This is a genomic window from Nocardioides sp. 503, from assembly GCF_004522095.1.
Lineage (GTDB): Bacteria > Actinomycetota > Actinomycetes > Propionibacteriales > Nocardioidaceae > Nocardioides.
On the sequence record NZ_SPUI01000007.1, the window covers coordinates 113,339 to 162,231 of the forward strand.

The following is a 48,893-nucleotide window of genomic DNA, read 5'->3' on the forward strand; positions in this document are numbered from 1 at the left end:
CCCCGACGGGGAGCGCTGCATCGACGTCGCCAAGGCCAGCTCCGGCCGTTTCGGGCCGGCGGCCCTGACGGCGTACGACGAGTGGGACGCGTTCACCGCGTGGGCCGCGAACGCCGCGCTCGACTACGCCACCGACGGGGAGCCGCTCCTGCTGGAGGAGGTCGAGGCGCCCTCGCCGACGCCGCGCCAGGTCTTCGCCATCGGCCTCAACTACCGCTCGCACGCCGACGAGTCGGGCTTCGCCTACCCCGAGGAGCCGCCGACGTTCACCAAGTTCGTGTCCAGCTTCAGCGGCCCCGTCACCGAGCTGCGCCTGCCCAACGACACCGTCGACTGGGAGGTCGAGCTGGTCGCCGTGATCGGGCGTACGGCGCAGGGCGTCGCGGCGGCCGACGCCTGGGACCACGTCGCGGGCCTCACCGTCGGCCAGGACTTCTCCGAGCGCACGCTCCAGCTCACCGGCCCGGCGCCGCAGTTCTCGCTCGGCAAGTCCTACCCCGGCTTCGCGCCCCAGGGTCCGTGGCTGGTCACGCCCGACGAGCTGGACGACCCCACGGACCTCGAGCTCACGTGCACCCTCAACGGCGAGCAGGTCCAGGGCGGCAGCACCGAGCAGATGATCTTCTCCGTCGCCGAGCTGGTCCACCGGCTCTCGGCCGTGACGACCCTGATGCCCGGCGACGTCATCTTCACCGGCACGCCGGCGGGCGTCGGCGGTGGCCGGACCCCGAAGTGGTTCCTCAAGCCCGGGGACGTCGTCGTCTCGACGATCGAGGGCATCGGCAGCCTCTCCCAGACCTGCGTCTCGGCCTGAGGAGGGCGCGACATGCCACTGCACCGTCTGACCAGCATCACCATCGGCGTGCCCGACGTGGAGGAGACGGCGGCCTACTACGAGGACTTCGGGCTCCTGCGCACCCCCGGTGGCGGGTTCGCGACCGCCGACGGTGGCGAGCAGATGCGCCTGACCCACTCGCCCCAGCGACGGCTGCTCGAGGTGGGCGTCGGCGTCGACGACCGCGACGACCTCGACCGCGTCGTGCGCCAGCTCGGCGCGCTGGACCTCGAGGTCGACGACCAGGGCGACCGCGTGGTCACCCGCGAGCCCATCGCCGGCATCGTCGCCACGGTCTCGATCGCCGAGCACCTGGCGCAGGCCAGCGAGCCCACGCCGTACAACTACCCGGGCAACCAGGAGCGGTCCGACGGTCGGGCCCCGGGCCTCGACCGGGAGGGCCCCGTCCGTCCGCGCAAGCTGGGACACCTGGTGATCGGCTCGACCGACGCGGACGCCACCCAGAAGTTCTTCACCGACGGTCTCGGCTTCAAGATCTCCGACGAGGTGCGCGGGCTGGCGGCGTTCATGCGCTGCACGACCGACCACCACAACGTGCTGGTCCAGAAGGCGCCGATCAACTACCTCCACCACACGTCCTGGCAGGTCGACGACGTGGACGAGATCGGCCGCGGCGCGATGGCGATGCTCGAGAAGGACCCCGGCCGTCACGTCTGGGGCCTGGGCCGCCACTACGTCGGCTCCAACTTCTTCTGGTACCTCAAGGACCCGGCCGGCAACTTCTCGGAGTACTACTCCGACCTCGACTGCATCGTCGACGACGAGCTGTGGGAGCCCGGCGTCTACGAGGGCGCCCGCGGCCTCTACGCGTGGGGCCCTCCGCCCCCGCCCTCCTTCCTGGCGCCCGAGGACCTCGGCGCGCTGATGACCGGCACCCACGCCTCCCGCTGACGGCTCGACAGGAGCGCTCATGAACGGCGTCATCACCGTGGCCCCCACCGGGCCCATCGCCACCACGGCGGACAACCCCCACGTCCCCACGCAGCCCGAGGAGATCGCGGCGGCCGTCGAGTCCGCCTACCACCAGGGCGCGGCAGTCGCCCACCTGCACTTCCGCGACGCCGAGCAGCGACCGACGGCCGACCTCGACATCGCCCGCCGTACGGTCGATCTGGTCCGGGAGCGCTGCCCGATCCTGATCCAGGTCAGCACCGGCGTCGGGCCTGCCGCCCCCTTCGAGGAGCGCGCCAGACTGGTCGAGCTGGCCCCCGAGATGGCCACGCTCAACCCGTGCTCGATGTCCTTCGGCCGGGTCACCTTCGACAACCCGCCCGAGGGCGTCGACCGTCTCGCGGCCCGGATGATGGAGCTGGGCGTCCAGCCGGAGCTCGAGCTCTACGACACCGGTCACCTCGACGCCGCGCTGCGGTTGCGCGACCGCGGCCTGATCCCCGAGCGGCTCCAGGTCAGCCTGGTGCTGGGCGTGATGGGCGGCATGGCGCCCACCGCCGCCAACCTGGTGATGATGCTCGACCGGCTGCCCGAGGGCACGGTCTGGCAGGTGGTGGCCATCGGCCGCGCCAACCTGATGCTCAGCGCCATGGCGGCCGCCCTGGGCGGCAACGTCCGGGCGGGCATGGAGGACACGCTCTACCTCCGCAAGGGCGAGCAGGTCCCCTCCAACGACGCCCTCGTCTCCCGAGCCGCCGGCCTCCTCGCCGCCGTGGACCGGGGCGTGGCCACGGTGGACGAGACGCGGCACCTCATCCTCGGTGAGGGCTGAGCCGTGAGCGCTCCCGTCACCCTGCGAGGGGTCAGCAAGCACTTCGGCGGCGTCCGCGCCGTCCACGACGTCGACCTCGAGGTCGCCGCCGGCTCCGCGGTCGCGGTCATCGGACCCAACGGGGCCGGCAAGAGCACGATCCTCAAGCTGATCAGCGGCACCCACCGCCCCACCACCGGTGAGATCACCGTCGGCGAGCACCGCGTCGACCGGCTGCCGGGATGGGCGCTGGCCCGCCGTGGTGTCGGTGTCGCCAGCCAGATCCCGCGACCGTTCCGCGACCTGACGGTCCGGCAGAACGTCTCGGTGGCGACCCAGGCGGCCCGGCGTGGCGCCGACGTGGACGAGGTGCTCGCCCGCACCGGCCTGACCCGTCACGCCGCCCGTCCCGCCGGCTCCCTCGGGGTGCTGGACCTCAAGCGGCTCGAGGTGGCGCGTGCGCTCGGCTGCGCGCCGGACGTCGTCCTGCTCGACGAGATCGCGGCCGGGCTCGTGGGAAGGGAGCTCGACGAGGCCATCGAGCTGGTCCGCAGCGTCCACGCGAGCGGCATCACGACGATCCTCGTGGAGCACGTCGAGGCCGTGGTGCGTTCCCTCGCGGAGCGCGTCGTCGTCATGAACTGGGGCGAGGTCCTGGCCGACGGCACGCCGGCCGAGATCGCCGCCGACGAGCGGGTCCGCGAGATCTACCTCGGCGAGGCGGCTCCGGCCGCCGCCGCGGCTCGCGCCGACGACCGGCCGGCCGCCCCGCCGCTCCTCAGCGTCAGCGGACTGCGCGCGGGCTACGGACGCCAGGCCGCGCTGCACGGCGTGGACCTGGAGATCGGCGAGGGCGAGGTGATCGCGGTCCTGGGCGCCAACGGCGCCGGCAAGAGCACGCTCTGCGCGGCGATCAGCGGCGTCGTGCCCGCCTTCGGCGGCTCCATCCGGATGGCCGGCACCGAGCTCGTCGACGCCCCCTCCTACCGGCGCAACCGCGCGGGGATCGCGCACTGCATGGAGGGCCGCCGCCTCTTCGTGGACCTCACCGTCCGCGAGAACCTCGTGCTGGGGGCACCCTCCTCGCTGCCCCTCGTGGAGGTGCAGAGCCGGATCGACGCCCTCGTGGAGACCTTCCCGCCGGTCGGCGACAAGCTCGCCTCCCTGGCCGGGTCGCTCAGCGGCGGCCAGCAGCAGATGGTCGCCGTGGCGCGGGCCCTGATGTCGGGTCCCCGCCTGCTCGTCTGCGACGAGGTGTCGCTCGGTCTCGCGCCCAAGGTCGTCGACGAGCTGTACGCCGCGCTCCGCGACGTGCACGCGCTCGGCACCGCCATCCTCCTCGTCGAGCAGAACGTCTCGCGCTGCCTCGACCTCGCGGACCGCGCCTACGTGCTCAACCGCGGCCGCATCAGCTTCTCGGGAGACCCCCACCATCTCGGCGACCAGAACGCCCTCGACGCGGCGTACTTCGGCACCAGCGAGGACGTCCCGTCCGAGCTCCAACAAGGAAGTGTCTGACATGCGCGGAACCACCTCACGGACCACCCGACGCACCACCCGACAGGCCTCCCTGGTGGCCCTCACGCTGGGAGCCGCGATGACGCTGGCCTCCTGTGGGGACCCCGCGGGCTCGGCCGCCGACAGCGACGGGCCGATCGTCATCGGCACCTCGCTGTCCATGACCGGCGCCTTCGGTGGCATCGGCCAGCTGCAGAAGGCCGGCTACGACCTCGCGGTCCAGACCCTCAACGACGCCGGCGGGGTCGACGTCGACGGCACCAAGCGCGAGGTCGAGCTGGTCGTCAAGGACAACCAGAGCGACCCCAACCTGGCCGGGCAGCAGGCCCGCGAGCTGGTGCTGAAGGACGAGGTGACCGCCCTGCTCGGCCCCTGCACGCCGCCGATCACGATCCCCGTGGTGCAGGTGGCCGAGGCGCAGAAGGTCCCGATGATCACCACCTGCAACCCGACGGGTGCGTTCACGTCGTTCTCGGAGACCGGCGTGAAGTACAGCTGGGACATGTTCTTCAGTGAGGAGGACCAGGCCGCCACGGTCTACGGGGCCTTCGACGAGATCGAGAGCAACAAGAAGGTCGCGCTCTTCACCGACACCGAGCCCGACGGCGTGATCGAGCGCAAGCTCTACCAGAAGGCTGCCGAGGCGGCCGGCTACGACGTCGTCGGGGACTACACCTTCTCGGTCGGCACCACGGACTTCTCCAGCTTCATCGAGGACGCCAAGGACAAGGGCGCCCAGCTCGTCGTCTCCCAGATGATCCCGCCCGACGGCATCGCCCTGTGGAAGCAGATGAAGGCGCTGCAGCTCGAGCCCGTCGCGGCGTTCTCGGCCAAGGCCGCGACCGCCGGCACCTGGTGGGAGGCCCTGGGCGACACCGCCGAGGGCACCCTGACCGAGGGCTTCTGGGCCCCGTCGGAGGGGGGCGTCATGACCGACGAGATCGAGAAGGCCTTCGGTGCCAGCATGCCGACGCTGCCGGACCGCGGCATCGCCGTCGCGTCGCTCTCGGCCGCCTACGTGCTGCTCCAGGCGATCGGCGAGGCCGAGGACGCCTCGTCCGACGCCATCAACGACGCCATCGAGGCCATCGACATCGAGACCCCCATCGGCCAGGTGGCCTTCGGGGACGACCACACCGTCGCCACCGACTACCTCGTGCTGCAGTGGGCCGACGGCGACGCCGCGCAGGTCTTCCCGGCGAGCGACACCCCCGTGTCGGCGCCGGCCGCCGGGCTGCGGTGATCGCATGGATCCCGTGAGCGCACTCGTCCAAGGCCTCCTCATCGGTGGGCTGTACGCCGTCACCGGGCTCGGGCTGACGCTCGTGTTCGGCGTGCTCCGCATGGTCAACCTCGCCCACGGCGAGATGGTGCTGCTCGGCTCCTACCTGTCCTTCGTGGTGTGCGACGTCACCGGGCTGGACCCTCTGCTGACCCTGCCCGTCGTCGCCCTCGGGGGCGCCGTCGGCGGGTGGGCGCTGCACCGCTTCCTGCTGGCGCGGGTCGGCGAGTTCGGGCCGGACCAGCTGCTCGTGGCGACGTTCGGGATCTCGCTGCTGCTCCAGGCGGTCTTCGCGCAGAGCTACGGCTACGACCCGCGGTCGCTCCCGGCGTCCTACTCGGACGCGGGCCTCACCCTCCTGGGGGTGCGGGTCCAGGCCGCCTACGTCGTGGTGCTCGCCGTCGCGGCGGCGGTCACCGCCGCCGTGTGGTGGGCGCTCGAGCGCACGCGCTGGGGAGCCATGGTGCGGGCCTCCGGGAAGGACCCGGTCGTCGCGGGCGCCGTCGGGATCGACGTGCGCCGGCTGCAGGCGGTGGTGTTCGGGGCAGCCACCGGCCTGGCCGCCGTCGGCGGGGTGATGGTGGGCCTGGTCGCCAGCTTCACCCCCGTCAGCGGTCCCTCCTACCTGGTCTTCGGCTTCGCCGTGGTGGTCCTCGGAGGCATCGGGAGCGTCTCGGGCACCTTCGTCGCGGCCATGGCGATCGGTGTCGTGCAGACGGTCAGCACCCAGCTCTTCGGCGGTGGCTACCGCGACTTCATCATCTACGCCGCGTTCCTGCTCGTCCTCGCGCTGCGCCCGCAGGGCCTGTCCCGCAGGGCGGTGGCGGCATGAGCGCGCGCCGCGGGATGGTGGCCGCGCTCGTCCTGGTCGTGGTGCTCGGCGCGCTGGCGGCCGGCGCTACCAACCTGGCGCGCTACACGCTGGACGTCGGCACCACGCTGCTCGTGCTCATCGCGGTCGCGCAGGCGTGGAACCTGCTCGCCGGCTTCTCCCGCCAGTTCTCGCTGGGCGTGAGCGCCTTCGTCGGCACCGGCGCGTACGCCGCGACGCTGGTCATGATCCACCTCGGCAGCGGCCCGCTGACGGCCGTGCTGTGCGGCGCCGTGGCGTCCGCGGTGCTCGCCGTGTGCCTCTCGCCGGCCCTGCTGCGGCTGCGCGGTGACTACCTCACGATCGGCACCCTCGCGGCCGCGCTGGCCGTGCAGGCGTGGGCGGTCAACGCCTCGTCGGTCGGCGGGTCGTCCGGGCTGAACGTCCCGCTCGAGGTCATCCCCGACAACGTCACTCTCTTCCGGCTCGCGGTCCTCGTCGTGCTCGCGTGCTCGCTGGCGACCCTGTGGTTCATGAGCTCGTCGGTGGGCCTGCGGATGTCGGCCGTCGGCCAGGACCCTGACGCCGCGGTCACTCTCGGCGTCAACGTGTGGCGGCTGCGCCTGCTCGCACTGGTGGTCAGCTCGGCGCTGACCGGGGCCGCCGGCTCGGTGGTCGCGCTGCAGCAGGTCCACGTCGAGCCGATCGGCACGCTCGGGCTGACCTGGACGATCGACGCGATCCTGATGACGGTGGTGGGCGGCGCGGGCACGCTGGTCGGCCCGGCGCTCGGCGCGGTCATCATCCACCTCGGGCTCACCCGTCAGCTCGGCGAGAACCCGGTCCTCGGCCTGGTCCTCGAAGGCCTGCTGCTGATCCTGGTGATCCGCTTCGTGCCCCGCGGCATCTGGCCTACCGTCCGTGACGGGGTGGTCCGGCTCGTCCGTCGGCCGCCCCCGCCGCCGCCACCGGCGGAGGTCGAGCCCGTGCCCGTCGAGCCGCGACGCGAACGCGTCTCGTGACCGCCGTACCGTGCGCCGCCGCGCCCCCCACCAGGAGGATCCCATGAGCACCATCCACGATGTCGTCGTCGTCGGCGCCGGGCCCGTCGGCCTCATGACGGCGCAGCTGCTCGGGCGCGCCGGCCACGACGTGGTCGTGCTCGAGCGGTGGCCGGTCGCCTACCCGCGGCCCCGGGCCGTGCACTTCGACCACGAGATCGGCCGCCTCCTCCAGGACGCCGGCGTGGCCGAGGAGGTGGCGGCCACCGTGGAGCCGGTCCGCGACCTGTACGAGTGGCGCGCCGCCGACGGCCGGCCGCTGGTGAAGATCGACTGGTCCATGAACGGGCCGAGCGGCTGGCCCATCGCCAACTTCTTCACCCAGCCCGAGCTGGAGCGCGTGCTGGCCGAGGCCGTCGCCGGCCAGCCGACCGTCGAGCTGCGACGCGGCGCCGAGGTCGTCGGCATCGCCGAGCACGACGACCACGTCGAGGTCAGCGTCGCCGACGGAGCGCCGGTCCGCGCGCGCTACGTCGTCGGGTGCGACGGCGCCAACTCGTTCGTCCGCGAGCACATGAGCACGGGCACGACCGACCTCGGCTTCTACTTCGACTGGCTGATCGTCGACACGATCCCCACCGACGACCGCGAGTGGTCGCCCATGAACTGGCAGCTCTGCGACCCCGCCCGGCCGACGACGATCGTGTCGGGTGGCCCGGGCCGCCGGCGCTGGGAGTTCATGCGGCTGCCGCACGAGGACCCGCAGGCGATGAACAGCGCCGAGACGGCCTGGAGCCTGCTCGGCCCGTGGGGCCGCACCCCCGACAACACGATCCTCGAGCGGCACGCCGTCTACACCTTCCAGGCGCGGTGGGCCGACGAGTGGCGCGAGGGCCGGCTGCTGCTCGCCGGGGACGCCGCGCACCTGATGCCGCCGTTCGCCGGTCAGGGCATGTGCTCGGGGCTGCGCGACGCCGCCAACCTCACCTGGAAGCTCAGCCGGGTGCTGTCGGGCACCACCTCCGACGAGCTCCTCGACACCTACGCCCCCGAGCGCAAGGAGCACCTCCAGCACGCCATCTCGATCTCGGTCGCGCTGGGCCGGATCATCTGCGTCCTTGACCCCGAGGAGGCCCGCGAGCGCGACGAGCGGATGGTGGCCGGCGGGGCCGACCCGGCTGTCGTCATGCCGCCGTTGCCCCCCGAGCGCCTCGGCCCCGGCTGCTGGGACGACGAGCTCACCCCGGAGGCGCTGCGCGGCACGCTCACGCCCCAGTTCACCGTTGAGCGCGACGGCGCTCGCGGCCGGTTCGACGACCTCGTCGGGAGCGGGCTGACCCTGGTCGGCCACCGCACCGACCCGAGGCTCGGACTGGACCCGGCGCAGCAGGCCCACCTGGACGCGCTCGGGGTGACCTGCGTCGTCATCGACGCCGCCGAGGCGCCGGCCGGCCCGACGGTCGCGGTGCGGTCCACGGACGAGTCGCCGGCGGCGTACTTCGGTCTGCACGGGGTCACGGCGCTGCTGGTGCGCCCGGACTTCTACCTCTACGGCGCCGCGGCGTCGAGCGAGGAGATGGGCACACTCGTCGAGCGGCTCACCGCGCAGGTGCTCGTGGAGGGCCAGCTCGTGTGACCTCCACGCTCGGCGGGCCGAGCCCGTCCCGCGCCGACGAGGACCGGCACGACTGGGGCATGCTCGCGCTGGCGTGGCTGCTCTACTTCTCCTTCACCTTCACCGTCGCCTCCCTGTTCCCGATCGTCGGCAGGGTCCGCGAGGACCTGGGCCTCTCGTACGCCGCGATCGGGGTGGTCCTGGGCGGCTGGCAGCTGGTCTACCTGGTGGCGGCCATCCCGGTCGGGATGCTGGTCGACCGCGTCCAGCCCAAGCCGGTGCTCTTCGTCGGCACGCTGCTCGTCGCCGCCTCCCAGCTGTGCCGCAGCTACGCCGACGGCTTCCTCACTCTGTTCCTCTCGGTCGCGCTGCTGGGCCTCGGCGGGCCTGTCATGTCGGTGGGCCTGCCCAAGGTCGTCTCCGAGTGGTTCGCCGGGCGACACCGCCCTCTGGCCGCGGGCATCTACGTCACGGGGGCCCAGATGGGCCACCTGGTCGCGTTGGCCGGCACCAGCCTGGTCGTGGTGCTGGTGGGGGACTGGCGCGTCACGCTCCGGATCTACGCCGCGGTGGTGGTGGTGATCGCGCTGGTGTGGCTGGTCCTCTCCAAGGCCAGCGACCGCACCGGGGCCGAGCCGCCGACTGCCGTCCTGGGCGGCCTGCGCCACGTCGTGCGGATCCCCGCGGTGTGGCTGATCGTGGTCGTGGGGTTCTCGGGGTTCCTGGCCAGCCACGGCTACCGGTCGTGGCTCCCGGAGATGATGGGCAGCAAGGGCATGTCGGCCACCACCGCGGGCCTCGTCGCGGCCGTCCCCGCCCTCTGCGGGCTGTTCGGGAGCATCCTGATCGTCAGGTTCGGCTCCCGGCGCGACCGCCGGTCGACCGTCGTGTGCCTGCTCGCGGTCGTCGGGGCGGCCATGCTCGTCGCGGCGTGGGCGACCGGACCGCTGCTCCTCGTCGCCGTCGCGGCGGAGGGCTTCTGCGCGGCCGCCCTGATGCCGACGATGATGAACGCGCTCATGGACCTGCGCGAGGTCGGTGCGGGACACATGGGCGCCGCCGCCGGCCTCTACTTCACCGTCGGGGAGATGGGCGGCTTCGCCGGGCCGGCGGTCATCGGCGCGATGGTCTCGCTCACCGGCTCGTTCCTGGCGGGGATCCTGGTCCTCTCGCTGGTGATGTGGGCGATGATCGTGCCCGCGTGGCGGCTGCCTGCCTGACCTCAGCCCTTCGGCGGCTGGACCCGCGCGGCGGCGACGCCGCGCTCGACCCAGACTCGGAGCTCGGCCTCGGGGCCCAGCACCTGGGGGCCGACCCGGAGCCAGGGACAGTGTGGCGCGCGGCGCCGACGAGCTGCGAACGTGCTGGAGGAGAACCTGCCGTTCTGGTAGGAGTGCCTCATGAGCCTCGCGACGTACCAGGCGCTGTGCATCGACGCCGTCGACGCAGCACGGATGAGCCACTTCTGGGCCGGCGTGCTCGGCCGCGAGCGCCACGAGCGCGACGACGACACAAGCCCGGTGCGTCTGTCCGGCCCCACCGACCGGCACACGGTCTGGGTCAACCAGGTGCCGCAGCCCGTGACGGTCAAGCAGCGTGTCCACCTCGACGTGCACGCCGGCGGCGTCGACGACGTGCTGGCGCTCGGCGCGACGCCGCGGGACCTGGAGACGTTCGCCTGGAAGGTGCTGGCCGACCCCGAGGGCGGGGAGCTGTGCGTCTTCGAGCGTGAGCCGGTGCCGGCCGAGCGTCTCTACGAGGTCGACGTGGACAGCGTCGAGCCCGAGCGCATCGCCACCTGGTGGGCCGACGTGCTCGGCTCCACGCCGCAGGTGGACGCGGACGAGGGCTGGGTGAGCGTGCCGGTGCCCGCGGCGCCGTTCGCGAGCCTGGTCTTCGCGGCCGTGCCGGAGCCGAAGACGGTCAAGAACCGCATCCACTGGGACCTCGACACGACCGACGTCGGCCTCCTGGTGGGGGCCGGCGCCACGGTCCTGCGCGAGCCCGACGACGACATCTCCTGGACGATCCTCGCCGACCCCGAGGGCAACGAGTTCGTCGCGTTCACGGAGGACTGACGTGGCCGCGCCCGAGGTGGAGGAGCTCCTGGTCCCCGACGCCGGTGCCTGGCGGGCGTGGCTGGAGTCGCACCACGGGGACGCCCCGGGGGTCTGGCTGGTCCTGGACAAGAAGGGCGACACCGTGACCGCCCTGACCTACGCGCAGGCGGTCGAGGAGGCGCTCTGCTTCGGTTGGATCGACGGCCAGGCACGGCGCCGCGAGGAGGGTGGGACGTTCATCCGGATGACCCCGCGCCGGGCCCGCAGCAACTGGTCGGTGAGCAACGTCGAGCGGGTCGAGCGGCTCGACGCGGAGGGCCGGATGCACGCCGCGGGCTGGGCGGCCGTCGAGGTCGCCAGGGCCAACGGCAGCTGGGACGCCGCCGTCGCCGCGCGCGACGCGCGCTGAGAAGACCCGTCTCAGGCGGCCTCTCGCGCCCGGGCCGCGACGAGCACGGTCGGCAGCAGCGAGTCGGCGATGACCGCGTAGCCCGCGCTCGACGGGTGGAAGCGGTCGGCGGAGAAGAGCGTGCGGTCGACGGCGAAGGCCCGCGACGCCCGCTGGTCCTCGTCGGCGACCCGACCCTGCTCACGTCGTACGGCGCTCGCCTGGCGGGTCCGGAGCTCCTCGCCGGCGGCGCGCACGGCGTCGCGCAGGAACGCCGGCACGTGGGGTACGGCGCTGAGGTCCGGGGCCGGCGCCACGACGACCTCGGCACCCGCCGCGCGCAGCCGCCGCACGGCCTGCGCGAGCGCCTCGACCGCCCCGTCGAGCGGCTCCAGGTGGGTCAGGTCGTTGGCCCCGATCACCACGACCGCCAGGTCCGGACCCCAGGGCAGGCAGGAGGCCACCTGGGCAGCCAGGCCGGAGCTGCGCGCGCCGGGGACCGCGAAGACGCGCGAGGTGACGTCGTACCCGTGCGTCGTCAGGCCCTCGACGAGGCGCGGTCCGAGCCGGTCCCGCTCGCGGGCGGCGCCCTGCCCCCACGCGATCGAGTCCCCGAGGACGGCCAGCTTGATGCTCATGCCACCAGGAGACCAGACGCCTGGTGACGGTCGAGGCCGTGCCGCGGGCACGGTCAGGAGATGAGGGCGCCGATGGCGAAGAGTGCCACGACTCCTCCGGCGAGACCTGCGGCCGGCCAGACCCACGACACCCGGCGACGGCGGTCGTGGTCGCGCGCGGCCAGCGCGAACAGCAGGCCCGGGATGCCGAAGATGAGCCAGACCGCCGCGAAGTTGAACCAGCCCACGGCGCTCATGTTGCCCAGCCCGCGGTCTGGCGCGTCGAGGAGACCGGTCAGCACGGCGGACTTCACGACCGCCTCCGCTGCCGGGTAGACCAGCTGCGCGGCGGCGCAGCCCCACAGGGCCATCGACAGCAGGCGGGCAGGGATCCGACGTCCCCACCGCTGCACCGCCGCGAGCGCGACGAGGATGGTCAGGACCCGGAGCACGGTGGCTCCGGCCACGATCCACCCGGTCTCGTCCACCGGGGCGCCGCGCACCAGGTGGTCGAGCACCCAGGCGCCGGTGACGACGAGGCAGAACAGGCCGACGGACCACGCGATCGCCACGGACGGCCAACGGCGCAGCCGAGTCTCGGTCGGCTGCGCCGCCAGAGCTCGCCCGGTGGCTGTCTCGGGGCTGGTGGTCCGGGTGTGTGCCATGGGTCGACGCTAGGGGCGCTCGCGGCGTACGCGCATCGGGGCTGGTCCCCGAGGAAACCCCCAGAGAGCCCCGACCTCAGTCCATGCTGAGCCCCGCCGCCGGTGCCACCCGGGAGGCGCGGCGGGCAGGGAGCAGGCAGGCCAGCAGGCCGGCCGCGCCGGCGACCAGCACCACGATCGCGAGCTGCCCCCAGGGCAGGACGAACGGCGCCGTGTCGATCGTGGGCCGGACCATGGTCTCGACGGCGACCCAGGCGAAGACCACCCCGATCGTCGTGCCCAGGACGGTGGCCACCACCGAGAGCAGCACCGCCTCGGCCGCGAGCATCCGCCGCAGCTGGCGGCGGGTGAGACCGAGCGCGCGCAGCAGCGCGTTCTCCCGGCCGCGCTCGAGGACCGAGAGCCCCAGCGTGTTGCCGATGCCGATCAGCGCGATGAGCACCGCGACCCCGAGCAGCGCCACGACGGCACCGGTGAGGATGTCGAGCTGCAGGTCGACGTAGGCGCGCTGCTCCAGGCCGCTGCCCACCTCGGCCTCGAGCGGGGTGGCGAGCGCGGTGAGGTCGCCGGTCAGGTCCTCCGCGTCGGCGCCGTCGTCGGCGCGCACCCACACCGCGCGGGTCTCGGTGGTGCTCGCCAGGGCGGCGAGGGTGGCCGGAGCCACGACCCCGGCACCGCCCCAGCCCTCGCCGGTGATCACCCGGAGGGTCCGTGACCTCCCACCCACCGTGACGTCCACGCGCGGCCGGTCCGGCGCCACGTCGTAGGGCAGCAGGATCTCGCCCGGTCCGGGGTCCACGGCGTCGTCGTCGTGGGAGACCGAGGCCGCGCCGTCGGGGGTGGCGAGGACGGTCAGCTCGCCGACCCCGCGACCGAGTGTCGCGGTGACGCCCTCGACGGCCACGGCCCGCGCCACGCCGTCGGTCCCGCGCACGTCCCCCAGGAGCGAGGCGGGCAGGCCGCCCTTCACGGCCGTGAGGGTGACGTCCAGGGGGTGCTGCGTCGCCATGTCGTCGTCGACGGCGCTGCGCGAGCTGGCCAGGCCGGTGAGGACGGCGGTCGTGAGCGTGACGCCGATGAGCAGCGACGCGGTCGTCGCCGCCGTGCGGCGCGGGTTGCGTACGGCGTTGCCGGTGGCGAGCCGTCCGGCGGAGCCGAGCAGCCGCCCGGCGGGACGGCCGGCGAGGCGGATCAGCGCGGGGACCAGCACCGGACCCAGCAGCAGCACGCCGGTGAACGTGGCCGCGCCGCCGGCGAGCATGAGGGCGACCACGGAGCCGGAGACGGCGAGCGCCATCGCGGCGACGCCGCCGAGGAGCAGCACGGCGCCGAGCGCGAGGCGCAGCCGGCCCGCCGCGGAGCCGACGTCGACGGACTGGTCGGGACGCAGGGCGGCCAGCGGGCTGACCGACACCACCCGGCGGGTCGGCAGCCACGAGGCCACCAGGGTGACGACGAGCCCCATCACGAACGCGCCGACCAGCCACCGCCACGAGAGCGTGACGTCGCCCAGCGCGGCCCGCGGGGCCAGAGCACGCGCGAGCGCGACGAGTCCGTGGCCGGCCGCGAACCCGGCGAGGAGACCTAGCGCCGAGGACGCGAGACCCAGCAGCAGCGCCTCGACCCGCACCGACCGCAGCACCTGGCGGCGGGTGGCGCCGACACACCTCAGCAGCGCGAAGTCCCTGCTGCGCTGGGCGAAGAGGATCGAGAACGTGTTGGCGATGACGAGCACCGACACGAAGAGCGCGACGGCCGCGAATATCAGCAGCACGTAGGCGAGCACGTTGACGCCCTGGCTCAGCTCGGTGGAGCGGTCGTCGACGAACTCGTCGCGCGGCTGCACCTTCACGCCGGTCATCGCGCTCACGTCGGGCGTGCCGTCGTAGGCGACGCTGTCGACGTAGAGGCTCGAGGCCCACGGCTCCAGGTCGGACCACGAGAGGTAGAGCGACGCGCGGACGCTGGCCGAAGGGCTGTCGACCAGCCCGACGACGGTGACGTCCTCGGCGAGCGCGCCCGACCCGACGCGGAGCCGGTCGCCGACCGCCACGTCCTCGGACTTGGCGGCGTTGGCGTCGGCCACGGCCTCGCCGGGGCCGTCGGGCAGGCGGCCCTCCCGGACCTCCTGCCAGCGCAGGGACGGGTCGTCGGCGACGGCGCCGACGTCGACCTGGCCGTCGACGAGCCGGCTGCCCTCGGAGACGGGCAGGATCGCCCAGCCGAGCACGGCGGCCTTGTCGCCGGAGGTCCTCGCGTCGGCGAGGAGGGTCGCCGCCTCCTCGCCGCTGACGTCGGAGACGACCGTGTCGGCGCCCTCGTAGGGCAGCTCGATCCCGGAGACCAGCCCGTTGCGGGTGGCCGAGGCGAGGGCGTTCGTGACGACGATGAACGCGACGCCGATGACGACGGCGAGCGCCGCGGCGACGTAGCGCCGGGTGTGCGTGCGCAGTGACGCGAGGAGCACGGTCCTCATCGCAGGGCCACGCCGGGTCGCAGCACGGACACGAGCTGGTCCGGCGTGGGGTCGACGAGGTGCGCGCGGATCTCCCCGTCCGCGATGACCACCACGTCGTCGGCGTACGCCGCCGCGTCGAGCTCGTGGGTCACCATCACGACGGTCTGGCCGAGCTCGCGCACGGAGCGGCGCAGGAAGCCGAGGACCTCGGCCGACGACTCGCTGTCGAGGTTGCCGGTGGGCTCGTCGGCGAACACCAGGTCGGGCTGGGTCACCAGCGCGCGGGCGATCGCGACCCGCTGCTGCTGGCCTCCGGACAGGGCGTCGGGCCGGTGGTGCAGACGGTCGGTGATCCCGAGCGTCGCGGCCAGGAGGTCGTAGCGGGCGCGCAGGTCGGCGTCGACGCGCCGTCCGGAGAGCTCGAGGGGGAGCAGGACGTTCTGCCCGGCGGTGAGCATCGGGAGCAGGTTGAAGGACTGGAACACGAAGCCGAGGTGCTCGCGTCGGAAGACCGTGAGCGCGGTGTCGTCGAGCGACTCCAGCGAGGTGCCGGCGACGGTGACCGTGCCGGACGTGGGGACGTCGAGGCCGGCCAGGCAGTGCATGAGGGTGGACTTGCCGGAGCCGGACGGGCCCATGATGGCGGTGAAGCGGCCGCTGGGAAGGTCCAGGTCGACGCCGCGCAGGGCATGGACCTGGGCGTCGCCGCGGCCGTAGGTGCGGGTGAGGCCGCGGGCGCTGGCGGCCAGGGCGGTGGAGGTGGGGTTCATGCCTCCGAGTCTTCGCGCAGCGGCGCCGCCGGTCGTCCCTCGCCGGGATGGACCCGGCGTCCCCCGACGGGGGTACGCCGCGGCGCGGCCTACGACCCGGGGATGACCAGGCGGGCGTCGTAGGCCAGCACGACGAGCTGCACGCGGTCGCGCCGACCGGTCTTGGCGAGCAGCCTGCTCATGTGCGTCTTGACGGTGGCCTCGGCCACCACCAGCTCCTCGGCGATCTCGGTGTTGGACAGGCCGCGCCCGACCAGCACCAGCACCTCGCGCTCGCGGTCGGTGAGGCTCGCCAGCGACGGCGCCACCTCATCCGGGGCGGGTCCTCCAGGCTCGGGCAGGGTGCCCGCGAAGTGCTCGAGCAGCCGGCGGGTCGTGCTGGGCGCGACCACCGCGTCGCCCGCGTGCACCGAGCGGATGGCGCTCAGCAGGTCCGGCGGCGCGGCGTCCTTGAGGAGGAAGGCCGAGGCGCCGGCTCGGATCGCGGCGAAGGCGTACTCGTCGAGGTCGAACGTCGTCAGCACGATCACCCGCGGTGCGTCCGGGCCGGCGGCGATGCGGCGGGTGGCCTCGACGCCGTCCATGCGCGGCATCCGCACGTCCATCAGGACGACGTCGGCGGCGGTGACGGCGAGCCGCTCGACGGCCTCGCCGCCGTCGCCGGCCTCGCCGACGACCTGGAGGTCGGGCTGGCTGTCCACGAGCATCCGGAAGCCGGCCCGGACCATCTGCTGGTCGTCGACGAGGAACACCCGGATCGGCCGGGCGGGGGAGTCGGTCACAGCGGCAGCCTCGCAGCGACCCGGAACCCGCCGCCGGGGCGGGGTCCCGCCTCGAACCGGCCACCGTGCACGGTGACGCGCTCGCGCATCCCGACCAGTCCGTTGCCCTGGCGGTCGTCGGCGGTCGCGGCGCCGCGGCCGTCGTCCTCGACCTCGACGACCAGCTCGGCACCCGTGGTCACGCTCAGCCGCACGTGCGGCGAGGGCCCTGCGTGCTTGCGGACGTTGCTGAGCGACTCCTGCACCACGCGGTAGGCCGTCAGGGCCACGCCGTCGGGGACCGACGCCGTCTCCTCGGGGAGCACCGCGTCCACCTCGGCGCCGCCGGCGCGGGCGCCGTCGACCAGGGCCGGCAGGTCCGCGAGCCCGGGCTGGGGTCGCCAGCCGGTCTCCTCGCCGGCGCGGAGCAGCCCGAGCAGCCGCCGCATCTCGGTGAGCGACTCACGCCCGGTGGCCGCGATCGTCTCCAGCGTCGCGGTCGCGACCTCCGGGTCGGCCGCCGCGGCGTAGCGGGCGCCGTCGGCCTGCACCACGATCACCGAGAGCCCGTGGGCGACCACGTCGTGCATCTCGCGGGCGATCCGCGCCCGCTCGGCCGAGGCCGCGAGCTCCGCGCGCTGGTCGGCCTCACGGGCGATGCGCTCCCCGCGCTCGACCAGCCCGTCGACGTACGCCCGCCGGACCCGACCCAGCGTGCCCAGCGCCCACGCGGTGGCCACGATCGCGGTCAGGAACACCGTGTAGGTCCCGACGCTGGCGGTGCTCAGCGGCGCGTCCATGCCGCCCAGCCAGTCGAAGGTCGCCACGAACGCACCGCAGACGCCGACCCCGAGCGCGACCGCCGCCGGCACCGCTGAGGCGAAGCGCGCCACCGAGTAGGTCGCCACCGGGAACGCCACCTGGCCCCACAGCGGGAGGTCGAGGACCAGCGCCTGCGCGGCGCTGGCGAGGGCGACCACCGCGAACACGGTCGTGGGGTGGTCGCGGCGCCAGTAGAGCGGGACCAGCTGGGCGAGGCTGAGCACGGTCCAGGTCACGCCGTCGTCGTCGACGAAGGGGAAGGCCGCGACTGGCAGCAGCAGTGCGGTCGCCAGCAGCACGTCGAAGAGGCGCTGCCCGCGCGCGTCGAGGCGCCACGGGTGCGGCTGCGGGGCGTCCACGCCGCCACGGTAGACGTCGGCGCCGGTCGCCCGCGTCAGTCCCTGGGATGAGGGCGAGCAGTCCCAGGGGAGGAGGCGCGATTCCGCGATTCCGTTGGTACCGACCGCCGCCGGGCCCAGGGACGCTGGAGCCTCGCGTGCCCGCCCCGGGCCCACGCCTCACCCCGACCTCCAGGAGAACTCGTGTCCCTGCGCCGCGCCGCTGCCGCCGCCGTACTGTCCACCGCCCTCGCCTCCACCGCCGCCCTGGCCCCGGCGGGCTCCGCGGCCGCCGACGGTCCGTCCGAGCGGGCCGCGAAGGGCTGCGTCTCCAAGAAGGAGTACCGCAAGCTCAAGAAGGGCATGACCATCGCCAAGGTCAGGCGCGTGACGGGAACGAACGGCAAGCAGGTCAACAAGTACCCGCTCCCCGGCGGCAAGTTCGTCGTCGGTCGTGCCTACAAGGCCTGCACGAAGCGCGGCGCCGTGGGCATCTCCTTCACCAACCAGACCGGCGCCTACAAGCTCGCCTCCAAGGCCGCCGCCTGGCGCTGAACGGGCCGAGTAGGGTGCGAGCCATGACGAAATGGGAGTACCTGACCGCGCCGATCCTCACCCACGCCGCCAAGCAGATCCTGGACAACTTCGGCGCCGACGGTTGGGAGCTGGTGCAGGTCGCACCCGGGATGAACCCCGAGAACCTCGTCGGCTACTTCAAGCGCCCGCTGGAGGGCTGAGCGATGAGCACCCCCGAGGAGCGGCTGTCCGAGCTCGGTCTCGTGGTGCCCGAGGTCGCGAAGCCCGTGGCGGCCTACGTGCCCGCCGTACGCAGCGGCGACCAGGTCTTCACCTCCGGCCAGCTGCCGATGCGCTACGGCGAGCTGATGCTGACCGGCAAGGTCGGCGCGGAGGTGTCGGCCGACGAGGCCTACGGCTGTGCCCGGCAGTGCGCGCTCAACGCGCTCGCGGCCATCAAGGCCGAGGTCGGCGAGCTGTCGGCGGTCAAGCGGATCGTCAAGGTCGTGGTCTTCATCGCCTCCACCCCCGACTTCACCGGCCAGCCGGGCGTCGCCAACGGCGTCTCCGAGCTGCTCGGCGAGGTCTTCGGCGACGCGGGCGTGCACGCGCGCTCGGCGGTCGGGGTCACCGTCCTGCCGCTCGACTCGCCGGTCGAGGTCGAGCTCCTCGTCGAGGTCTGAGCGCGTGCGGATCCCGCTGCCGCCGGTGCCGCTGCCGGCCGACCTGGTCGACGTGGCACGCGAGTTCGAGGACGGCAGCCGCGAGCCGGTGCAGCCGCGCGACGCGGCCACCGTGGTGGTGATGCGGCCCTCGGCCGAGGGGCCCGAGGTCTACCTCCTGCGGCGCCAGGTCTCGATGGAGTTCGCCGCGGGGATGAGCGTCTTCCCCGGCGGCGGGGTCGACAAGCGCGACTTCGACGCGTCGGTCGCGTGGGCCGGCCCGTCCCCGGCCGAGTGGGCGCGCCGCCTCGGCACCGACGAGGAGACCGCGCGGGCGCTGGTCTGTGCGGCCGTGCGGGAGACCTTCGAGGAGTCCGGCGTGCTGCTGGCCGGCACCTCCGAGACCAACGTCGTCGCCGACACCACCGGCGACGACTGGGAGGCCGACCGGCACGCCCTGGAGTCGCGCGCGCTCGCGATGACCGAGCTCCTCACCCGGCGCGGGCTGGTGCTGCGCACGGACCTGCTCGGCGCCTGGGACGGCTGGCTGACGCCGGCCTTCGAGCCGAAGCGCTACCGCACGTGGTTCTTCGTCGCGTCGCTGCCCGAGGGCCAGCGGACCCGCGACGTGTCGACCGAGTCGTCCTCGGTGCACTGGGCGCCGGCGCGCGTCGCCGCCGACCAGGCCGACCGGGGCGACCTGGCGATGCTGCCGCCGACGTACCTCACGTGCCTGGAGATCGGGCGCCTCGGCTCGCCCGAGGAGGTCCTGGAGGTGGCGCAGGGACGGACCGTGGAGATGTTCACGCCGACCGTGGAGCCGCTCGGCGACGGCTTCACGCTCTCGCTGCCCGACCGGCTGCGGCCCCTGGTGGCGGAGCGGCCGCGGTGAGCGAGCCCTGGACGGGAGGGTCCTTCGGTGAGCGGGCGCGCTGCGTGCTCGCCGACAACGCCGACATGATGACCCTCGACGGCACCAACACCTGGGTGCTGCGCGAGCCCGGCGCCCGGCGCTCGGTCGTCATCGACCCGGGCCCGTCGATCCCGGCCCACCTCGACGCCATCGCGGAGGCCGCGGGCGAGGTCGGCGTCGTGCTGCTGACCCACCACCACCACGACCACGCCGAGGCCGCCCAGGAGTTCGCGGAGCGGATGGGCTGCGGCGTACGCGCCCTCGACCCGGAGCTGCGCCTCGGCTCCGAGGGCCTCGGCGACGGTGACGTGGTCGAGATCGACGGTCTCGAGATCCGCGTCGTCGGCACGCCCGGCCACACCGCCGACTCCCTGTCCTTCCACGTGCCGGCCGAGGGCGCCGTCCTCACCGGCGACACCGTGCTCGGACGCGGCACCACCGTCGTCGCCCACCCCGACGGCCAGCTCGGCGCCTACCTCGACTCGCTCGACCGGCTGCACGCGCTGGCCTCGTCGCAGGACGTGTCCTGGATCTGGCCGGGCCACGGCCCCGTCATCGCCGACGCCCTGGGCGCCCTCGACTTCTACCGCGCGCACCGCCGCGACCGCCTGGGCCAGGTCGAGGCCGCGCTCGCGTCGCTGAAGGACTCCCCCCACCCCGAGGGCATCGCGGTCGACGAGCTGCCCCGCCGCGTCGTCGAGATCGTCTACACCGACGTCGACCCCGTCCTCTGGGGCGCCGCCGAGCTCTCCGTCCGCGCCCAGCTCGCCTACCTCCAGGGCCGCTCGTCCTGAGGCGCTGGGGCGGGGGAGTTTCACCGGGTACCCGGTGAAACTCACGCTTCCGTCATGAAACTTCGTACCGGAAGCGTGAGTTTCGTGCGGGCGCTGGTGCAGGTGGGACGCCAGGACCAACGGACGTGGGATCAGCCGACCGTCGTCACCAGGAGCATGAGGAGCACGACCACGGCTCCGACCGCGCCGAGGATGAGCCCTGCGCCGAGCCACCGCCACCGACGGACCGCCATGGCGATAGTGCCCAGACCGACGATGCAGGCGACCCCCGTCAGGAGCACCGCGGAGGAGTCGTCGTTGCTGGCCGAGTCGCCGGCGATCCCCGGGACTGCGAGCAGCCAGACCACCGTCGCGGCCGCGCCGAGCACCGTTCCGCCGACCAGCAGCAGGCTTCGGCTGGTCCGCCGTTCGCCCGGCGCGTCGCCCGTCGTGCCCCTGCGCCCACCGGCTCGGCGTCGCCACCACGTCGTGGTCGCGTACGCGAGCATCGCCGCGGCCAGCACCAGACCGATGGTCAAGGCGACCCGGGTGCTGGACCACGGCCAGTCCGGCTCGGGCCGCTCGACGGTCGGCTGCTCCAGGCTCATCAGGTCCGTGGCGACGCTGATCGGTGGCACGTCGGCCTCGATGGTGCCGACGACGTCGTACGACGGGTCGTCGCCCACGCCGATCACGGCCAGCTCGGATGCCGACACCTCGCCCTCCTCGTCGGACGGCTCGGTCACCCGCGCCACGAGGTGACGGTCGTCGATCCACCCGAGGGGCTCGACCGTCTGCGAGGCCATGCCCTGGTCGGGCAGGTCGAGGCGCTCTCGGGTCGGGTCGAGGTGGACGGAGTAGCCGCGGGTGCCGCCGGCCGTGCGCACGTCGTACAACTCGCCGCCGACGAACGTGGCACCCACCGAGAACCGCTCGCCGACGTGGAGCACACGTCGTTCGACCGAGGGGCCGTCGACCACGAGCATGCGACTGTCGCCGACGATCGCGACCGTCCCGTCGTCCGCGGGCGCGTAGGAGACCGACGCGTTGTTGGGCAGCACCGGCAGGGGCTGGGACGTGTCGGCCACGGGGCCGATGAGCCCGGCGACCGGCGTCGTCCCTCCCGACGATTCCCCAGTCCACCCGGACACGTCGTCACCCACCCACGCGAGCCAGTCACCGCTGGGGGACCAGTCGAAGCCACCGACCGCGACACCTCCGTTGCTGGGCAGCGGGATCTCGCGCACGGTCCCGGTCTGCAGCTCCACCACGCGCACCCCGCTCGCCACCGCGGCCTGCGGCGAGTCGGTCTCGAAGCGCACCCACGCGTACGCAAGCCGCCGTCCGTCCGGGGACAGGGACAGCGGCGCGTCGTCCCCGGTCGAGGAGCTCGGGCTGTCTGCCTGGAGCTCGAAGAACCCCGGCAGCTCGAGCAGGTGGTAGTCCCCGTCGTCCGCGTCGACCACGACCGGGAGCCCGTCCTTCTCGAAGGCGAGCGCTCCGGTTCCGATCGCCAGGTCGGTCTCCACCTCGTCGCTCACCCAGGACCCGTCGTCCTCGCTCCGCTCGGCCAGCCGCTCGGGGACGGCCCACACCTGGTCCGGCACGGCGCCCCCGGCGCCGTCCGCGACCGGCGGGTCGACCCGGTCGGGCAGCCAGGTCAGCGCACCCGCCAGCAGGGCGACGGCGAGGACGGAGCCGGCGACGACCAGGCGGTCGCGGCGGCGGGCGCGCCCGGCGCGCTGCCAGGTGTCGTGGTCCACCTGCGCGACCGGCGCAGTGTCGCCAAGGCGCGCGAGCTCCTCGCGGAGACGGTCCAGCGTCATGACGCGTCCCCGATCAGCTCGGCGAGGTCGGGGGACAGGGTGCGCAGACGCGCGAGCGCCTGGCGGCAGATCGACTTGACGGTGCCCGACCCGATGCCCAGCGCCTGGCCGGTCTGCACCTCGGTGAGGTCCTCGAAGTAGCGCAGCACCAGCACCGTCCGCTGCCGCGTCGTGAGCCGGGCGAGGGCCTGCTCCAGGCTGAGGCGCAGGTCGGCGTCGACGCCCGGCGAGGCGCCGTCGTACGACCCCAGCGACGTCTCCTGCAGGCGGCGTTGGCGCCACCACGAGACGTTCTGCGTGTAGAGGATGCGGCGCACGTACGGCTCGGGGTCGCCCTCGATCCGGTGCCAGGCCTTGGCCGCCTTGAAGAGTGCTGTCTGCACGAGGTCCTCCGCGAGGTGGGCGTCCCCGGTGAGGAGGTACGCCGTACGCGACAGGGCAGGGGTGCGCGCGACGACGAACGCGTCGAAGTCGTGCTGTCGGCTCACCCGTGGCCCCCTTCCACCCCTGACGACGCGAGGAGGGCTGGGCCCGGGGGTCGGTGGAGGCGACATTTCTCGGGAAGCCGGCGAGGCCGTCGCCCCACGCGTCCCAGTGCCGTCACGAAACTCACGCTTCCGGTACGAAACTTCGTACCGGAAGCGCGAGTTTCACCGGGTACCCGGTGAAACTCCTCGACTCAGCGAGCCCGGCGCGCCAACCGCTCGACGTCCATGATGACGACCGAGCGGGGCTCGAGGCGCAGCCAGCCGCGGGCGGCGAAGTCGGCGAGCGCCTTGTTGACCGTCTCGCGGGAGGCGCCGACCAGCTGGGCGAGCTCCTCCTGGGTGAGGTCGTGGTGGACGTGCACGCCGTCGTCGGCGGTGCGGCCGAAGCGGTCGGCGAGGTCCAGCAGCGCCTTGGCGACGCGGCCCGGCACGTCGGAGAAGACCAGGTCGGCCACGACGTCGTTGGCCTTGCGCAGACGGCCGGCGAGCTGGGTCAGCAGGCCGCGGGCGACGACCGGGCGGCCCTCGAGCCAGCGCAGGAGGTCCTCGTGGGAGAGCGAGGCGAACGTCGTGTCGGTGACGGCGGTGACCGTGGCCGAGCGCGGGCCGGGGTCGAAGAGCGAGAGCTCGCCGAACATCTGGCCGGGGCCGAGGATGGCCAGGAGGTTCTCGCGACCGTCGGAGGAGGACCGGCCGAGCTTCACCTTGCCCTCGAGCACGATGTAGAGCTTGTCGCCCGAGTCGCCCTCGTGGAAGAGCACGTCGCCGCGGCGCAGACGCGCCTCGGACATGGACGCCCGCAGCGCCGTCGCGGCCTCGTCGTCGAGCGCGCTGAACAGCGGGGCCTGACGGAGTACGTCGTTGTCCACGGATCCTCCTGGTGTGGTGTCACGCTGATCCTAGCCAGTGGTCGATCTCACAGACGAACAAGACCCTCCGCGAGTCCGCAGGTCAGCGCCGTCGACGGGGCTGTCGGAGCCGCGCCGTAGGCTGGGGCCGTGCCCGCGCCCGAGACCCACACCGGCCTGGTCCGGCGCGCACGCAGGACCGACCGGCTGCTCGCGGAGGTCTACCCGGACGCCGGCATCGAGCTCGACTTCGACAACGCCTTCGAGCTGCTGGTCGTCACGGTGCTCAGCGCGCAGACCACCGACCGCCGGGTCAACGCCGTGCGGCCCACCCTCTTCGCCGCCTACCCCGACCCCGCGTCGATGGCGGCCGCCCCCCGCGAGCACCTCGAGCAGATCGTCGGCCCGCTGGGCTTCTTCCGGGCCAAGACCGAGTCGCTGCTCAAGCTCAGCGCCGCCCTCGTCGAGCGCTACGACGGTCAGGTGCCGGGCCGCCTCGACGACCTGGTCACGCTCCCGGGCGTGGGCCGCAAGACCGCCAACGTCGTCCTGGGCAACGCCTTCGACGTCCCCGGCATCACCGTCGACACCCACTTCGGGCGCCTGGTCCGCCGCTTCCGCTGGACCGAGGAGACCGACCCGGTCAAGGTCGAGCACGCGATCGGGGCGCTCTTCCCCAAGTCCAGCTGGACGATGCTCAGCCACCACCTCATCTGGCACGGCCGCCGGATCTGCCACGCCAAGAAGCCGGCGTGCGGGGCCTGCCCCGTGGCCCGCCTGTGTCCGTCCTACGGCGAGGGGCCGACCGACCCGGAGGCCGCGGCCGCCCTCGTCAAGACCCAGGGACCGGCGTGAGGCGGCTGTCAGCGGCCGTGGCGCCACTGCTCGCCCTGGCGCTCGTGCTGGCCGGCTGCTCGGACAGCAAGGACGAGGAGCTGCCGCCCGAGGTCCTGCCCGACGTCACGCTGCCGCGGCTCCAAGGCTCCGGCTCGGTCGACGTCTCCACGCTGCGCGGCCCGATGGTCGTGCCGCTGTTCGCCAACTGGTGCGGGCCGTGCCGCAAGGAGCTCCCGCTCTTCGAGCGGCTCTCCCAGGAGCACGGCGACCAGGTGCAGGTGCTCGGCCTCAACTGGTCCGACCCTCGCAAGAGCAAGGCGCTCGCGCTCCTCGACGACACCGGCGTCACCTTCGACGTGATCGCCGACCCCAAGGGCGAGACCGGGGAGCCCCCCAACCAGCGCATCCCCGCGCTCCCGACGATCTGGATGATCGACGCCGAGGGCAAGGTCACCTACCGCCAACCCGAGGCGATCAAGAGCTACGACGAGCTGGTCGCGCTGGTCGAGGACCACCTGGACGTGGACCTGTGAGCGCCGAGCTCCCCGACTGGCTCAAGCCGGTCGAGGTGGGCGCGCGCACGATCACCGTCCACGAGCTCACGCGGTTCATGCCGCCCGAGGACTCCGACCCCCGTCGCGGCGCGGTGCTGATGCTCTTCGGCGAGGGGCCTGAGGGCCCCGACCTGCTGCTCACCGAGCGTGCCCACCACATGCGCTCCCACCCCGGCCAGGTGTCGTTCCCCGGCGGCAGCATCGACCCCGGCGAGACCGCCCGCGAGGCCGCGCTGCGCGAGGCCCAGGAGGAGACCGGGCTGGACCCCGCCGGCGTGCAGGTCTTCGCCGAGCTGCCCGAGCTGTGGCTGCCGCCGAGCAACTTCGCCGTCACCCCGCTGCTGGCGTGGTGGCGCGAGCCGAGCCCGGTCTCGGTCGTCTCGCCCGACGAGGTGCACGCCATCTACCGCGTCCCGCTGCGCGAGCTGGTCGAGCCGACCCACCGGATCGCGGTCCGCCATCCCAGCGGCTGGGTCGGCCCCGCCTTCCTCATCGGCGACGACAAGGACGTCATCCTGTGGGGGTTCACCGCCGGGATCATCGCCCGGCTCTTCGACTTCCTCGGCTGGACCGAGCCCGCCGACGAGGACCCGCCCATGCACGACCTGCCGCCCTACATGCTGCTCGGCGCCCCCGCCACGCCCCCGCCCGGCCTGAAGCCCAACACCCGCTTCGAGGAGCGCCGGTGAACGCCCTCGACTGGCTGCTCGTGGTGCTGGTCCTGGCCTACGCCCTCTCGGGCTACTGGCAGGGGTTCGTCACCGGCGCGTTCGCCACCGCCGGCCTGCTGCTCGGCGGCCTGCTCGGGATCTGGCTGGCGCCGGTCCTGCTCGGCGACGTCGACCCCTCGCTACTGGTGTCGCTGGGCGCGCTGTTCATCGTCATCCTGTGCGCCTCGCTCGGCCAGGCGTCCTTCCAGTACGCCGGCTCCAAGGTCCGCGACCGCATCACCTGGCAGCCCATCCGGGCCATCGACGCCGTGGGCGGCGCCGCGCTGAGCGCGGTCGCCGTACTCCTCGTCGCGTGGGCGCTCGGAGTCGCGGTGTCCGGCTCGCGCATCGGGTCGGTGACGCCGATGGTCCGCGGCTCCTCGGTGCTGGGGGCCGTCGACAAGACCCTGCCGCACGCCGCCTCGGGGGTCCTGCAGACCTTCAACGACGTGGTCGGCACGAGTTTCTTCCCCGACTACCTCGAGCCGTTCGCCCCCGAGCGCATCGTCGACGTCGGCCCCGGGCCGCGGCGGCTGCTGCAGGACCCCGACGTCGTCGCCGCCGAGGAGAGCGTGCTCAAGATCCGCGGCACCAACAGCTGCGGGCGCGGCGTCGAGGGCACCGGCTTCGTCTACGCCCCCGACCGGTTGATGACCAACGCCCACGTCGTGGCCGGCGTGGACGACCCCGAGGTCGAGATCGGCGACGCGACCGTCGACGCGGAGGTCGTCGAGTACAACCCCGACCTCGACATCGCGATCCTCGCGCTCGAGACCGACGACATCCCCGCGCTGCGCTTCGCCAAGGTCGCACCCGGCGACGGGGTGGCGATCCTCGGCTACCCCCAGGACGGCCCCTACGACGTCCAGCCCGGCCGGGTCCGCGACGACCAGAAGCTGCGCTCACCCAACATCTACGGCGACGGCACGGTCATCCGGCAGGTGTTCTCCCTGCGCGGGCTCGTGCGTCCCGGCAACTCCGGCGGGCCGATCGTCACCTCGCGCGGCGCGGTGGCCGGCGTGGTGTTCGCCGCGTCGGTGACCGACAAGGACACCGGCTACGCGCTCACGTCCGCGCAGGTCGCCGACAGCGCCGCGATCGGTCGCACCAACACCGAGACCGAGTCGACCGGCGACTGCGCCGGATAGTGGAGCGACGAAGTCGCTACGCCTTGCCCTTCAGGGCGCGGGGGATCTCCTTGCCCTGGGCGATCGCCTTCTCGGGCGCCTTGACCTTCTTGACCTTCTTGATGCCGGCGAAGACCAGCAGCCCCGCAACGAGCAGGTAGAAGGCGAAGACGATCAGGAACGCCCAGTGCAGGTCGAGGCCGGATCCGTTCCAGTTGATGAGGTAGGCGAACGCGACCGACAGCATGATCACGGCGAGCACCGCCACGAAGCCCGCGGCGGCGAACAGGCCGATGCCGATGCCGCCGGCTTTGACGCTCACCTTGAGCTCGGACTTGGCGAGCTCGATCTCCTTGGACACCAGCGCGGAGATGTCGCGGCTGGCGTCGACGACGAGACGGCCGATGGTGGGATCGCCGTCGGCGGGCGCCTTGACCGGTTCGGATGACATGCAGGGTTCCTCTGGTCTCGAAGTGGGAGCCCCGACCCTACAGAACCACCGAGCGACTCCGCCTCCTCAGGAGGGGTGTGGTCGGTCGCGCTGGAACACGTCGGGCACGCCGTCCCCGTCGTCGTCGCGCGACTCGCGCTCCTCGATGCGGCGGTAGACCCGGTTGCGCAGGCGCAGCACGACCGAGGCGAGCAGGGCCGCGGTGAGCGATCCCACGAGCACCCCGACCTTGACGTGGTCGTCGCGCTCGCTGCCCTGGCCGAACGCCAGCTCCCCGATGAGCAGGCTGACCGTGAACCCGATCCCCGCCAGCATCGCCATGCCCAACACGTCGACCCACGTGAGCTCGTCGTCCAGCTCGGCGCGCGTGAACGTCGCCAGCAGCCAGGTCGAGCCGAGGATCCCGATCGTCTTGCCGACCACGAGCCCGCAGACGATGCCGAGCGCCACCCGGTCGCCGAGGGAGTCGACCAGCCCGCTGAGCCCGCCGACGGTGACGCCCGCGGCGAAGAACGCGAAGACCGGCACGGCGATCCCGGCCGAGATGGGCCGCACGAGGTGCTCGAGGTGCTCGGCCAGGCCGGGTCGCTCGTCGTCCCGGTCGCGGCGCAGCACCGGGACCGTGAACCCGAGCAGGACGCCGGCCACCGTCGCGTGCACCCCGGACTCGTGGACCAGGACCCACGCCACCAGCGCCAGCGGGACCAACAGCCAGCCGCTGCGCACCCGCCGCTGCACCAGCACGGCGAAGATCCCGATGGGCAGCAGCGCGAGCCCGAGGAAGAGCAGGTCGAGCTCGGCGGTGTAGAAGATCGCGATCACCGTGATGGCGAGCAGGTCGTCGACGACGGCCAGGGTGAGCAGGAAGGTCCGCAGCCCGCTCGGCAGGTGGGTGCTGATGACCGCCAGGACCGCCACCGCGAACGCGATGTCCGTGGCTGTCGGGATCGCCCAGCCGCGCAGCGCGCCGTCGCCGCCGAGGTTCCACAGGACGAAGATCAGGGCCGGCACGGCCATCCCGCCCACGGCCGCCGCGATCGGGACGGCGGCGCGGCGCGGGTCGCGCAGGTCCCCGGCCACGAACTCCCGCTTGAGCTCGAGGCCCACCACGAAGAAGAAGACCGCCAGCAGCCCGTCGGCGGCCCAGGCGCCGAGCGTGAGGTCCAGGTGCAGCGAGGCGGGTCCCACCCGCAGGTCGCGCAGCGACTCGTAGGCGTCGCTCCACGGGGTGTTGGCCCAGATGATCGCCACGAGAGCGCCGACGATCAGCAGCACCCCGCCCGTGGTCTCGGCCCGCAGGATGGCCGCCGTACGCGAGTGCTCGAGGAAGGACCCCGGCGCGAACAGCCGGGGACGGGACGGAGCCGGGGAGGGCGGGGGTGCGGGGCTCATGCGGCTCCAGGGGTCGGCGGGATCGTTGCCGACCAGACTTCCCGGCGCACCTGCGGCCATCGTACCGCTCCAGGGGGAGCAGGGATTTCAGCATCTGCTGGTATCCCTGACGTTCTGGGCCAGAATTCCGCCCCAGAACGTCAGGTTTTTCAGCAGATGCTGAAACACCTGCAGGCCGGCCTCAGCCCTCGTCGTCGCCGGAGCCCGAGCCCTCCTTCTTGGAGATCAGGTCCATGACGGTGGAGTCGGCGAGCGTGGTGACGTCGCCGACCTCGCGGTGCTCGGCGACGTCCTTGAGCAGGCGGCGCATGATCTTGCCCGAGCGGGTCTTGGGCAGCTCGGGCACGACCATGATCTGCCGCGGCTTGGCGATCGCGCCGATCTCCTTCTGCACGTGGCGGCGCAGCTCCTCGACGATGTCGTCGCCGCCGTCGCCCGCGGAGTCGCGCAGGATCACGAACGCGCAGACGGCCTGGCCGGTGGTCTCGTCGGCGGCGCCGACCACGGCCGCCTCGGCGACCTTGGGGTGCGAGACCAGGGCCGACTCGATCTCGGTCGTGGACAGGCGGTGGCCCGAGACGTTCATGACGTCGTCGACGCGGCCGAGCAGCCAGATGTCGCCGTCGTCGTCCAGCTTGGCGCCGTCCCCGGCGAAGTAGAAGCCCTGCTTGCGGAAGCGCGACCAGTAGGTCTCCTTGAAGCGGTCGTCGTCGCCCCATAGGGTGCGCAGCATGGCGGGCCACGGCTCCTTGACGACGAGGTAGCCACCGGAGCCGTGGGGCACGGACTCGCCGTCGTCGTTGACGACGTCGACCGAGATGCCCGGCAGCGGGGTCATGGCCGAGCCCGGCTTGCCGGCGGTGACGCCGGGCAGCGGGGAGATCATGATCTGGCCGGTCTCGGTCTGCCACCAGGTGTCGACGATCGGGCAGCGCTCGCCGCCGATGACCTCGCGGTACCACATGTAGGCCTCGGGGTTGATCGACTCACCCACTGACCCCAGCAGCCGCAGCGAGGACAGGTCGAAGCCGTCAGGGATCTCGCGGCCCTGCTTCATGAACGTGCGGATGGCGGTGGGCGCCGTGTAGAAGATCGTCACGCCGTAGTCCTGGATGATCTCCCACCAGCGGCCGCGGTGCGGGGAGTCGGGCGTGCCCTCGTACATCACCTGCGTCGCCCCGTTGGCGAGCGGTCCGTAGACCATGTAGGAGTGCCCGGTCACCCAGCCGACGTCGGCGGTGCACCAGTAGACGTCCGTCTCCGGCTTGAGGTCGAAGACCGCGTGGTGCGTGTACGACGTACCGGTGAGGTAGCCGCCGGTGGTGTGCAGGATGCCCTTGGGCTTGCCGGTCGTGCCGGAGGTGTACATGACGTAGAGCGGGTGCTCGGCGTCGAACGGCTGCGCCTCGTGCTCGCTCGAGGCGCCGTCGACGGCCTCGTGCCACCACACATCCACGTCGTCGTCCCAGTCGACGTCCTGGCCGGTACGGCGCACGACCAGCACGTGCTCGACGTCGAAGCCGTCGCCGGAGGCCTTCGTGCGCGCCTCGTCGACCGCGGGCTTGAGGGCCGAGGGCGCGCCCCGGCGGTAGCCGCCGTCGGCGGTGACGACGACCTTGGCCTCGCAGTCGACCAGCCGGGTGGCCAGTGCATCGGAGGAGAAGCCACCGAAGACGACCGTGTGGGGGGCGCCGATGCGTGCGCAGGCGAGCATCGCGACCACGGTCTCGGGCAGCATGGGCATGTAGATCGCCACCCGGTCGCCGGCCTCGACGCCCAGCGCCAGCAGGGCGTTGGCGGCGCGGCAGACCTCGGCCTGCAGGTCGGCGTAGGTGATCGTGCGCTTGTCGTCGGCCGGCTCGCCGACCCAGTGCAGCGCCACGCGGTCGCCGTTGCCGGCCTCGACGTGGCGGTCGACGCAGTTGTAGGCGGCGTTGAGCGTGCCGCCGGTGAACCACTTGGCGAACGGCGGGTCGTCCCAGTCGAGGACGCGGTCCCACGTCTGGGACCAGTCGAGACGCTCGGCGGCCTCGGCCCAGAACGCCTCGCGGTCGGAGGAGGCCCGCTCGTAGGCCTCGGCAGTGACGTTGGCGGAGGCGGCCAGCTCGGCGGGTGGCTCGAAGGAGCGGTCCTCGCGCGACAGGTTCGACAGGGTCTCTTCGCTCACTTCTCACTCCTGGGACAGACGCTGATGGGTGGCACTCGCCACAGTAGGACGCGAGGCCCACGGTGGCCACGCGGGGTTGTCGCCGGGTTGGCGCCGGTAGGAAGTGCGGGGGCCGGGCGGCCGTGCGGGCCGCCCGGCCCCCGATCGTGCCGGAGAGGTCAGTGCACGATCATCTTCTCCGAGCCGGCGCCGGTCAGCGCGCGGACCTCGAGCTCGGTGTAGCGGTCCTCGGCGGTGGGCTCCTTCGACGTGATCGTCCCGAGGAAGCCGAACAGGAAGCCCAGCGGGATGGACACGATGCCGGGGTTCTCCAGGGGGAACCACGAGATGTCGACGCTGGTGGGCAGCAGCGACAGGTTCTTGCCCGTCGGGTCCAGACCCTTGCCCGAGACGACCGGCGAGAAGATGACCAGGCCGATCGAGGACACCAGCCCGCCGTAGATGCTCCACAGCGCGCCGCGGGTGTTGAAGCGCCGCCAGAACATGTTGTAGATGATCGTCGGCAGGTTCGCCGACGCCGCCACCGCGAAGGCCAGGGCCACGAGGAAGGCGATGTTGAGGTTCTGCGCCGGGATCGCCAGCAGGATCGCGACGAGCCCGATGCCGGCCGCCGCGTAGCGGGTCACCTTGATCTCCTGCTCCTCGGAGGCCTGACCCTTCTTGATGACGCTGTTGTAGATGTCGTGGGCCACCGAGGCCGACGACGTGAGCGTCAGGCCCGCCACGACCGCCAGGATGGTCGCGAACGCGACCGCCGCGATGATCGCCAGCAGTACGGCGCCGCCGGTCGAGCCCGCGCCACCGCCCACGGCCTCGGCCAGCAGCGGGGCCGCCAGGTTGCCGGACGCGTCCAGCTCGCCGGAGGCACGCAGGCCCGGGATGTCCAGCAGGGCCGCGGCACCGAAGCCGAGCACCAGCGTGAACAGGTAGAAGGTGCCGATCAGGCCGATCGCCCAGAGCACCGACTTCCGTGCGTCGCGCGAGGTCGGCACGGTGTAGAAGCGGATCAGGATGTGCGGCAGCCCCGCCGTGCCCAGGACGAGCGCGATGCCGAGGCTGATGAAGTCGATCTTGCTGGTCGCCGTGGCGCCGTACTTCAGCCCGGGCTCGAGGAACGCCTGGCCCGAGCCGGAGTTGGAGGCCGCGGTGCCCAGGAGCTCGGAGAGGTTGAAGTCGAACTTCGCCAGCACCAGCACGACGATGAGGGCGGAGCCGGCCATGAGGAGGACGGCCTTGACGATCTGCACCCACGTGGTGCCCTTCATGCCGCCCACGGTGACGTAGAAGATCATCAGCGCGCCCACGCCCAGGATGACGATGTTCTTGACCGCCTGGTCGCTGACGCCGAGCAGCAGCGCCACGAGGGCGCCCGCCCCGACCATCTGCGCGAGCAGGTAGAAGATCGAGACGACGACGGTCGAGGTCGCCGCCGCCATGCGCACGGGGCGCTGCCGCATCCGGAACGCCAGCTGGTCGGCCATCGTGTAGCGCCCGGAGTTGCGCAGCATCTCCGCGACCAGCAGCAGCGCGACCAGCCAGGCCACGAGGAAGCCGATGGAGTAGAGGAAGCCGTCGTAGCCCGACAGCGCGATGGCGCCGGAGATGCCGAGGAACGACGCCGCCGACATGTAGTCGCCGCCGATCGCGAGACCGTTCTGCACCGGCGAGAACGAGCGGCCGCCGGCGTAGAAGTCGGCCGTGCCGGAGGTCTGGCGGCTGGCCCAGAACGTGATGCCGATGGTCAGGGCGACCACGGCAAGGAACAGGATCGTGGTGAGTACCTGGTCGTCCATGTCAGAGGCCTTCCTCGTAGCGCTCGTTGAGCTGTCGCGCCAAGGGGTCGAGCTTGGCCTCGGAGAACCGGCTGTAGAGCCACGCCAGCAGGAACGTCGTCACGAACTGCAGCAGCCCGAAGACCAGCGCGACGTTGATGTTGCCGAGGAGCTGGTGGTCCATGAACCCGCCGGCGTAGTTGGACATCAGGATGTAGAGCAAGTACCACGACAGGAACGCGAGCGTCGCCGGGAACACGAAGCCCCGGTAGAGGCGCCGGAGCTCGACGAACTCCGGGGCGGCCGCCAGCTCGTCGTAGACCGGCGCATGGCGGTCTGGCTGGGAGTGCGGGTTGACGTCGGACGCCACGGGAGGACCCCTTTCGAGCGGCTCAGGGTGAGCACGATGTGATGGGCGTCACCGTAGGAGCGCGCGCCGCCGAGGGAGAGGGGTCGCGCCCGGGGCTGCGGCCAGCGGGTCCCGCGCTGCGACGAACGGTCGGTTGCGGACGACGAGCGGCACGTCGGTCGTCGTGGGTTGAGGAGGTCGCGCAGCGACCGTCTCGAAACCCGGTGAGGGGTCGAGTCCCTTCCGTGGGTTTCGAGACGGGACTTCGTCCCTCCTCAACCCACGGGGGCGTGAGCGCGTGAGGTCCGTGAGGGCGTGAGGACAACGTGACGTCGGCTTTGCGGCTGCTCGTGGGCGGGCGAAACCTGCGCTGCCTTGGATGAGGGCATCCGCACCCCCACAGGAGCCCGACGATGACCCTCACCACCGACCCGCCGCCCACCGCGCCCGCCGCCGCCACCAGCGCAGCGGCCCCACCCGCCCGGCGCACCGGCCGCTGGATCGACGACTGGCGCCCCGAGGAGCCGGAGTTCTGGGCCGAGACCGGTCAGCAGGTCGCGCGCCGCAACCTGCTGTGGTCGATCTTCGCCGAGCACCTCGGCTTCTCGGTGTGGCTGATCTGGTCGGTCTCCTCGGCCTTCCTGCTCTCGGTCGGCTTCTCCTACAGCCCCCAGCAGCTCTTCGTGCTGGTCGCGCTGCCCAACCTGGTCGGCTCGCTGCTGCGGCTGCCCTACACGCTGGCGGTGCCGAAGTTCGGCGGGCGCAACTGGACGATGGTCAGCGCCGCGCTGCTGCTCATCCCGACGCTCGGGTTCGCCTACGCCGTGCAGCACCCGGAGACGCCGTTCTGGGTGTTCTGCCTGATCGCGGCGACGGCCGGCCTCGGCGGCGGCAACTTCGCCAGCTCGATGGCCAACATCAACTTCTTCTACCCCTCCGCCAAGAAGGGCGCCGCCCTCGGCCTCAACGCCGCGGGCGGCAACCTCGGGGTCTCGCTGATCCAGCTGTTCCTGCCGGTCATCGTGGGCGGGGCGGGGATCTTCGGGATCGTCACGGCGTCGGCCGGGGGAGTCCACCTGGAGCGCGCGGCCTGGGTGTACGCCGGCCTGGCGGTCGCCGCCACACTGGCGGCGTACCTGTTCATGGACAACCTCGGCACGGCCGCCTCCAAGCCGCGCGAGCAGCTGCAGGTGGTCCGCAAGCCGCACACCTGGATCATGGCGTTCCTCTACATCGGCACGTTCGGCTCGTTCATCGGCTACTCCGCGGCGATGCCGCTGCTGATCAAGCTCAACTTCTGGGTGCCGGAGCCGGCGCCGCTGGGCACCGGCATCTACTTCGCCTACTTCGCGTTCCTCGGGGCGCTGGTCGGGTCGATGACGCGGCCGCTGGGCGGTTGGCTGGCCGACCGCTACGGCGGCGCCAGGGTCACGCTGGGTGCGTTCACCGGCATGGTCGTCTTCACGCTGGCGGTCCTGTGGACGCTCACGCAGCTCACGCCCAACCCGACCGCCGAGCCGGGCATCGCGAGCGACAACCAGTCGTGGTTCCCGTGGTTCCTGGGCTTCTTCCTCTGCGTGTTCGCCGCGACCGGGATCGGCAACGGCTCGACGTACAAGATGATCCCGGCGATCTGGCGCACCGAGGCCGAGCGCGCGACCGAGCCGGGTACGCCGCAGCGTGCCGCCGCGCTGCTGGCCGCCACCAAGCAGGCGTCGGCCGCGATCGGCGTGATCGGCGCCGTCGGCGCGGTCGGCGGCTTCCTGATCCCGATCGCGTTCAGCTCGCCGTGGGTCGACGACCCCATGTCGGCGACCAAGGGCGCCTTCGTGGTCTTCACCGCCTTCTACGTCGCCTGCGCGGCTGTCACCTGGGGGGTCTACCTGCGGCGTCCCTCGACGGCGAGGGCGACCAGCCTCGCGGGCGCCGGCATCTGAGCCCTGATGACCCACACCCACTGTCCCTACTGCAGCCTGCAGTGCGGCATGTCCCTGGAGCGCACGGGGCGGGCCACCCTCGAGGTGCGGGCCTGGCCGGACTTCCCGGTCAACGAGGGCGCGCTGTGCCGCAAGGGCTGGACGGCCGCCGGGCTGCGGGGGAGCCGTGAGCGGCTGACCTCCCCGCTCGTGCGCGACCGGGCCTCCGGCGAGCTGCGCACGGCGTCGTGGGACGAGGCCCTCGACCTGGTGGCCGGTCGGCTGCTCGCCCTGCGCGAGTCGCACGGCCCGGACTCGGTGGCCGTCTTCGGGGGCGGGGGGCTCACCAACGAGAAGGCCTACCAGCTCGGCAAGCTGGCCCGGGTCGCGGTGGGCACCTCGCAGATCGACTACAACGGCCGCTGGTGCATGTCGTCGGCCGCCTCGGCCGCCAACCAGGCCTTCGGCATCGACCGCGGGCTGCCGTTCCCCCTGGCCGACGTCGAGCAGACCGACGTCCTGGTCCTGGTCGGCTCCAACCTCGCCGAGACCATGCCCCCGGCGGCGCGCCACCTCGACCGGCTGCGCGAGCGCGGCGGGCACGTGGTCGTCGTCGACCCGCGGCGCACCGCGACCGCCGAGCGGGCGGACACCTTCCTGCAGCCCGTGCCGGGCACGGACCTGGCGCTCGCGCTCGGCCTGCTGCACCTCGTGGTCGCCCTGGGCGGCGTCGACGAGGAGTACGTCGCCGCGCGCACCACCGGGTTCGACGCCGTGCGGCGCGCGGTCGCCGCCTGGTGGCCCGAGCGGGTCGAGCGGGTGACGGGGGTGCCCGCCTCCGAGCTGCGCGCCCTGGCCGGCCTCCTGGTCGGCGCGGACAAGGTGACGGTGCTGACCGCCCGGGGCGCCGAGCAGCACGCGCAGGGCACCGACACGGTGCTCGCGTGGGTGAACCTCACGCTGGCGCTGGGGATGCCGGGCCGCGCGTCGGCCGGCTACGGCTGCCTGACCGGTCAGGGCAACGGGCAGGGCGGGCGCGAGCACGGCCAGAAGGCCGACCAGCTGCCCGGCTACCGGATGATCGACGACCCGGCGGCGCGCGAGCACGTGGCGCGCGTCTGGGGCTTGCCCGCCGCCTCGCTGCCGGGGGCCGGCCGGTCGGCGTACGAGCTGCTCGACTCGCTCGGGACCGACGGTGGGGCCAGGGCCCTGCTGGTGTTCGGCAGCAACATCGTGGTCTCGGCGCCCAACGCGACGCACGTGACGCGGCGGCTGGAGGCGCTCGACCTGCTGGTCGTCGCCGACCTCGTGCTCTCCGAGACCGCGGCGATGGCCGACGTCGTGCTGCCGGTGACGCAGTGGGCCGAGGAGACCGGCACCATGACCAACCTCGAGGGTCGCGTGGTGCTCCGCGAGCGTGCCGTCGCGCCGCCGGACGGCGTGTGGACCGACCTCGAGGTGATGGCGGGCCTGGCGTCGCGGCTGGGGTCGCCGGTCGACTTCTCGGCCGACGCCGAGGAGGTGTTCGCCGAGCTGGGCCGCGCCTCCGCCGGCGGGCGGGCCGACTACGCCGGCATCACCTACGACCGGATCCGCGAGGAGCACGGTGTCTTCTGGCCCTGCCCGAGCGCCGAGCACCCGGGGACGCCGCGGCTCTTCGCCGACTCGTTCGCGACGCCGGACGGCCGCGCGCGGTGCGTGGCGGTCGAGCACCGCGGACCGGCCGAGGTCGTGTGCGCGGACTACCCGGTGCACCTGACGACCGGGCGGGTGCTGGCGCAGTACCAGTCCGGCGCCCAGACCCGGCGGATCCGCGACCTGCCCGACGACGGCCCGTTCGTCGAGCTGCACCCGATGCTGGCCGACCGCATCGGCGCCCACGACGGCGACCTCGTCGTGGTGACGACCCGGCGAGGGGAGCTCAAGGCGCCCGCCCGCGTCGTGTCGACGATCCGCCCCGACACCGTCTTCGTGCCCTTCCACTGGGTCGGCGCCAACCGCCTCACCCACGACGCGCTGGACCCGTCGAGCCGGATGCCGGAGTTCAAGGCCTGCGCCGCGGCGGTGCGCACGTGAGCGCCGTCGGTCGGGTCGTGGTCGTCGGCAGCGGCATGGCGGCCACGCGGCTCGTGGAGGAGCTGGTCGCGCGGGGCGCAGGCGCGGACGTGGTGGTGCTCGGCGACGAGCCGCACGCGCCGTACAACCGGATCCTGCTCTCCGCCGTGCTCGAGGGCACGCACCCGGCCTCCGCGCTGACGCTGCGCGAGCCGCGCTGGTACGCCGAGCACGGGGTGGACCTGCGCCTCGGCGCGCGCGTCCTCGGCGTCGACCGCGAGCGCCGCGACGTGATGCTCGTCGATGGCACGGTCGTGCCCTACGACCGGCTCGTGCTCGCCACCGGCAGCATCCCCTCGCTGCCGCCGATCCGGGGGCTGGTGCGCCTCGACGGCCGCCTCCGCGAGCGCGTCCACGCCTTCCGCTCGCTCGACGACTGCACCCGGCTGATGGGCGCGCTCACCTCGCTCGGCGTCCCGGACCCGTGCGGTTTGGTCACCAACCGCACGTCCGGGGGCCGGGAACCTGCGGTTTGTGACCAAACCGCAAGGTTGAAGCCGGCCCGGGCGGTCGTGGTCGGCGGCGGCCTGCTGGGGCTGCAGGTGGCGCGGGCGCTGAGCGTCCGGGGGCTCGACACCGAGATCGTGGAGGGCGGGGAGCACCTGCTCCGCAGCCAGGTGGGGAGCCCGGCGGGCCAGGTGCTCGCGCGCGACCTGCGGCGGCTCGGCACGACGGTCTACACCGGGGCGCGAGCGGTCCGCCTCACCGACCTCCCCGCCGACACCGGCACCGACACCGACACCGGCGGCGTCGGCCTGCGGCTCGACAACGGCTACACGCTCGAGACCGACCTCGTGGTCCTGACCGCCGGCGGCCGGCCCTCGACCGCACTGGCGCGCGGGGCCGGGCTGGAGGTACGCCGCGGGGTCGTCGTCGACGAGCACCTCGCCTGCGTCACCGACCCCGACGTCCACGCCCTCGGCGACTGCGCCGAGCACGCCGGTCGCACCACGGGCTTCGTGGCCCCGGCGTGGGAGCAGGCGGCGCTGCTGGCCCACCACCTCACCGCACCCTCGACCGCCCTCACCTACACCGGCAGCCGCACCGTCGCCCGGCTCCGCGCGACCGGCCTGGACGTGGCCGTCCTGGGCGACCCCGAGCGGGCGACCGCCGACGGCGGCGACGTCGTCGAGGTCACCAACCCCGTCGTCGGCTCCCACCGCAAGCTGGTGGTCCGCGACGGCGTCATCGTCGCGGCGACGCTGGTGGGCGACCTGAGCCGGATCGGCCTCATCACCCAGTACTTCGACCACGGCACCCGCCTGGCCGGCACCGAGCCCGGCCAGCTGCTCATGGGCGACCGCACCGCGCCGCCCTCACGCCTGGCCGACGACGCCGAGATCTGCGCCTGCGCGGGCGTGAGCGCCGGGAGGATCCGCGCCTGCGCCTCGCTCGACGAGGCCCGCGACACCACCCGCGCCACCACCGGCTGCGGCGGCTGCGCGTCCGCCGTGCGTGAGCTGCTCGCCACCCGACCCGCCCTGTCCGGCACCACCTGAGGGAGATCCCATGTCACCGCACCACAGGAAGACGCTCGTCGTCGCCGGCCACGGCATGGTCGGCCACCGCTTCGTGCAGGCCGCGATCGAGCGCGGCCTCACCGAGACCTACGACGTGGTCGTCGTCGGCGAGGAGCCGCGGGCGGCGTACGACCGCGTGGCGCTGACGTCGTTCTTCGAGGTCGGCGCCGACGGGCTGTCGCTCCTCCCGGGCGGCGCGTACGACGACCCGCGGGTGCGGCTGGTCCTGGGCACCTCCGTCGACGCCGTCGACCCCGAGACGCAGACGGTGCTCCTCGGCACCGGCGAGGTGCTGGTCTACGACGAGCTGGTCCTGGCCACGGGCGCGACGCCGTTCGTGCCGCCGGTGCCGGGGCGCGACCTGCCCGGCTGCTTCGTCTACCGCACCATCGAGGACCTCGAGGCGATCCGCGAGGCCGCCTCGGTGGCCACCGTCGGGGCGGTCATCGGCGGCGGGCTGCTCGGGCTGGAGGCGGCCAACGCCCTGTCCCAGCTGGGGCTGGAGACCCACGTGGTCGAGATGGCGCCGCGGCTGATGGCCGTGCAGGTCGACGCCGCCGGCGGGGCGACCCTCGCACGTCACGTCGAGAAGCTCGGGCTCACCGTCCACACCGGCGCCCTGACCGAGGGCGTGCTGGGCGAGGACCGCGTCACCGGTCTGCAGCTCAAGGACGCCGAGCCCATCGAGGCGCAGGTCGTCGTCTTCTCCGCCGGCATCCGCCCGCGGGACGCACTCGCCAGGGACGCCGGGCTCGACCTCGCCGAGCGCGGCGGCGTCCTGGTCGACGAGCGGTGCCGCACCTCCGACCCGCACGTCTGGGCGATCGGGGAGTGCGCGGCGCCGGGAGGGCGGATGTACGGGCTGGTCGCGCCGGGCTACGCGATGGCGGAGGTCGTCGTCGACGCCCTGCTCGGAGGTCCCGGCCAGTTCACCGGCGCCGACATGTCCACCAAGCTCAAGCTCCTCGGCGTCGACGTGGCCTCCTTCGGCGACGCACACGCCGCCACCGAGGGCGCGCTGGAGCTGGTCTTCGCCGACGCGGTCGCCGGGCACTACAAGAAGCTCGTGGTCTCCGAGGACGGCAGGCACCTCCTCGGCGGCGTCCTGGTGGGCGACGCGTCGGCATACGGCGTGCTGCGGCCGATGGTCGCCAGCGGCATCGAGCTGCCTCCCAACCCCGAGGACCTGATCCTCCCGGCGAGCCGGGGCGTGCCCGAGATCGGGCTGCCCGACGAGGCGGTCGTCTGCTCGTGCAACAACGTCACGAAGGCGACGATCCTGGACCACGTGGCCCGGGCGGAGGAGCCCTGTGCCGACGCCACCTGCGTCACGAGGTGCTCCGGAGCCGGGAGCACCTGCGGCTCCTGCAAGCCGACGGTCAAGAAGATCGTCGAGGACCACTTCGCCTCGGTCGGCAAGGTCGTCGACCGCAGCCTGTGCGAGCACTTCGCGCTGACCCGCCAGGAGCTCTTCGACGTCGTGGCCGTGCACGGCTACCGCAGCTTCGACGAGGTCGTGGGAGGCCACGGGAGCGGCCGCGGCTGCGACGTCTGCAAGCCGACCGTCGCCTCGATCCTGGCCAGCCAGCTCAACGGGCACGTCCTCGAGACCGGGCGCGGCACGCTGCAGGACACCAACGACGCCTACCTCGCCAACATCCAGCGCAACGGCACCTACTCGGTGATGCCGCGGATCGCCGGCGGGGAGGTGACGCCCGAGGGGCTGATCGTGCTCGGGGAGGTCGCGCGCGACTTCGGGCTCTACACCAAGATCACCGGCGGCCAGCGCATCGACCTGATGGGCGCCCGCATGGAGGAGCTGCCGGCCATCTGGCGCCGCCTGGTCGACGCCGGCTTCGAGTCGGGCCACGCCTACGGCAAGTCGCTGCGCACCGTGAAGTCCTGCGTGGGCTCGACGTGGTGCCGCTACGGCGTCCAGGACTCCACCTCGCTGGCGATCATGCTGGAGAACCGCTACCGCGGCCTGCGGTCGCCGCACAAGATCAAGGGCGGCGTCAGCGGCTGCGCCCGCGAGTGCGCCGAGGCGCGCGCCAAGGACTTCGGGGTGATCGCCACCGAGAAGGGCTGGAACCTCTACGTCGGCGGCAACGGCGGCGCCTCGCCGGTGCACGCGGTCCTGCTCGCCGGTGACCTCGACACCGAGACGCTCGTGCGCTACCTCGACCGCTACCTCATGTACTACATCCGCACCGCCGACCGCCTCCAGCGCACCGCGCCCTGGATGGCCTCGCTCGACGGGGGGATCGAGCGGGTCCGCGCGGTCGTGGTCGAGGACTCCCTCGGGCTCGGCAGCGAGCTGGAGGCGGCGATCGAGGCCCACGTGGACGGCTACTTCGACGAGTGGAGGGCGACGCTGGACGACCCCGACAAGCTCGCCCGGTTCGTCTCCTTCGTCAACGCCCCGGACGTCCCCGACCCGCACATCACGTTCCGCGAGGAGCGCGGCCAGCCGGCGCCGGGGGACTCCGCCGGGCCGGTGGTCCTCGGCGCGACCATCGGAGTCGGCGCGCCCGCGGTGACGTCATGACGACGACCCACGCGGCGACGTACACGACCGTCTGCCGGCTCGACGACATCGAGCCCGAGGGCGGCGTGCTGGCGCTGGTCGCGGGCGAGGCCGTGGCGGTCTTCCGGACCTACGACGACCGGGTGTTCGCGCTGTCCAACTACGATCCCTACTCACGGGCGTCGGTGCTGGCCCGTGGGATCGTCGGGACACGTACGGTCGAGGGTGACGAGGTCACCTTCGTGGCCTCGCCGATGCACAAGCAGGCGTTCGACCTCAGCACCGGGCAGTGCCTCGACGACGCGGCGGTGCGGGTCCCGACGTACGACGTCCAGGTGACCGAGGACGGCACGGTGCTCATCGGCGGGCTCATCGACGAGCCGGCCGCCAGGCTGACGGGAGGTGGCACATCGAGCTCGTAGAGGAGACCGACGCGACGGTCGGCGCCACGCTGCCCCTGGCCGGCTACCGGATCGGGGTCACCGCCGCGCGCAAGGTCGACGAGCAGGTCCAGCTCTTCGAGCGCCGCGGCGCCACCTGCGTGTGGGCCCCGGCGCTGTCGACCGAGCCCAACCAGGTCGACGACGCCTCGCTGCGCGCCGCGACCGAGGAGGTCCTGAGCAAGCCGGTCGACGTCTTCCTGGCGACGACCGGCATCGGCATGAAGGGCTGGTTCGCGGCGGCCGAGGGTTGGGGGATGCTCGACGAGCTGCTCGCCGCGCTCGGCCGGTCCGAGATCCTGGCGCGCGGCCCCAAGAGCGTGGGCGCCCTCCGGCGCCGCGGCCTGCGCGAGCTGTGGGCGCCGGAGTCGGAAGAGTTCGAGGACGTGCTGGAGCACCTCCGCGGCCGTGACCTGACCGGACTGCGGATCGTGGTGCAGGAGCACGGCCAGTCGCTGTCGATGGTCGCGCACGCGCTGCGCCGGCGCGGCGCCGACGTCACCACCGTCACCGTCTACCGGGTCGCGAGCGCGGAGGACCCGGGGCCGATGTTCCACCTGGTCGACGAGATCGCCGACCGTACCGTCCACGCGGTGACCTTCACCTCCGCGCCGGCCGTCGCCGCGCTGATGCAGGCGGCCGGCTCCACCGGCCGCCGTGAGGAGGTCGTGGGGGCCTTCCAGGCCGACGTGATCGCCTCCTGCGTCGGCCCGGTCACCGCGGCGGCGTTCGAGATGTGGGGCGTGCCGACGATCTACCCCGACCGCTCCCGGCTGGCCGCGATGGTCAAGCAGCTCGAGACCGAGCTGCCCTCGCGCACGTCCGGCTCGTCGTTCGAGGTGGCCGGCCACACCCTGCTGCTGCACGGCGACGAGGTGCTGGTCGACGGCGTCGAGGTCAAGCTCTCGGCGGCGCCGTTCGCCGTGCTCCAGGCGCTGCTGGTCAACCCCGGCCACGTGGTGTCGCGCCGCGAGCTGCTCGCCGCGCTGCCGTCGGGCATCGCCGGCTCCGAGCACGCCGTCGAGATGGCGGTGGCGCGGCTGCGCGCGGCCGTCGGCACCAAGATCGTGCAGACCGTCGTCAAGCGCGGCTACCGGCTCGCGGTGGCGACATGAGGCTCGTGACCGTCGCGCACGGCACCCGCAAGGCGTCCGGCAACGAGGTGGCGCGCGAGCTGACCGCCGCGGCCGGCGAGCGGCTCGGCGTCGAGGCGGTGTGCTCCTACGTCGAGCTGTCCGACCCGCTCTTCGAGGCGGTCGTGGCGGCCTCGGCCGAGGCCACCGTCGTCGTGCCTCTGCTGCTGTCGACCGGCTTCCACGTCCGCCAGGACCTGCCGCGGATGGCGGAGGCCGCCGGCGGGCCGCTGGTGCTGGGCCGCCCGCTCGGGCCGCACCAGCGGATCGCCGAGGTGCAGCTGGCGCGGCTGGTGTCGGCCGGTGCGTCACCCGGTGCGGGTCGGCTCGTGATGGTCGCCGCCGGCTCCTCCGACCCGCTCGCCACCCGCGACCTGACGCGCGCCGCCGAGCTGCTGGGCCGACTCTGGGACGGCCCGGTCGAGGTCGCGACCCTCTCCGCGCTCGGCAGCCGCCCGGCCGAGGTCGTGCGGCCCGGCGACGTCGTGTCGCCGTACCTGCTCTCGCCCGGCTACTTCGCCGACCGCGCCCGGTCGGAGTCGCTCGACGCCGGCGCCGTCCTCGTCGCCGACGTCATCGGACCGGACCCTCTCGTCGCCGACCTCATCGCGCAGCGGACGCTCGCGCTCGACGCCGTGCGGCGGTCGGCGTAGGAGCAGGTTTACCAGCATCTGCTGAAAAACCTGCTCCGCCTACCCCCGGTCCAGCTCGAGCGCCTCGGGCGTGTGCAGCCGCACCATGAACCGCCGAGCGTGGGCGGGCACCCGCGAGGCGGTGGCACGCGAGACCAGCACCATCGTCACGAACGCCAGCGGCACGCTCCACGCGGCGGGCTGCTCGAGCAGCACGCCCGGCCAACCGTCGGAGGAGCCGTCGACGAGCGTCCACAGCACGCCGACCCCGGAGCCCAGACCGCCGGCGAGGAGCCCGGCCACCGCGCCGACGTCGGTGAGGCCGCGCCACCAGATCCCGAGCAGCAGCAGGGGGCAGAACGTCGAGGCCGCCACGGCGAAGGCCAGCCCCACGGCGCGCGCGACGCCGACGCTCGGCAGGGCCAGCGCCACCGCCAGCGGGACCGTCACCGCGATCACCGCGCCGACGCGGAACGCCGCCACGCCCGACAGCCGTCGCGCGCGCAGCAGCCGCGGGGTGAGGTCCTGGCTCAGCACGCCGGCCACCGCGATGGCCAGGCCCGACGACGTCGACAGGAACGCCGCGAACGCCCCGGCGGTCACCAGTCCGGCCAGCAGCTCGCCCCCGACACCGGGCACCATGAGCCGTGGCAGCTCGAGCACGAGGACGTCCGAGCGGCCGGACGCGGCGAGCTCGGTGGCGTAGACCCGCCCGAGCGCGCCGTAGACCGGCGGCAGCAGGTAGAACACGCCGAGCAGCACCAGCACCACCAGCGTCGTACGGCGTGCGGCGCGGCCGTCGGGGTTGGTGTAGAACCGCACGACCACGTGCGGCAGCCCCATCGTGCCGAGGAACGTCGCGACGATGAGCGAATAGGTGAGGTAGAGGCCCTCGGTGCCGCCGCTCGCGAGCGGGACCGACCAGTCGGCGTCGGCCGGCATCCGGCTGCCCGGCGCGCCCTCGCCCGCCCAGACGACGAGCAGGACGGCGGCCGGCAGGAGCAGGGCGGTGAGCTTGAGCCAGTACTGGAATGCCTGCACGAAGGTGATGCTGCGCATCCCGCCCGAGGACACGTTGGCCAGCACCACCAGCCCGACGATCACCGGCCCCAGCCACGTCGGGGCGCCGACCGCGGCGCGCAGCGTGAGCCCGGCTCCGTGGAACTGCGGCAGGAGGTAGAGCCAGCCGATCGCCACTACCATCACCGAGCACAGCGTGCGCACGCGCCGCGACCCCAGCCGGGCCTCCGCGAAGTCCGGCAGGGTGTAGGCGCCACTGCGACGCAGGGGCGCGGCGACGAGGACCAGCAGCAGGAGGTAGCCGGCGGTCCAGCCGATCGGGTACCACAGCATGTCCGCGCCGAAGGTCAGCACCAGCCCGGCGACACCGAGGAAGGACGCGGCGGAGAGGTACTCCCCACCGATCGCCGACGCGTTGAGCCCCGGCCGCACCGAGCGGGACGCCACGAAGAAGTCGCTCGTCGTCCGTGAGAACCGCAGTCCCCACGTGCCGATCAGCAGCGTCGTGACCGTCACCAGCACCACCGCGACCAGGCCGGTCACGCTCTCGGTGCTCATCGAGGACTCATCGGGTGCTCATCGAGCGCTCATCCGTCGGCCTCGCTCATCAGCTCGGCGAAGTCGCGCTCGTTGCGCTCGGCCCTCCGCACGTAGGACCAGCCGAGCAGCACCAGCAGGGGGTAGACGAGCGCGCCGAGCAGCAGCCACGCCAGCGGCACCGGACCCACGCGTACGGCGGACAGGCGCGGCAGCAGGTGGAAGGCCAGCGGCAGGCTGCCCACGCTCACCACGAGCAGCGCGATCGTGCGCAGGGCCAGCCGCAGCTGCTCGCGCAGGAGCGAGCCGAGGTAGACGTGGCCGAGCCGGGTCTCGTCGTCGATGTCGCCGGTCCGCGCGCGAGGGGCGTGCCGCCGGGGCGGCCCCGTCACCCGCACCCGCTCGGGCCGCCCCTCGCTCACGACTCCCCGCGGTGCAGCAGCAGGTCGCGCAGCTCGCGGGTGTGGCGGCGGCTGACGCCCAGCTCGACGACGTCCGCCGCCCCCGGCGGGCCTCCGACCACGACCGAGCACCGGCCGGAGTCCATGCGCACCTCCCGCACGTGGGCCAGCGCGACCAGCAGCGAGCGGTGGATGCGCACGAACCCGGCCGGGCGCCACTCCTCCTCCAGCGTGGAGAGCGGGGTGCGGATGAGGTGCGAGCCGCCGGCGGTGTGCAGCCGTGCGTAGTCGCCCTGGGCCTCGACGTGGGTGACGTCGGCCCGGTCCACGAAGCGCGTCACCCCGCCGCGCTCGACGGGGATCTGCGCGTCCTGGCTGGGGCCCGGTGACCGGTCGCCGCCCGCCACCACGCGCCGTACGGCCTCGGCGAGACGGTCGGCGCGCACCGGCTTGAGCACGTAGTCGACTGCGTGCAGCTCGAAGGCCTCGACGGCGTGGGCCTCGTGGGCGGTCACGAACACCACCGGCGGCGGGCTGCGGAAGCGCGAGAGGACCTGCGCGAGGTCGAGGCCGGTGAGCCCGGGCATCTGGATGTCGAGGAAGACGCAGTCGACGTCGGTCTGCTGCAGGGTGCGCAGCCCCTCGGCGGCGGAGTCGCAGGTGCGGACCTCGCCGACCCGCTCGTCGCGCGAGAGCAGGTAGGCGAGCTCGTCGAGGGCCGGCCGCTCGTCGTCGACGACCAGCACCCGCAGCAGCGGCGGCGTCACACCTGCACCCCCGGCGCGAACTTCGGCACCCGCACGATCACCTTGGTGCCGGCGCCCGGCGCGGTCTCGACGACCAGGCCGTAGTCGTCGCCGTAGGTGTTGCGCAGCCGGCTGTCGACGTTGCCCAGGCCGACCGAGTCGAGCGCGGTGTCGCCGGCGAGCGCACGCCGTACCTTGTCGGGGTCCTCGCCGACGCCGTCGTCCTCCACCTCGATCACGCACTCCTGCCCGCGGTCCAGCGCCCCGATGCGCACGTGCCCGGCGCCCTCGACGTTGGCGAGGCCGTGGCGCACGGCGTTCTCGACGAGGGGCTGGATGCAGAGGAAGGGTACGGCGACCGGCAGCACCTCGGGCGCGATGCTCAGCGTCACGCGCAGCCGCTCCCCGAAGCGCGCCTGCTCCAGCAGGAGGTAGCGCTCCACCGAGCGCAGCTCCTCGGCCAGCGTCGTGAAGTCGCCGTGGCTGCGGAAGGAGTAGCGGGTGAAGTCGGCGAACTCCATCAGCAGGTCGCGGGCGCGGTCGGGGTCGGTGCGCACGAAGCTGGCGATGGCGCCCAGCGAGTTGTAGATGAAGTGCGGGCTGATCTGCGCGCGCAGGGCCCGCACCTCCGCCTCGATCGCGCGGGTGCGCGACGCGTCGAGCTCGGCCAGCTCGAGCTGACCCGAGACCCACTGCGCCACCTCGTCGGCGGCGCGCGCCAGCCCGGCGGTGGGGTAGGGCGCGAAGGCCTGCAGGGTGCCGACGATCCGCTCCTCGACGACCAGCGGGCTGACGACCGCCGTGCGCACGGGGCAGCCGGTCTCCTCGCACTGCAGGTCGGAGCGGTCGAAGACCCGGGTCGCGCCGCGGTCGAGGGTGGCCGCGACCAGCGCGGCCGCCTGGTCGGTGTGGTGCTGGCCGGTGCCGTCCCAGGCGAGGGCGGCGGCGGTGTCGGTCAGCGCCATCGCGGGCGTGCCGAGCAGCGAGCGCAGGTGGCGGATGGAGCGCTCGGCCGAGTCGGTGGTCAGCCCCTCACGCAGGGCCGGTGCGGCCAGCGACGCGCGGTGCAGCGTGCGGAACGTCGCGCGGTCGGCCTCGGTGCCGAGATGGGTCCGCCGCCAGGCCCTCATGGCTCAGCGGAAGTCGATGAGGAGCATGCCGCTGTCGTCGTCCGTGGGCGGCGGGACCGGCCCGTCGGCGGGGTCGTGGTCGCCGTCGCGATGCCCGCCCTGCCGGTCGTCGTGCCGGTCGGAGGGGCGCTCGATCGTCAGCGGGTCCGGCTCGGGCCGGTCGACGACGGTGGCGCGGAAGCAGCGGGTGACGTAAGGCAGCTGCATGCCGTCCATGCCGCGCCCGTAGTCGTCGTACAGAGCCAGCACGTCGGCCAGCCGGGCGACGCGCGCCTCCTCGTCGAGGGCGATCACGTCCGAGCGGGAGCGCACGAGGTCCTGGATCGACTCGCGGTGCACGGTCTGCCAGTGCTTGAAGTCCTGCTCCTCGGCGCTGCGGAAGTGGCGCGAGCCCGCGAGCACCGCGACGGGGTCGACGTCGTCGCGGCCGGTCGAGCCGATGATGCGGCCGAGCTTGCGCACCCAAGGGATGCGCTCGTCGCGGTCGTTGCGCACGATCGCGAGGTGGCCTCCGGGCTTGAGGACCCGCGCGATCTCGGGCAGCGCGCGCTCGTGGTCGAACCAGTGGAACGCCTGCGCCACCACGACGACGTCGTAGGAGGAGTCGGACGCGGGGATGTCCTCGGCGCCGGTGAGCGAGGCCCGGACGTCGGGCAGCCGGCGCTGCAGCACGTCGAGCATCGCGGCGTCGGGCTCGGTGGCGTGGACGTCGTGCCCCAGGGCGACCAGCTGCTCGGTGAGCTTGCCCGTGCCGGCCGCGAGCTCGAGCACGGTGAGCGGCTGCTCGGCGGTCAGCCAGGCCGCGGCGTCCCGGGGGTAGGTGGGGCGGCCGCGGTCGTAGGCGTCGGCGACGCTCCCGAAGGAGCGGGCGGGAGGCAGGTGGTCGGTCATCGGGGTCGAGGCTACCCGCGGATAGCCTTCGGCCGTGGCTTCCGATCCCCTTGCGTGGCTGGTGTCTCTCGAAGGCGTCCCCTCGGCGTACGCCGCCGTGCGCGACGGCATCGACGTCATGCTGCGCGACCGGGGGCTGCGGCGTACCTCCCCGGAGACCACCGCCGAGTCCCTGCTGCGCGGCGCCCACGCCAGCGCGGTGCTGGAGGGCTCGTCCTCGACCCTCGCGCAGGTGCGCGAGGGCGCCGGCGACGAGACCGCCCAGGACGTGCTGCGGATGTCGACCGAGATCCTCGGCCTGGCGCCGCTCGTGGGTCGCAGCCCCGCCCAGGCCTTCGCCCGGCTGCACGCGCTGGTGTCGTCGGGGTCGCTGCCCGACGACCAGCGTGGCCGCCCGCGCGACGCCGAGTCCGCGGCCCGGCTGCGCGACATCGGCGCCCTGCTGACGCGCCCCACCGACGCGCCGGCCCTGCTCGTCGCGGCGCTCATCCACGGCGAGCTCGTCACCGCGGCGCCGTTCGCCTCCCACAACGGCGTCGTCGCCCGCGCCGCCGAGCGCCTGGTCATCGTCGCCCGCGGCGTCGACGAGAAGTCGCTGGTCGTTCCCGAGGCCGGCCACCTCGCGCTGCGGCCGGCGTACGAGTCGAACCTCGTCGGCTACGCCGAGGGCGGCGCGGCCGGCATGCACGCGTGGGTGCTCTACGCCGCCGAGGCGTTCGCCGCCGGCGCCGAGGCCAGTCCGTTGCGGCGGGCGGCGGGCTGAGGCGCGCGCAGTTTCCCCAAGGTATGCAGGGAAGCTGTCACTTCCCTCGGTGTGCAACGCGAGGGAAGTGACG

48 protein-coding genes (1 of these 48 cut by a window edge) are annotated in these 48,893 nt (G+C 73.2%); 28 read left to right on the plus strand and 20 right to left on the minus strand.

Annotation, left to right across the window (positions count from 1 at the left end; all coding sequences use genetic code 11):
• The 9 genes in view from E4622_RS19045 to E4622_RS19085 are tightly spaced (at most 43 nt apart) and all read left to right on the plus strand, a layout consistent with a single transcriptional unit that may run on beyond the window.
• Positions 1-814 carry the 3' portion of a fumarylacetoacetate hydrolase family protein gene (locus tag E4622_RS19045; RefSeq protein WP_134741033.1) on the plus strand. Its footprint begins 41 nt before the window's first position, so the window shows 814 of its 855 coding nt (coding positions 42-855); its start codon lies off the left edge, out of view; it ends in the stop codon at positions 812-814.
• A gap of 12 nt (positions 815-826) precedes the next feature.
• On the plus strand, positions 827-1,747 hold the full coding sequence (locus tag E4622_RS19050; RefSeq protein ID WP_134741034.1) for a VOC family protein: 921 nt from the start codon (positions 827-829) through the stop codon (positions 1,745-1,747).
• Between the two features lie 19 nt (positions 1,748-1,766).
• Entirely contained in the window at positions 1,767-2,579 is an 813-nt protein-coding gene (locus E4622_RS19055; RefSeq protein WP_134741035.1) for a 3-keto-5-aminohexanoate cleavage protein, read from the plus strand.
• Positions 2,580-2,582: 3 nt separating this feature from the next.
• Positions 2,583-4,076, plus strand: a complete 1,494-nt coding sequence (locus tag E4622_RS19060; RefSeq protein ID WP_134741036.1) for an ATP-binding cassette domain-containing protein — start codon at positions 2,583-2,585, stop codon at positions 4,074-4,076.
• A 1-nt stretch (position 4,077) separates the two neighbouring features.
• On the plus strand, positions 4,078-5,319 hold the full coding sequence (locus E4622_RS19065; RefSeq protein WP_134741037.1) for an ABC transporter substrate-binding protein: 1,242 nt from the start codon (positions 4,078-4,080) through the stop codon (positions 5,317-5,319).
• 13 nt (positions 5,320-5,332) lie between these two features.
• Complete coding sequence (locus tag E4622_RS19070) at positions 5,333-6,190, plus strand: branched-chain amino acid ABC transporter permease (RefSeq protein ID WP_167736104.1); 858 nt, start codon at positions 5,333-5,335, stop codon at positions 6,188-6,190.
• Positions 6,187-7,191, plus strand: coding sequence for a branched-chain amino acid ABC transporter permease (locus E4622_RS19075; RefSeq protein ID WP_134741039.1), 1,005 nt, complete (start codon positions 6,187-6,189; stop codon positions 7,189-7,191). Before E4622_RS19070 ends, E4622_RS19075 begins: the two co-directional genes overlap by 4 nt.
• Positions 7,192-7,234: 43 nt before the next feature.
• Complete coding sequence (locus tag E4622_RS19080) at positions 7,235-8,806, plus strand: bifunctional 3-(3-hydroxy-phenyl)propionate/3-hydroxycinnamic acid hydroxylase (RefSeq protein WP_134741040.1); 1,572 nt, start codon at positions 7,235-7,237, stop codon at positions 8,804-8,806.
• On the plus strand, positions 8,803-10,005 hold the full coding sequence (locus E4622_RS19085; protein ID WP_134741041.1) for an MFS transporter: 1,203 nt from the start codon (positions 8,803-8,805) through the stop codon (positions 10,003-10,005). The genes E4622_RS19080 and E4622_RS19085 overlap by 4 nt, the downstream gene beginning before the upstream one ends.
• 2 nt (positions 10,006-10,007) lie before the next feature.
• Here E4622_RS19085 and E4622_RS19090 read toward each other — a convergent pair whose 3' ends face one another.
• A complete protein-coding gene (locus tag E4622_RS19090; RefSeq protein WP_134741042.1) occupies positions 10,008-10,187 on the minus strand; it encodes a hypothetical protein in 180 nt (59 codons plus the stop codon).
• Here E4622_RS19090 and E4622_RS19095 point away from each other — a divergent pair.
• Both E4622_RS19095 and E4622_RS19100 read left to right on the plus strand, forming a co-directional pair.
• On the plus strand, positions 10,186-10,863 hold the full coding sequence (locus E4622_RS19095) for a VOC family protein (protein ID WP_134741043.1): 678 nt from the start codon (positions 10,186-10,188) through the stop codon (positions 10,861-10,863). The genes E4622_RS19090 and E4622_RS19095 overlap by 2 nt on opposite strands.
• Position 10,864: 1 nt before the next feature.
• The gene (locus E4622_RS19100; RefSeq protein ID WP_209021962.1) at positions 10,865-11,254 is read left to right on the plus strand and encodes a hypothetical protein; all 390 of its coding nucleotides are present in this window, start codon (positions 10,865-10,867) and stop codon (positions 11,252-11,254) included.
• Between the two features lie 11 nt (positions 11,255-11,265).
• Here E4622_RS19100 and E4622_RS19105 read toward each other — a convergent pair whose 3' ends face one another.
• The 6 genes from E4622_RS19105 to E4622_RS19130 all read right to left on the minus strand — a co-directional run bounded on the left by E4622_RS19105 (position 11,266) and on the right by E4622_RS19130 (position 17,685).
• On the minus strand, positions 11,266-11,871 hold the full coding sequence (locus E4622_RS19105; protein WP_134741044.1) for an SGNH/GDSL hydrolase family protein: 606 nt from the start codon (positions 11,869-11,871) through the stop codon (positions 11,266-11,268).
• Between the two features lie 53 nt (positions 11,872-11,924).
• The gene (locus E4622_RS19110) at positions 11,925-12,515 is read right to left on the minus strand and encodes a hypothetical protein (RefSeq protein WP_134741045.1); all 591 of its coding nucleotides are present in this window, start codon (positions 12,513-12,515) and stop codon (positions 11,925-11,927) included.
• A gap of 76 nt (positions 12,516-12,591) precedes the next feature.
• Entirely contained in the window at positions 12,592-14,982 is a 2,391-nt protein-coding gene (locus tag E4622_RS19115; RefSeq protein WP_209021963.1) for an ABC transporter permease, read from the minus strand.
• Between the two features lie 5 nt (positions 14,983-14,987).
• Positions 14,988-15,743 carry an ABC transporter ATP-binding protein gene (locus tag E4622_RS19120; RefSeq protein WP_134741047.1) on the minus strand — a complete coding sequence of 252 codons (756 nt, stop codon included), beginning with the start codon at positions 15,741-15,743 and terminating at the stop codon, positions 14,988-14,990.
• An 89-nt stretch (positions 15,744-15,832) separates the two neighbouring features.
• Positions 15,833-16,525 (minus strand): response regulator transcription factor, encoded by a 693-nt coding sequence (locus E4622_RS19125; protein WP_134741048.1) that lies wholly within the window; start codon positions 16,523-16,525, stop codon positions 15,833-15,835.
• Positions 16,522-17,685, minus strand: coding sequence for a sensor histidine kinase (locus tag E4622_RS19130; protein WP_134741049.1), 1,164 nt, complete (start codon positions 17,683-17,685; stop codon positions 16,522-16,524). Before E4622_RS19130 ends, E4622_RS19125 begins: the two co-directional genes overlap by 4 nt.
• A gap of 183 nt (positions 17,686-17,868) precedes the next feature.
• Between E4622_RS19130 and E4622_RS19135 the strand changes: the two genes are divergently transcribed.
• Genes E4622_RS19135 through E4622_RS19150 form a run of 5 tightly spaced genes read left to right on the plus strand, consistent with a single transcriptional unit; the run spans position 17,869 to position 20,549 of the window.
• Positions 17,869-18,219, plus strand: a complete 351-nt coding sequence (locus E4622_RS19135) for a hypothetical protein (protein ID WP_134741050.1) — start codon at positions 17,869-17,871, stop codon at positions 18,217-18,219.
• Between the two features lie 23 nt (positions 18,220-18,242).
• Positions 18,243-18,401, plus strand: a complete 159-nt coding sequence (locus E4622_RS22915; RefSeq protein ID WP_167736105.1) for a DUF4177 domain-containing protein — start codon at positions 18,243-18,245, stop codon at positions 18,399-18,401.
• 3 nt (positions 18,402-18,404) lie between these two features.
• Positions 18,405-18,863, plus strand: a complete 459-nt coding sequence (locus tag E4622_RS19140; protein ID WP_134741051.1) for a RidA family protein — start codon at positions 18,405-18,407, stop codon at positions 18,861-18,863.
• Positions 18,864-18,867: 4 nt separating this feature from the next.
• A complete protein-coding gene (locus tag E4622_RS19145) occupies positions 18,868-19,734 on the plus strand; it encodes an NUDIX hydrolase (RefSeq protein WP_209021964.1) in 867 nt (288 codons plus the stop codon).
• The gene (locus E4622_RS19150) at positions 19,731-20,549 is read left to right on the plus strand and encodes an MBL fold metallo-hydrolase (protein ID WP_245156048.1); all 819 of its coding nucleotides are present in this window, start codon (positions 19,731-19,733) and stop codon (positions 20,547-20,549) included. The genes E4622_RS19145 and E4622_RS19150 overlap by 4 nt, the downstream gene beginning before the upstream one ends.
• 131 nt (positions 20,550-20,680) lie before the next feature.
• On the opposite strand, the gene E4622_RS19155 is transcribed toward E4622_RS19150, so the two are convergent.
• The 3 genes from E4622_RS19155 to E4622_RS19165 form a co-directional block, all read right to left on the minus strand.
• Complete coding sequence (locus tag E4622_RS19155) at positions 20,681-22,354, minus strand: hypothetical protein (RefSeq protein WP_134741052.1); 1,674 nt, start codon at positions 22,352-22,354, stop codon at positions 20,681-20,683.
• The gene (locus E4622_RS19160) at positions 22,351-22,842 is read right to left on the minus strand and encodes a SigE family RNA polymerase sigma factor (protein WP_245156049.1); all 492 of its coding nucleotides are present in this window, start codon (positions 22,840-22,842) and stop codon (positions 22,351-22,353) included. The genes E4622_RS19155 and E4622_RS19160 overlap by 4 nt, the downstream gene beginning before the upstream one ends.
• 191 nt (positions 22,843-23,033) lie before the next feature.
• The gene (locus E4622_RS19165) at positions 23,034-23,711 is read right to left on the minus strand and encodes a Crp/Fnr family transcriptional regulator (protein WP_134741054.1); all 678 of its coding nucleotides are present in this window, start codon (positions 23,709-23,711) and stop codon (positions 23,034-23,036) included.
• 129 nt (positions 23,712-23,840) lie between these two features.
• On the opposite strand from E4622_RS19165, the gene nth reads away from it, so the two are divergent.
• The 4 genes from nth to E4622_RS19185 are packed head-to-tail and all read left to right on the plus strand — an operon-like array spanning position 23,841 to position 26,939.
• Positions 23,841-24,545, plus strand: coding sequence for an endonuclease III (nth, locus tag E4622_RS19170; RefSeq protein WP_134741055.1), 705 nt, complete (start codon positions 23,841-23,843; stop codon positions 24,543-24,545).
• Positions 24,542-25,060 carry a TlpA disulfide reductase family protein gene (locus tag E4622_RS19175; RefSeq protein ID WP_167736106.1) on the plus strand — a complete coding sequence of 173 codons (519 nt, stop codon included), beginning with the start codon at positions 24,542-24,544 and terminating at the stop codon, positions 25,058-25,060. Before nth ends, E4622_RS19175 begins: the two co-directional genes overlap by 4 nt.
• Positions 25,057-25,770 carry a CoA pyrophosphatase gene (locus tag E4622_RS19180; RefSeq protein WP_245156050.1) on the plus strand — a complete coding sequence of 238 codons (714 nt, stop codon included), beginning with the start codon at positions 25,057-25,059 and terminating at the stop codon, positions 25,768-25,770. The genes E4622_RS19175 and E4622_RS19180 overlap by 4 nt, the downstream gene beginning before the upstream one ends.
• The gene (locus E4622_RS19185) at positions 25,767-26,939 is read left to right on the plus strand and encodes a MarP family serine protease (RefSeq protein WP_134741056.1); all 1,173 of its coding nucleotides are present in this window, start codon (positions 25,767-25,769) and stop codon (positions 26,937-26,939) included. Before E4622_RS19180 ends, E4622_RS19185 begins: the two co-directional genes overlap by 4 nt.
• Positions 26,940-26,955: 16 nt before the next feature.
• Here the strand turns inward: E4622_RS19185 and E4622_RS19190 are convergent, their stop codons facing one another.
• The 5 genes from E4622_RS19190 to E4622_RS19210 all read right to left on the minus strand — a co-directional run bounded on the left by E4622_RS19190 (position 26,956) and on the right by E4622_RS19210 (position 33,070).
• A complete protein-coding gene (locus tag E4622_RS19190; RefSeq protein ID WP_134741057.1) occupies positions 26,956-27,369 on the minus strand; it encodes a phage holin family protein in 414 nt (137 codons plus the stop codon).
• Between the two features lie 66 nt (positions 27,370-27,435).
• Complete coding sequence (nhaA, locus tag E4622_RS19195) at positions 27,436-28,761, minus strand: Na+/H+ antiporter NhaA (protein ID WP_134741058.1); 1,326 nt, start codon at positions 28,759-28,761, stop codon at positions 27,436-27,438.
• A gap of 181 nt (positions 28,762-28,942) precedes the next feature.
• Positions 28,943-30,928 (minus strand): acetate--CoA ligase, encoded by a 1,986-nt coding sequence (acs, locus tag E4622_RS19200; protein WP_134741059.1) that lies wholly within the window; start codon positions 30,926-30,928, stop codon positions 28,943-28,945.
• 158 nt (positions 30,929-31,086) lie between these two features.
• Complete coding sequence (locus tag E4622_RS19205; RefSeq protein WP_134741060.1) at positions 31,087-32,721, minus strand: cation acetate symporter; 1,635 nt, start codon at positions 32,719-32,721, stop codon at positions 31,087-31,089.
• 1 nt (position 32,722) lies between these two features.
• Positions 32,723-33,070 carry a DUF485 domain-containing protein gene (locus tag E4622_RS19210; protein WP_134741061.1) on the minus strand — a complete coding sequence of 116 codons (348 nt, stop codon included), beginning with the start codon at positions 33,068-33,070 and terminating at the stop codon, positions 32,723-32,725.
• Positions 33,071-33,462: 392 nt separating this feature from the next.
• On the opposite strand from E4622_RS19210, the gene E4622_RS19215 reads away from it, so the two are divergent.
• From E4622_RS19215 to E4622_RS19245, 7 genes are read left to right on the plus strand one after another with little or no spacing between them, the layout of a single operon-like run.
• Positions 33,463-34,986 (plus strand): MFS transporter, encoded by a 1,524-nt coding sequence (locus E4622_RS19215; protein WP_134741062.1) that lies wholly within the window; start codon positions 33,463-33,465, stop codon positions 34,984-34,986.
• Positions 34,987-34,992: 6 nt separating this feature from the next.
• Positions 34,993-37,041: a molybdopterin oxidoreductase family protein gene (locus E4622_RS19220; RefSeq protein ID WP_134741063.1), complete on the plus strand. Its 2,049-nt coding sequence runs from the start codon at positions 34,993-34,995 to the stop codon at positions 37,039-37,041.
• The gene (locus E4622_RS19225) at positions 37,038-38,579 is read left to right on the plus strand and encodes an FAD-dependent oxidoreductase (RefSeq protein ID WP_245156051.1); all 1,542 of its coding nucleotides are present in this window, start codon (positions 37,038-37,040) and stop codon (positions 38,577-38,579) included. Before E4622_RS19220 ends, E4622_RS19225 begins: the two co-directional genes overlap by 4 nt.
• Before the next feature lie 10 nt (positions 38,580-38,589).
• The gene (nirB, locus tag E4622_RS19230; RefSeq protein WP_134741064.1) at positions 38,590-41,148 is read left to right on the plus strand and encodes a nitrite reductase large subunit NirB; all 2,559 of its coding nucleotides are present in this window, start codon (positions 38,590-38,592) and stop codon (positions 41,146-41,148) included.
• Positions 41,145-41,549, plus strand: coding sequence for a nitrite reductase small subunit NirD (nirD, locus tag E4622_RS19235; protein ID WP_134741065.1), 405 nt, complete (start codon positions 41,145-41,147; stop codon positions 41,547-41,549). The genes nirB and nirD overlap by 4 nt, the downstream gene beginning before the upstream one ends.
• Before the next feature lie 35 nt (positions 41,550-41,584).
• Entirely contained in the window at positions 41,585-42,682 is a 1,098-nt protein-coding gene (locus E4622_RS19240) for a uroporphyrinogen-III synthase (RefSeq protein ID WP_280633773.1), read from the plus strand.
• Entirely contained in the window at positions 42,679-43,353 is a 675-nt protein-coding gene (locus tag E4622_RS19245; protein WP_134741066.1) for a CbiX/SirB N-terminal domain-containing protein, read from the plus strand. The genes E4622_RS19240 and E4622_RS19245 overlap by 4 nt, the downstream gene beginning before the upstream one ends.
• 39 nt (positions 43,354-43,392) lie before the next feature.
• Here E4622_RS19245 and E4622_RS19250 read toward each other — a convergent pair whose 3' ends face one another.
• From E4622_RS19250 to E4622_RS19270, 5 genes are read right to left on the minus strand one after another with little or no spacing between them, the layout of a single operon-like run.
• Positions 43,393-44,910 (minus strand): cation acetate symporter, encoded by a 1,518-nt coding sequence (locus E4622_RS19250; RefSeq protein WP_134741067.1) that lies wholly within the window; start codon positions 44,908-44,910, stop codon positions 43,393-43,395.
• 29 nt (positions 44,911-44,939) lie between these two features.
• Positions 44,940-45,311 (minus strand): hypothetical protein, encoded by a 372-nt coding sequence (locus E4622_RS19255; RefSeq protein WP_134741068.1) that lies wholly within the window; start codon positions 45,309-45,311, stop codon positions 44,940-44,942.
• On the minus strand, positions 45,308-46,057 hold the full coding sequence (locus E4622_RS19260) for a LytTR family DNA-binding domain-containing protein (protein ID WP_134741069.1): 750 nt from the start codon (positions 46,055-46,057) through the stop codon (positions 45,308-45,310). The genes E4622_RS19255 and E4622_RS19260 overlap by 4 nt, the downstream gene beginning before the upstream one ends.
• Positions 46,054-47,166, minus strand: coding sequence for a histidine kinase (locus tag E4622_RS19265; protein WP_134741070.1), 1,113 nt, complete (start codon positions 47,164-47,166; stop codon positions 46,054-46,056). Before E4622_RS19265 ends, E4622_RS19260 begins: the two co-directional genes overlap by 4 nt.
• Before the next feature lie 3 nt (positions 47,167-47,169).
• Positions 47,170-48,057, minus strand: coding sequence for a class I SAM-dependent methyltransferase (locus E4622_RS19270; RefSeq protein WP_134741071.1), 888 nt, complete (start codon positions 48,055-48,057; stop codon positions 47,170-47,172).
• A gap of 34 nt (positions 48,058-48,091) precedes the next feature.
• Here E4622_RS19270 and E4622_RS19275 point away from each other — a divergent pair, with 34 nt between their 5' ends.
• Positions 48,092-48,820 (plus strand): oxidoreductase, encoded by a 729-nt coding sequence (locus E4622_RS19275; protein WP_134741072.1) that lies wholly within the window; start codon positions 48,092-48,094, stop codon positions 48,818-48,820.
• Positions 48,821-48,893: the final 73 nt, after the last annotated feature.

Excerpts from the sequence above, each read along its gene's own strand:
- E4622_RS19080 (WP_134741040.1), top strand. The coding sequence starts at position 7,235 with ATGAGCACCATCCACGATGTCGTCGTCGTCGGCGCCGGGCCCGTCGGC.
- E4622_RS19245 (WP_134741066.1), top strand. The coding sequence starts at position 42,679 with ATGAGGCTCGTGACCGTCGCGCACGGCACCCGCAAGGCGTCCGGCAAC.
- E4622_RS19220 (WP_134741063.1), top strand. The coding sequence starts at position 34,993 with ATGACCCACACCCACTGTCCCTACTGCAGCCTGCAGTGCGGCATGTCC.
- E4622_RS19050 (WP_134741034.1), top strand. The coding sequence starts at position 827 with ATGCCACTGCACCGTCTGACCAGCATCACCATCGGCGTGCCCGACGTG.
- E4622_RS19105 (WP_134741044.1), bottom strand. The coding sequence starts at position 11,871 with ATGAGCATCAAGCTGGCCGTCCTCGGGGACTCGATCGCGTGGGGGCAG.
- E4622_RS19095 (WP_134741043.1), top strand. The coding sequence starts at position 10,186 with ATGAGCCTCGCGACGTACCAGGCGCTGTGCATCGACGCCGTCGACGCA.
- E4622_RS19205 (WP_134741060.1), bottom strand. The coding sequence starts at position 32,721 with ATGGACGACCAGGTACTCACCACGATCCTGTTCCTTGCCGTGGTCGCC.
- E4622_RS19120 (WP_134741047.1), bottom strand. The coding sequence starts at position 15,743 with ATGAACCCCACCTCCACCGCCCTGGCCGCCAGCGCCCGCGGCCTCACC.
- E4622_RS19265 (WP_134741070.1), bottom strand. The coding sequence starts at position 47,166 with ATGAGGGCCTGGCGGCGGACCCATCTCGGCACCGAGGCCGACCGCGCG.
- E4622_RS19270 (WP_134741071.1), bottom strand. The coding sequence starts at position 48,057 with ATGACCGACCACCTGCCTCCCGCCCGCTCCTTCGGGAGCGTCGCCGAC.
- nirD (WP_134741065.1), top strand. The coding sequence starts at position 41,145 with ATGACGACGACCCACGCGGCGACGTACACGACCGTCTGCCGGCTCGAC.
- E4622_RS19075 (WP_134741039.1), top strand. The coding sequence starts at position 6,187 with ATGAGCGCGCGCCGCGGGATGGTGGCCGCGCTCGTCCTGGTCGTGGTG.
- E4622_RS19065 (WP_134741037.1), top strand. The coding sequence starts at position 4,078 with ATGCGCGGAACCACCTCACGGACCACCCGACGCACCACCCGACAGGCC.
- E4622_RS19215 (WP_134741062.1), top strand. The coding sequence starts at position 33,463 with ATGACCCTCACCACCGACCCGCCGCCCACCGCGCCCGCCGCCGCCACC.
- E4622_RS19110 (WP_134741045.1), bottom strand. The coding sequence starts at position 12,515 with ATGGCACACACCCGGACCACCAGCCCCGAGACAGCCACCGGGCGAGCT.
- E4622_RS19090 (WP_134741042.1), bottom strand. The coding sequence starts at position 10,187 with ATGAGGCACTCCTACCAGAACGGCAGGTTCTCCTCCAGCACGTTCGCA.
- nirB (WP_134741064.1), top strand. The coding sequence starts at position 38,590 with ATGTCACCGCACCACAGGAAGACGCTCGTCGTCGCCGGCCACGGCATG.
- E4622_RS19155 (WP_134741052.1), bottom strand. The coding sequence starts at position 22,354 with ATGACGCTGGACCGTCTCCGCGAGGAGCTCGCGCGCCTTGGCGACACT.
- E4622_RS19055 (WP_134741035.1), top strand. The coding sequence starts at position 1,767 with ATGAACGGCGTCATCACCGTGGCCCCCACCGGGCCCATCGCCACCACG.
- E4622_RS22915 (WP_167736105.1), top strand. The coding sequence starts at position 18,243 with ATGACGAAATGGGAGTACCTGACCGCGCCGATCCTCACCCACGCCGCC.
- E4622_RS19250 (WP_134741067.1), bottom strand. The coding sequence starts at position 44,910 with ATGAGCACCGAGAGCGTGACCGGCCTGGTCGCGGTGGTGCTGGTGACG.
- nhaA (WP_134741058.1), bottom strand. The coding sequence starts at position 28,761 with ATGAGCCCCGCACCCCCGCCCTCCCCGGCTCCGTCCCGTCCCCGGCTG.
- E4622_RS19140 (WP_134741051.1), top strand. The coding sequence starts at position 18,405 with ATGAGCACCCCCGAGGAGCGGCTGTCCGAGCTCGGTCTCGTGGTGCCC.
- E4622_RS19190 (WP_134741057.1), bottom strand. The coding sequence starts at position 27,369 with ATGTCATCCGAACCGGTCAAGGCGCCCGCCGACGGCGATCCCACCATC.